The organism is Deinococcus cellulosilyticus NBRC 106333 = KACC 11606, from assembly GCF_007990775.1.
GTDB classification, from domain to species: domain Bacteria; phylum Deinococcota; class Deinococci; order Deinococcales; family Deinococcaceae; genus Deinococcus_C; species Deinococcus_C cellulosilyticus.
The window spans coordinates 57,672-115,342 of sequence record NZ_BJXB01000001.1; the positions used below are offsets into that span (position 1 = coordinate 57,672).

At 56.6% G+C, this 57,671-nt stretch carries 49 protein-coding genes (1 of these 49 only partly in view); 27 read left to right on the forward strand and 22 right to left on the reverse strand.

Annotated elements, in window-relative coordinates:
- The first annotated feature begins 115 nt into the window (after positions 1-115).
- From DC3_RS00230 to pflA, 6 genes are all read left to right on the forward strand, one after another.
- On the forward strand, positions 116-1,171 hold the full coding sequence (locus tag DC3_RS00230; protein WP_146881574.1) for a LacI family DNA-binding transcriptional regulator: 1,056 nt from the start codon (positions 116-118) through the stop codon (positions 1,169-1,171).
- Positions 1,172-1,238: 67 nt separating this feature from the next.
- A complete protein-coding gene (locus tag DC3_RS00235) occupies positions 1,239-1,607 on the forward strand; it encodes a hypothetical protein (RefSeq protein ID WP_146881575.1) in 369 nt (122 codons plus the stop codon).
- Positions 1,608-1,688: 81 nt separating this feature from the next.
- Positions 1,689-2,468: a GAF domain-containing protein gene (locus DC3_RS00240; RefSeq protein ID WP_146881576.1), complete on the forward strand. Its 780-nt coding sequence runs from the start codon at positions 1,689-1,691 to the stop codon at positions 2,466-2,468.
- Between the two features lie 160 nt (positions 2,469-2,628).
- Positions 2,629-3,969 (forward strand): serine hydrolase domain-containing protein, encoded by a 1,341-nt coding sequence (locus DC3_RS00245; protein WP_146881577.1) that lies wholly within the window; start codon positions 2,629-2,631, stop codon positions 3,967-3,969.
- Positions 3,970-4,271: 302 nt separating this feature from the next.
- Positions 4,272-6,521, forward strand: a complete 2,250-nt coding sequence (pflB, locus tag DC3_RS00250; RefSeq protein ID WP_146881578.1) for a formate C-acetyltransferase — start codon at positions 4,272-4,274, stop codon at positions 6,519-6,521.
- 71 nt (positions 6,522-6,592) lie between these two features.
- Complete coding sequence (gene pflA / locus DC3_RS00255) at positions 6,593-7,321, forward strand: pyruvate formate-lyase-activating protein (RefSeq protein WP_146881579.1); 729 nt, start codon at positions 6,593-6,595, stop codon at positions 7,319-7,321.
- Positions 7,322-7,431: 110 nt separating this feature from the next.
- On the opposite strand, the gene DC3_RS00260 is transcribed toward pflA, so the two are convergent.
- The gene (locus DC3_RS00260; protein ID WP_146881580.1) at positions 7,432-11,838 is read right to left on the reverse strand and encodes an alpha-2-macroglobulin family protein; all 4,407 of its coding nucleotides are present in this window, start codon (positions 11,836-11,838) and stop codon (positions 7,432-7,434) included.
- Positions 11,839-11,948: 110 nt separating this feature from the next.
- Positions 11,949-12,608 carry a winged helix-turn-helix domain-containing protein gene (locus tag DC3_RS00265; RefSeq protein WP_146881581.1) on the reverse strand — a complete coding sequence of 220 codons (660 nt, stop codon included), beginning with the start codon at positions 12,606-12,608 and terminating at the stop codon, positions 11,949-11,951.
- Between the two features lie 29 nt (positions 12,609-12,637).
- Here DC3_RS00265 and DC3_RS00270 point away from each other — a divergent pair, with 29 nt between their 5' ends.
- The 3 genes from DC3_RS00270 (at position 12,638) to DC3_RS00280 (ending at position 15,265) form a co-directional block, all read left to right on the forward strand.
- Positions 12,638-13,831 carry an MFS transporter gene (locus DC3_RS00270; protein ID WP_146881582.1) on the forward strand — a complete coding sequence of 398 codons (1,194 nt, stop codon included), beginning with the start codon at positions 12,638-12,640 and terminating at the stop codon, positions 13,829-13,831.
- Between the two features lie 88 nt (positions 13,832-13,919).
- A complete protein-coding gene (locus tag DC3_RS00275; protein ID WP_186815732.1) occupies positions 13,920-14,954 on the forward strand; it encodes a pectin acetylesterase-family hydrolase in 1,035 nt (344 codons plus the stop codon).
- Between the two features lie 50 nt (positions 14,955-15,004).
- Complete coding sequence (locus DC3_RS00280) at positions 15,005-15,265, forward strand: hypothetical protein (protein ID WP_146881584.1); 261 nt, start codon at positions 15,005-15,007, stop codon at positions 15,263-15,265.
- A 47-nt stretch (positions 15,266-15,312) separates the two neighbouring features.
- Here the strand turns inward: DC3_RS00280 and DC3_RS00285 are convergent, their stop codons facing one another.
- The 7 genes from DC3_RS00285 to DC3_RS00315 form a co-directional block, all read right to left on the reverse strand.
- Entirely contained in the window at positions 15,313-16,515 is a 1,203-nt protein-coding gene (locus DC3_RS00285; protein ID WP_146881585.1) for a glycoside hydrolase family 99 protein, read from the reverse strand.
- 8 nt (positions 16,516-16,523) lie between these two features.
- Complete coding sequence (locus tag DC3_RS00290) at positions 16,524-17,534, reverse strand: ABC transporter ATP-binding protein (protein ID WP_246130493.1); 1,011 nt, start codon at positions 17,532-17,534, stop codon at positions 16,524-16,526.
- Positions 17,512-19,392: a dipeptide/oligopeptide/nickel ABC transporter permease/ATP-binding protein gene (locus DC3_RS00295; RefSeq protein ID WP_146881586.1), complete on the reverse strand. Its 1,881-nt coding sequence runs from the start codon at positions 19,390-19,392 to the stop codon at positions 17,512-17,514. The genes DC3_RS00290 and DC3_RS00295 overlap by 23 nt, the downstream gene beginning before the upstream one ends.
- Complete coding sequence (locus tag DC3_RS00300) at positions 19,389-20,378, reverse strand: ABC transporter permease (protein ID WP_146881587.1); 990 nt, start codon at positions 20,376-20,378, stop codon at positions 19,389-19,391. The genes DC3_RS00295 and DC3_RS00300 overlap by 4 nt, the downstream gene beginning before the upstream one ends.
- Positions 20,379-20,524: 146 nt before the next feature.
- Positions 20,525-22,159 (reverse strand): ABC transporter substrate-binding protein, encoded by a 1,635-nt coding sequence (locus tag DC3_RS00305; protein WP_146881588.1) that lies wholly within the window; start codon positions 22,157-22,159, stop codon positions 20,525-20,527.
- 313 nt (positions 22,160-22,472) lie between these two features.
- On the reverse strand, positions 22,473-24,806 hold the full coding sequence (locus DC3_RS00310; RefSeq protein ID WP_186815733.1) for a glycoside hydrolase family 31 protein: 2,334 nt from the start codon (positions 24,804-24,806) through the stop codon (positions 22,473-22,475).
- A 139-nt stretch (positions 24,807-24,945) separates the two neighbouring features.
- The gene (locus tag DC3_RS00315) at positions 24,946-25,971 is read right to left on the reverse strand and encodes a LacI family DNA-binding transcriptional regulator (protein WP_146881590.1); all 1,026 of its coding nucleotides are present in this window, start codon (positions 25,969-25,971) and stop codon (positions 24,946-24,948) included.
- A 408-nt stretch (positions 25,972-26,379) separates the two neighbouring features.
- Here DC3_RS00315 and DC3_RS00320 point away from each other — a divergent pair, with 408 nt between their 5' ends.
- Entirely contained in the window at positions 26,380-27,606 is a 1,227-nt protein-coding gene (locus DC3_RS00320; RefSeq protein WP_186815734.1) for an ROK family protein, read from the forward strand.
- A 6-nt stretch (positions 27,607-27,612) separates the two neighbouring features.
- On the opposite strand, the gene DC3_RS00325 is transcribed toward DC3_RS00320, so the two are convergent.
- From DC3_RS00325 to DC3_RS00340, 4 genes are all read right to left on the reverse strand, one after another.
- The gene (locus DC3_RS00325) at positions 27,613-28,428 is read right to left on the reverse strand and encodes a carboxylesterase family protein (protein ID WP_186815735.1); all 816 of its coding nucleotides are present in this window, start codon (positions 28,426-28,428) and stop codon (positions 27,613-27,615) included.
- Positions 28,429-28,549: 121 nt separating this feature from the next.
- Positions 28,550-29,473, reverse strand: a complete 924-nt coding sequence (locus DC3_RS00330; protein ID WP_146881593.1) for a type I phosphomannose isomerase catalytic subunit — start codon at positions 29,471-29,473, stop codon at positions 28,550-28,552.
- The gene (locus tag DC3_RS00335) at positions 29,470-30,378 is read right to left on the reverse strand and encodes an ROK family protein (protein ID WP_146881594.1); all 909 of its coding nucleotides are present in this window, start codon (positions 30,376-30,378) and stop codon (positions 29,470-29,472) included. The genes DC3_RS00330 and DC3_RS00335 overlap by 4 nt, the downstream gene beginning before the upstream one ends.
- Before the next feature lie 15 nt (positions 30,379-30,393).
- Positions 30,394-31,392, reverse strand: a complete 999-nt coding sequence (locus DC3_RS00340) for a LacI family DNA-binding transcriptional regulator (RefSeq protein ID WP_146881595.1) — start codon at positions 31,390-31,392, stop codon at positions 30,394-30,396.
- 453 nt (positions 31,393-31,845) lie between these two features.
- On the opposite strand from DC3_RS00340, the gene DC3_RS00345 reads away from it, so the two are divergent.
- The 10 genes from DC3_RS00345 (at position 31,846) to DC3_RS28855 (ending at position 43,667) form a co-directional block, all read left to right on the forward strand.
- A complete protein-coding gene (locus DC3_RS00345; protein WP_146881596.1) occupies positions 31,846-33,126 on the forward strand; it encodes an ABC transporter substrate-binding protein in 1,281 nt (426 codons plus the stop codon).
- A gap of 2 nt (positions 33,127-33,128) precedes the next feature.
- The gene (locus DC3_RS00350) at positions 33,129-34,442 is read left to right on the forward strand and encodes a cellulase family glycosylhydrolase (protein ID WP_146881597.1); all 1,314 of its coding nucleotides are present in this window, start codon (positions 33,129-33,131) and stop codon (positions 34,440-34,442) included.
- Positions 34,423-35,355, forward strand: a complete 933-nt coding sequence (locus DC3_RS00355) for a carbohydrate ABC transporter permease (protein ID WP_146881598.1) — start codon at positions 34,423-34,425, stop codon at positions 35,353-35,355. The genes DC3_RS00350 and DC3_RS00355 overlap by 20 nt, the downstream gene beginning before the upstream one ends.
- Complete coding sequence (locus DC3_RS00360; protein ID WP_146881599.1) at positions 35,342-36,214, forward strand: carbohydrate ABC transporter permease; 873 nt, start codon at positions 35,342-35,344, stop codon at positions 36,212-36,214. Before DC3_RS00355 ends, DC3_RS00360 begins: the two co-directional genes overlap by 14 nt.
- A gap of 306 nt (positions 36,215-36,520) precedes the next feature.
- Positions 36,521-37,204 (forward strand): hypothetical protein, encoded by a 684-nt coding sequence (locus DC3_RS00365; RefSeq protein ID WP_146881600.1) that lies wholly within the window; start codon positions 36,521-36,523, stop codon positions 37,202-37,204.
- A gap of 229 nt (positions 37,205-37,433) precedes the next feature.
- The gene (locus DC3_RS00370) at positions 37,434-38,072 is read left to right on the forward strand and encodes a hypothetical protein (RefSeq protein WP_146881601.1); all 639 of its coding nucleotides are present in this window, start codon (positions 37,434-37,436) and stop codon (positions 38,070-38,072) included.
- A gap of 1 nt (position 38,073) precedes the next feature.
- Entirely contained in the window at positions 38,074-39,321 is a 1,248-nt protein-coding gene (locus DC3_RS00375) for a cellulase family glycosylhydrolase (RefSeq protein WP_146881602.1), read from the forward strand.
- Positions 39,322-39,391: 70 nt separating this feature from the next.
- Entirely contained in the window at positions 39,392-41,887 is a 2,496-nt protein-coding gene (locus DC3_RS00380; protein WP_146881603.1) for a beta-mannosidase, read from the forward strand.
- Between the two features lie 26 nt (positions 41,888-41,913).
- Positions 41,914-42,015, forward strand: a complete 102-nt coding sequence (locus DC3_RS30110) for a YqaE/Pmp3 family membrane protein (RefSeq protein WP_371863428.1) — start codon at positions 41,914-41,916, stop codon at positions 42,013-42,015.
- A gap of 281 nt (positions 42,016-42,296) precedes the next feature.
- Positions 42,297-43,667, forward strand: coding sequence for a glycosyl hydrolase (locus DC3_RS28855; RefSeq protein ID WP_186815736.1), 1,371 nt, complete (start codon positions 42,297-42,299; stop codon positions 43,665-43,667).
- A 102-nt stretch (positions 43,668-43,769) separates the two neighbouring features.
- On the opposite strand, the gene DC3_RS00390 is transcribed toward DC3_RS28855, so the two are convergent.
- Complete coding sequence (locus tag DC3_RS00390) at positions 43,770-44,768, reverse strand: LacI family DNA-binding transcriptional regulator (RefSeq protein ID WP_146881604.1); 999 nt, start codon at positions 44,766-44,768, stop codon at positions 43,770-43,772.
- Positions 44,769-45,024: 256 nt separating this feature from the next.
- Here DC3_RS00390 and fabF point away from each other — a divergent pair, with 256 nt between their 5' ends.
- From fabF to DC3_RS00405, 3 genes are read left to right on the forward strand one after another with little or no spacing between them, the layout of a single operon-like run.
- On the forward strand, positions 45,025-46,263 hold the full coding sequence (gene fabF, locus DC3_RS00395) for a beta-ketoacyl-ACP synthase II (protein WP_146881605.1): 1,239 nt from the start codon (positions 45,025-45,027) through the stop codon (positions 46,261-46,263).
- A gap of 2 nt (positions 46,264-46,265) precedes the next feature.
- Positions 46,266-46,766, forward strand: coding sequence for a PaaI family thioesterase (locus DC3_RS00400; protein ID WP_146881606.1), 501 nt, complete (start codon positions 46,266-46,268; stop codon positions 46,764-46,766).
- 11 nt (positions 46,767-46,777) lie between these two features.
- Positions 46,778-47,359 carry a TetR/AcrR family transcriptional regulator gene (locus DC3_RS00405; RefSeq protein WP_146881607.1) on the forward strand — a complete coding sequence of 194 codons (582 nt, stop codon included), beginning with the start codon at positions 46,778-46,780 and terminating at the stop codon, positions 47,357-47,359.
- On the opposite strand, the gene DC3_RS00410 is transcribed toward DC3_RS00405, so the two are convergent.
- From DC3_RS00410 to DC3_RS00420, 3 genes are all read right to left on the reverse strand, one after another.
- Positions 47,334-48,038, reverse strand: coding sequence for an SDR family oxidoreductase (locus tag DC3_RS00410; protein ID WP_146881608.1), 705 nt, complete (start codon positions 48,036-48,038; stop codon positions 47,334-47,336). The genes DC3_RS00405 and DC3_RS00410 overlap by 26 nt on opposite strands.
- Positions 48,035-48,769 carry an MBL fold metallo-hydrolase gene (locus DC3_RS00415; RefSeq protein ID WP_146881609.1) on the reverse strand — a complete coding sequence of 245 codons (735 nt, stop codon included), beginning with the start codon at positions 48,767-48,769 and terminating at the stop codon, positions 48,035-48,037. The genes DC3_RS00410 and DC3_RS00415 overlap by 4 nt, the downstream gene beginning before the upstream one ends.
- A 263-nt stretch (positions 48,770-49,032) precedes the next feature.
- On the reverse strand, positions 49,033-49,308 hold the full coding sequence (locus DC3_RS00420) for a hypothetical protein (RefSeq protein WP_146881610.1): 276 nt from the start codon (positions 49,306-49,308) through the stop codon (positions 49,033-49,035).
- A gap of 379 nt (positions 49,309-49,687) precedes the next feature.
- Here DC3_RS00420 and DC3_RS00425 point away from each other — a divergent pair, with 379 nt between their 5' ends.
- Positions 49,688-50,131 carry a hypothetical protein gene (locus DC3_RS00425; RefSeq protein ID WP_146881611.1) on the forward strand — a complete coding sequence of 148 codons (444 nt, stop codon included), beginning with the start codon at positions 49,688-49,690 and terminating at the stop codon, positions 50,129-50,131.
- Positions 50,132-50,309: 178 nt separating this feature from the next.
- Positions 50,310-50,801: a GNAT family N-acetyltransferase gene (locus tag DC3_RS00430; protein ID WP_146881612.1), complete on the forward strand. Its 492-nt coding sequence runs from the start codon at positions 50,310-50,312 to the stop codon at positions 50,799-50,801.
- A gap of 1 nt (position 50,802) precedes the next feature.
- On the opposite strand, the gene DC3_RS00435 is transcribed toward DC3_RS00430, so the two are convergent.
- Complete coding sequence (locus tag DC3_RS00435; RefSeq protein WP_186815737.1) at positions 50,803-52,173, reverse strand: aminotransferase-like domain-containing protein; 1,371 nt, start codon at positions 52,171-52,173, stop codon at positions 50,803-50,805.
- Positions 52,174-52,293: 120 nt separating this feature from the next.
- Between DC3_RS00435 and DC3_RS00440 the strand changes: the two genes are divergently transcribed.
- The gene (locus DC3_RS00440; RefSeq protein ID WP_146881614.1) at positions 52,294-53,700 is read left to right on the forward strand and encodes a pyridoxal phosphate-dependent decarboxylase family protein; all 1,407 of its coding nucleotides are present in this window, start codon (positions 52,294-52,296) and stop codon (positions 53,698-53,700) included.
- Between the two features lie 9 nt (positions 53,701-53,709).
- On the opposite strand, the gene DC3_RS00445 is transcribed toward DC3_RS00440, so the two are convergent.
- Positions 53,710-55,371, reverse strand: a complete 1,662-nt coding sequence (locus tag DC3_RS00445) for an FAD-binding dehydrogenase (RefSeq protein ID WP_146881615.1) — start codon at positions 55,369-55,371, stop codon at positions 53,710-53,712.
- Positions 55,372-55,643: 272 nt separating this feature from the next.
- On the opposite strand from DC3_RS00445, the gene DC3_RS28860 reads away from it, so the two are divergent.
- The gene (locus tag DC3_RS28860; RefSeq protein ID WP_186815738.1) at positions 55,644-55,814 is read left to right on the forward strand and encodes a hypothetical protein; all 171 of its coding nucleotides are present in this window, start codon (positions 55,644-55,646) and stop codon (positions 55,812-55,814) included.
- Positions 55,815-55,920: 106 nt separating this feature from the next.
- On the opposite strand, the gene DC3_RS00450 is transcribed toward DC3_RS28860, so the two are convergent.
- The 3 genes from DC3_RS00450 to DC3_RS00460 form a co-directional block, all read right to left on the reverse strand.
- A complete protein-coding gene (locus tag DC3_RS00450) occupies positions 55,921-56,124 on the reverse strand; it encodes a hypothetical protein (protein WP_146881616.1) in 204 nt (67 codons plus the stop codon).
- A gap of 192 nt (positions 56,125-56,316) precedes the next feature.
- Complete coding sequence (locus DC3_RS00455) at positions 56,317-56,625, reverse strand: helix-turn-helix transcriptional regulator (protein ID WP_146881617.1); 309 nt, start codon at positions 56,623-56,625, stop codon at positions 56,317-56,319.
- 319 nt (positions 56,626-56,944) lie between these two features.
- On the reverse strand, positions 56,945-57,671 hold the 3' portion of the coding sequence (locus tag DC3_RS00460) for a MerR family transcriptional regulator (RefSeq protein ID WP_186815739.1). The gene runs 266 nt beyond the window's last position; the window shows 727 of its 993 coding nt (coding positions 267-993); the start codon falls outside the window, past its right edge; its stop codon occupies positions 56,945-56,947.

Consider the following 57,671-nt stretch of genomic DNA (forward strand, 5'->3'; position numbering starts at 1 on the left):
GCTTTTCTTGCCCACGGCTCTCGGCCCTCAGCCCTCGGCATTCTCCCTGTCCCCCGTGGTACAGTAAATTCCGTTCCCCTGGCCTCAGAAACCAGTCTCAATCCATCAGGTGACCATGACCATCGTAACCATCAAAGACGTTGCCAGAGCCGCCGGAGTCAGTTCGGCCACCGTGTCGAAAGTGCTCACCGGAAACAGCCCGGATTATCGGGTGTCGAAAGACACCGTTGAGCGGGTGCGCAAAGCCGCCGAGGACCTGGGGTATGTTCCCAATGTCAGTGCCCAGAACCTGCGCAGCAAACGCAGTGGCCTGATCGGGGTGGTGCTCAACGAATTTGACTCCTCGGGGCGCTCCATGCACCTCAAGCTGGACTCTCAACTGGACAGCATCCAGACTGTGCACCTGACCTTCGATGGTGCTTTGCTTTCAGGTCTCACTGAGGCCGCACGCATCCACAACAGTGCTTTCGTGGTCTATCCTGAGTCCACCCATCCTTCCGAAGATGTGGCAAGCCGCTTTCTGGATGGCCGGGTCGAAGGTCTGATTCTGCGCACCAACCCAACCACCCAGCACCCTCTGCTGTCCAAACTCGATCCGAGGCGCATCAAAATGATGGCCCTCTGGACGCAGGATGTTCCTCCGGGTGTGGGCTTTGCCGACATTGATCACAAAGGTGGGGCAGCTCAGGCCACTGAGCACCTGCTCTCACTGGGACACACGAAGATTGCCTTTTTTGGACCGGGCAAAGATGGGCCAAACGCCCACTTCAGTCTGCGGCATCAGGGATACCTTGCTGCACTGCAAAAAGCTGGACTTGCTCCTGACCCTGAGCTGCACACGGAAGACCCGCAGAAAATCATTCAACTGCATCAGGCAGGAAGGGTGACAGGAGTGGTGGGAGCAACAGACCTGCAAACGATCATGCTGCATGGGGATCTGGTTCAGGCAGGGTTGAAAGTTCCAGAAGACCTCTCGCTGGTGGGCTTCGACAACATTCTGGGTTCTGAATTCATTGCGGGGGGTTTGACCACCGTGCACCATCCCACCCAGGAGATGGCTGCTGCCGCCATGAATGGGGTGATGGCCCTGATCCGGGGTGAGACCGTGAGCAAGTGCAGGACTGTGGTACCAACCCACATGGTGATCCGCAAGACAACACGGGCACCTTAAGCATTCAGGGTATGCTGTTCCCGGGAGGCAAAACAGCTTTCAGATGACCTCCTCTGGAGGAAAACCGATGCAACCTCACCTGCTCATTGCAGCCATCCTGATGGTGCTGATTGGAGCCATTCATTCGGTGCTTGGAGAAATCCTGATCTTCCAGCGTCTGCGCAAAAACGGCTGGATTCCCACAGAGGGTGCCCCCATCCTCAAAGAAAGCCATGTGCGCATTTTGTGGGCCACCTGGCACCTCGGGAGTGTTTTTGGATGGGGCATGGCTTGTCTGCTTTTTCAAATGGCCCATCAACCTTCAGAGACTGGGACAGAAGGGGTCATTGCCCTATCTTCTGCCCTGGCAGGCCTGCTGGTTCTGGTGGGAACACATGGACGCCACCCGGGCTGGGTGGGTTTGCTGGCGGTGGCCCTGCTGATCTGGCTTTTCTGAATATTAAAGGCTTTTCACACGGCACAATTGAAAAGCGAAAGTGTCTCCAGAGTAACCTTCAGAAAACCACTGGAGGCACCCTTGACCGCACCTGATCACCAACTGCTTGAAGAAAAACGCCTGGAACGGCTGTACAGTTATGGCATTCTGGACACCGAAGATGAGGCTGCGTTTCACCACATCGCCGATGACCTGAGTCTGATCCTGCAGGTGCCCACCGTTTTGATCAGCTTTCTGGACCGGGAGCGCCAGTGGTTCAAGGCCTGCATTCAGTTTGACGCCCGTGAAACCCCCAGACAGGTGGCCTTCTGCAGTTACACCATCCTCTCGGAAGATGGACTGGTGGTGGAGGATGCCCTGCAGGACCCTCTTTTTCAGGACAATCCGCTGGTGACAGGAGAGCCCCACATCCGCGCTTACATTGGTGTGCCCGTAACCAGTCGGGATGGGTACCGGATTGGCACCATCTGCTGCATTGATTACCAGCCCAGAGCCTTCAGTGCACGGGACCGGGACATCCTGAAACGCTTTGCCAGACGGGTCATGAATGAGCTTGAGCAGCGCCTGCTCAAGCAGGAATACCAGCGGGTGATGCGTCAGTTGCAGACGGTGATGGATTCCGCCGAGCAGGGCATGGTGGTGATCAACCAGCACAATCTGGTGGTGGGGGCCAATCAGGCGGCTGAAAACATCACAGGAATGGGCTGGGAAACTGGAATGTACTTCGAGAAAACCCACCTGCTGTCTGTGGGGGATGGGAAAGATGCCATTTACACCCGCTGGGATGGTCTGTACCATTTCACTGTCGAAGAAAGGCGTCTCGATGACCAGTTGCGTGTTCTGGTTTTCGAACGCCTCTAAAAACACCCTGCTTTTTGAAACCCTGATAACCGGGCCACTGGAAAGCAGTTTCACCTTCTGCCAAAATCCTCCTCCATCTTTAGGAGGAGTTTCACCTCCCCCATTTGGCTGAAGAACCAGGACAACAGAACGTCTATGCTGCCTGTCAGAGGTAAAACACATGCAAAAACTTCTGACACTCCTTCTTCCCCTTTCACTTGGTTCGGCTCTGGCCGCCCCTGATTACGCTGCTGTGGTTGGTGCACACCAGAACGCCCGCCACTTCATGGGGGATGTGGTCATCCGTGAAAAGGGCAAGGTGATTTTTCAACAGTCTGCAGGTCTGGCAAACGTTGAATTCGAAGTCCCCAACTCTGCAGAGACGGTATTTGAAATCGGTTCGGTGTCCAAGAGTTTCACTGCCGTTGCCATCCTGAAACTCCAGGAGCAGGGCAAACTGAAAGTCACCGATCCCCTGAGCAAGTTTCTTGCTGGCTTTGCTTATGGAGATCAGGTCACCCTGCATCATCTGCTGACCCACACTTCCGGCGTTCCGAGTTTCACGTCCTTTCCGGGCTTCATCGAGACCCAGAAGCAGAACATCTCTCAGGAGAAAATTGTGGAGATGTTCAGGGAGAAACCCCTGGAGTTTGCGCCGGGAGACCACTTTTCCTACAGCAACTCCGGGTACACCTTGCTGGGCCGGGTGATTGAGAAGGCTTCTGGAATGCCCTACCAGCAGTACATCACCGAGCATGTGCTCGCTCCGCTGGGATTCAAGAAGATCGCCTTTCATTCCAGACTGGATCTGGTGAAAAACCGTGCGAGTGGTTACGTGCTGGATGGTGCAAGTTTCCGGTTGCCTGAGGCCCACAACGTGGAAATTGCTGGACCTGCAGGAGGGCTTTTTGCCACCGCCAGCGAACTGAGCCAGTGGCTTCCCAGCCTGTTTGAAGGAAAACTGCTGACCCCCGAGAGCATCAAGGCTTTTTCTGCTCCACATGTGAAAATTGGCAATGAGCCAGGATTTTCGAGCTACGGTTATGGGGTCGGGACCGGAGACATGTTCGGGCATCAGGCGGTGTCCCACGGGGGCAACATCAATGGGTTCAATGCGGTGACGGTGTACTTCCCAGAAGAAAAAATCAGCATGACCGTGACCTCCAATGTGGAAGGCATCTCCAGCACCGAACTGGTGATGGATCTGATCAAGACCCGTTTCGACGTTCCTGTGAAACTCCCCACTCCCAGAACGCTGGTCTCTGTGCCTGAGACGGTCTTGAAAGGCTATGAGGGCAGCTACAAGGCTGTGGAGGCCCCCCTGTCCCTGAGGTTCTACGTGCATGCAGGAATGATGATGCTGGAGATTCCGGGGCAGGGCATCTTCCAGTTGCTGCCCGAGGCAGAGGACCGTTTCTACCTGAGTGCACTGGATTCGGAGTTGACCTTCAAGAAGACCCCTGAAGGGATGACGCTGGAGGTTCTTGCCGGAGGTCAGATTCTGCACGCCAGCAGAGAATAATCTGTGAAAGTCGAGGAGGTGGCCATGGCCACCTCTTTTGTGTTTTGAGGTCAGAATTCAGGACAGATCTCCTGACAGCAAGGGTGTACATTTTGCCCGGATGGGCATTCCTGGGTTAAAGATTTTTAACATTCATGGGGACAAAATTCAAATTTTCCTGTCATGCCCTGTGTACTAGACTGTTTTAGATCCAATATCCAGTGAATTGGTGTCACTGGGACATTAAGCCCATCCCCACAGAAGAATAATGACATTGGGCAAGTGAACGATTGCACAAGCCCGGCTGGAAAGGAGCCGTCCACATGACCCAGACCTTTAACCCCACTTCCAATGCATGGCGCGAATTTGCAGGGGACACCTGGAAAAACAGCGTGAATGTCCGACAGTTCATTCAGGACAACTACACTCCCTACACCGGAAACGACACATTCCTGGCACAGGCCACCGAGCGCACCCACAAGCTCTGGGAAGAACTGTCTGAACTGCTGAAACTTGAACGGGAAAAAGGGGTTCTGGATGTCTCCAGTGACATCGGTTCCAGCATCACCGCCCACAAACCCGGGTACATCAACAGAAACCTGGAACTCATCGTGGGCCTGCAGACCGATGCACCCTTAAAACGGGCCATCATGCCCTTCGGGGGCATCCGCATGGTCAAATCGGGCCTGGAAGCCTACGGTTTCACCCTGGACCCCGAGCTTGAAAAAACCTTCAACCTGTACCGCAAGGACCACAACAAAGCGGTCTTCGATGTGTACAGCCCTGAAATTCGCGCCGCCCGCAAATCCGGCGTCATCACTGGACTGCCTGACGCCTACGGACGGGGACGCATCATCGGGGATTACCGCCGTGTGGCCCTGTACGGTGTGGATTTCCTGATGAAAGACAAACAGCGTGAGTACGCTGAGCTTGATCAGGTGGCCTTCACGGACGATGTGCTGCGCCAGCGTGAAGAACTCTCTGAGCAGTACCGCGCACTGCAGGAACTGAAGCAGATGGGCCAGGGTTACGGCTTTGACCTCTCCAGACCTGCCGAAAATGCCCGCGAGGCCGTGCAGTGGCTGTACCTGGCCTACCTCGCAGCAGTCAAGGAGCAGAACGGTGCCGCCATGTCCATCGGGCGCATCTCCACCTTCCTGGATGTGTACTTCGAGCGCGACCTGAGAGATGGCCTCCTGACCGAAACAGACGCCCAGGAACTGATCGACGATCTGGTGATCAAACTGCGCATCGTGCGCTTCCTGAGGACCCCCGAGTACGACCAGCTTTTCAGCGGAGATCCCACCTGGGTCACCGAATGCGTGGGTGGCATGGGCGAAGACGGACGGCCTCTGGTGACGAAAAGCAGCTTCCGCATTCTCAACACCCTCTTCAACCTCGGGCCTGCACCCGAACCCAACCTGACCGTGCTGTGGAGCACCGAACTGCCCCAGGGCTTCAAGGACTTCTGCGCCAGAGTCTCGATTGAGACCAGCAGCATCCAGTACGAAAACGATGACCTGATGCGCCCCTACTGGGGAGACGATTACGGGATTGCCTGTTGCGTGAGTGCCATGCGGATCGGCAAACAGATGCAGTTCTTCGGAGCCCGCGCCAATCTGGCCAAAGCCCTGCTGTACGCCATCAACGGAGGCAAAGACGAACTCTCTGGCGCAGTGGTGGCCCCCGGATTCGAACCCATCACCAGTGAATACCTGGATTTTGAAGAGGTGTACGCGAAGTTCGACAAAATGATGGACTGGCTGGCCCGCACCTACGTTCAGGCCCTGAACAGCATCCACTACTCGCACGACAAATACGCCTACGAACGCATCGAAATGGCCCTCCATGACCGGGACATCCTGCGCACCCTTGCCTGCGGCATCGCGGGCCTGAGCGTCACCGCCGACAGCCTGAGCGCCATGAAGTACGCGAAGGTCAAAGTCATCCGGGACGCACGTGGCATCGCTGTGGATTACGAAATCGAAGGCGAATACCCCGCCTACGGCAACAACGATGAGCGGGCCGACCAGATCGCGGTGGAACTCGTTCAGACCTTCATGCAGAAGATCAAACAGTACCCCACCTACCGCAATGCCGTCCCCACCCAGAGCGTCCTGACCATCACCAGCAACGTGGTCTACGGCAAGAAAACCGGCAACACCCCCGATGGTCGCCGTGCAGGTGAACCCTTCGCCCCCGGAGCCAACCCCATGAACGGGCGCGACAAAAAAGGCTTCATCGCCTCGGGTGCCAGTGTGGCCAAGATCCCCTACGAATACGCCCAGGACGGCATCAGCTGGACCGCAAGCGCCACCCCGGATGCCCTTGGCAAAACTCTGGACGAGCGGATCACCAACCTGACCAACTGCCTGGACGCCTTCGCAGAAGCCGGAGGACACCATGTGAACGTCAACGTCTTGAACCGCGACACCCTGATCCACGCCATGAACCACCCCGAACTGTACCCGCAGCTCACCATTCGCGTCTCGGGTTATGCTGTGAACTTCGTGAAACTCACCCGTGAACAGCAGCAGGACGTGATCAACCGGACGTTCCATACGCGGATGTGACAGATGGGGCGAGCCAGTGGCCCGCCCCTACACCCCATCACCTGTACCCGTTCTGCCAAGGAGACCCCACCATGCATGACACCGGATACATTCACAGCATTGAAACCGCCGCCGCCGTGGACGGTCCGGGCATGCGCTTCATGCTCTTCATGCAGGGCTGCATGCTCAGGTGCTGGTACTGCCACAACCCCGACACCTGGGCCTTAAGGCAGGGCAAGGAATACACCGTTCAGGAAGTTCTCAATGAGGTGAAACCCTACAAAACCTTCCTGAAGAGGGCCGGAGGGGTGACCATCTCAGGGGGTGAGCCTCTGGTGCAGTCTGAATTCGTGGGTGAGGTCCTGAAAGAGCTCAAGGCAATGGGCCTGCACACCGCACTCGACACCCAGGGCTACCTGCACACCAAAATCTCTGATGAATGGCTGGACAATGTGGATCTGGTGCTGCTGGACATCAAACACATCCGGCCCGAGAAATACCATGACCTGACTGGAGTGAACCTGCAGCCCACGCTGGATTTCGCAGAGCGGCTTTCCCGACTGGGGAAGAAGATGTGGATTCGCTACGTGCTGGTCCCGGGAGTCACCGATGATCCTGAAGATGTTCGTGAGCTCGGACGATTTGTGTGCACCTTGCAGGGAGTGGAACGGGTGGAGGTGCTGCCCTTTCACAAACTGGGAGAGCACAAATGGCAGGCTCTTGGCCTTCCTTACCTCCTGACCGATACCCCTGCGGCACCTGCAGATCTGGTGGACCAGACGGTTGGGGTGCTCCGGGAATATGACCTTCCTGTGCGGTGAATTCTACACATGAGAAAGAGGCGCTTTGCAGCGCCTCTTTTTGCATGACCCTTTTGTCTGGGAATGCGTTTTGAGAAAACATCTCGCTGTGAACTGTCCACTGTGAACGGTCAGGGCTTGACCGTCAGCACGGTGGCTTTGCCGCTGGCTTTCAGGCCCGTGTCTGGATCGATCAGGCTGGGGGCTGCACTGGTGTAGGTTCCAGGGGCCAGAGAGCGGAGTTTGTAGCTGATGGTGTACTCTCCAGCCTTCAGATCATCGAGGTAGATCACGGTGGCCCCATCAAGGTGTTCTTTGCTGGCCCACAGGGTCGTTGTGGCAGAGGGCTGAACATCCTGATAGGCACTGGGGTCCAGGGTCTCGAAGCCTGCAGGGATGGGGTCTGTGAGTTTGAGGTGCTGCACTGGCTTTTTCAGTTTGATTTTCAGGCGCACTTCGGTGGTGGCGTTGTCTTTCAGGGTGGTGGTGCTGTAATTGCGTTCCAGGCTGAACGCATCTGTTTCCACAGCAGCACTGGCGGTCAGGTAGCGGGCATTCAGGCTGTAGAAGTAAGGCTGGCTGCTGCTGATCTGCACCGTGTTCTGACCAGGTTTTCCATCAAAGTAAAGGGTGGTTCCCAGCGCAGGGATTCGGCTCAGGGTCTGGGTTTTGCCATTCACATTGACTGTCACGGGTTCAGAAAGCTGCACCATTCCCGCTCCTTGCAGGTAAGCTGCAACAGCGAAAGAAGCGAGAGCACTCTGGGCTGTGCTTCTTGGGGTGCTGCCTTGCAGTTTTGCCGCAAGCCAGCGGGCAAAGTCCTTCGCCTCGTCTTTTTTGAGCTGCAATGCTGCGAGGAGGGCATAACTGGTGGCTTCCAGCTTGCTGTCAATGCTCAGGCCCTGGCTGTCTTTCATCTGGTCCTTGAGGGCCGTGCGGTACAGGTTCTGGTCCTGCAAAATGAATGCGAGTTCTGCTGCCTGTTCCGGGGTGCGAGGTGAGAAGGTCTTGAGGTTGTTGTCCTGCCCCATGAAGTGGAGCATTTTCTGGTATTCGTAGGTGCTGGAATCGGTCTTGCTGTCTTTCAGGTAATTCAGAGCGTACCGGAAATTGTACTGGGAGTAATCCAGACCATCACTCAGGGTCTGCCCGATGGCTGTGAGGGCTTCCAGGGTGTAGAACGTGCTGGCCTTTCCAGAAGCCCAGGCAAAGCCCCCAGAGTCCAGACCTTGCTGGGCCATCAGGTGCTGCAGGTTCTGGCGGAGCAGGGCCTGGGCACGCACCGGATCAAGTCCGAGGGCTTTCTTGGCCTGGGCCACAAAGTAAGCTGCCAGAACAGCATCCAGTGGGTTTTTCTCGTCTTCGCGGATCAGGTCATCCAGTGTGCTCACTGCACCGAGCAGTGGACTTGCAGCCACAAAGACCCCGATCTGGGCCTGGTCTGCTGTGGGAGGCACATTCAGTTTCTCCAGCGCATTGCCGTTGGCCTCTCCGGTGCGGGTCAATTCAAAGTCTGTACCGGCGTCCCGGACAGGCACCATCACTGAAACTGCGTCAGAGAGGGTTCCGCTGGTGGCACTGGTCTCCAGGGTGAGGGAAGCCGCTTCAGGAGCTTTGATGATCCAGGGCACCACGGTCATGCCATTGGCTTCCACAGCCACGGTTTTCTTCACCGTTCCGCTGGGCAGTTTGAAGCTGACCGCCACCTGCAGGTTGTCTTTGGTCTGGTTGTGCACGGTGGTGTAAACGGTGGTTTCGTCTCCATGTGTCAGGAACGTTGGTGCCGAGAGACGCACATAGAACCCCAGGGTGGCTTTGATTGCGCTGCGGGATTCACCTGTCGCGGTGTCCGGGGTGACGCCCCGGGCCAGGATGCGGTACTGGGCCACATCCTCCGGGAGGGTGAAATTGACCAGGGCCACACCCTTTTTGTCTGTGGTCACAGATTGGAAGAAGGCCGTATCCTTGAATCTGGAACGGGGGAAGGCTCCAGCCATGTCCCCTCCACCCCCACCGTTTTCAGGCGGGAACCCGGCCGGGAGGGAGGTGGTGGTGTTCACGTCCAGGCCGTAAGGCACCCCCCAGAAGTACCTCCAGGGGTCTGGAATGGCATCTTCCACCAGGGCATAAACCGCTTCATTCACGGCACCCACCGTCACCCAGGCAGACACAGGTTTTCCATTCAGTGAGGTTTCCACCCTTACCCTGGAGGATTCACCGGGTTTCAGGGTGTTTTTCTCGGGGGTCACTTTGACCTGCAGGTTCTTGCCCTGAGCAGGCACATGCACAAAACTGCGGTAGATCACCGTGACCGGTTTGCCTGCACGGTGGTACACAGCGTTGACCCAGAATCCGGGTTGCATGTCTGGCGTGATCTTGAGGGTTGCTTTCGTTTCTTTGCCGGTGATCTTGACCTGTTGCTGCTGGAGGAGGGTGCTGCTCTCAGCGGTCAGCCAGACCAGGGTGTCTTTTGGCAGGTTGCTGGTGAGGGTCACCGGAACCGTGTCTCCCACTTTGAAGGCCTGACCCGGGGTGCTGATTTCAAAGCTGTCGTTGGCGGGAAGGACGACTGTTTCTTCGGGAATCCAGCCCACAGGTTGGGTCATGCTGGCTGCCCTGTTCTTCTCGTCCCTGGCGGAAACCTCCATGCGGATGCTGCCACTGCCTGTTGGAGTGAAATTGAGGGTGGCCTTGCCTGAAGCGTCGGTTTTGACCTGGGTGCCATAGGTCTGCAGGACTTTTTCCTTCCACTCCTGCTTCTGGGTGTCCCATTCCCAGGTGCTGCGGATGACCTTGATCTCGAGTGACTGGTTGCCCACAGCCTGACTGCTGCCCACCTTGCGGGCATGCAGGCTGATGGGCACTGCAGCCTTCGCCCTGATGGTATTGGGAACACTGGCCGTGAGCACCAGGTTGCTGGGATACACCATCACCTGCTTCTGGGCAACGACTTTGCGGCCAAACTCATCCAGGGCCCGCACGGTCAGGTGGTAGGGGGTGGGTTTGCTGTCTCTGGGTTTGAACTGCAGCTTGACACTTCCCTCCCCATTTTGGAGTGTGGTCTGTGCCACCCGGGACTCGGTGTCGGTGGGGTCGTAGGTTCCACCATACAGCTCGTAAGCGGGATTGTCCTGATAATCCTCTTCGGTGAGCCCCCCACGGCTGTTTTCGTAACCCCAGTAGAAATCATCCCCATAACCCTGCACGGAGAAAACATCCACTTTTGCATTGGTTTTTCCTCCCGAGTACAGGGTGCTCTGCAACTTCAGGGTGGCCTCTCCTGCCAGGACTTCTTCTGGGAGGCCGAGGGTCAGATCAAAGCTGGGCTTTACGTAAGGTTGCACCAGAAAAGGAGCAAAGCTGACATCTTCGGTGGGTTGGTCCTTAAAGGGGGCCGCAGTGGAAATCACCACTTCTGCCCGGTAAGTCCCCGTACTGGAAAAATTCATCGGGAGGTCTTCCCGGAAGGCCCCCAGGTTGTCCAGTTTCAGGGCCTTGTTGAAGATGGTGTTCCCCTGTGGATCGATCAGCCTGAGGGTGGCAGGACCACTGTAGACTTTGTATCCTCCGCCGGCATGCTGTCTGGCCACCCCGGTGATCTGCACGGTGTCCGTCTGCTGGTACAGGGGACGATCCGTGAGAACCAGCGTGCGGTATGCCTCTCCCACTGGAGTGGTGTTTTCCGGCGGAGTGTAAGCCTGGGAGGTGCCATCCGTCACCAGATAATTGATTTTCTGGTCTCTGGGGGCCTTGAGGCTGAGGGTCCCCTGTTTGCCGGTCTTCCCTGCACCAAGGCTGACCAGTTGCCCTCCCTGAAGCGTGAACATCTGCACGTCCGCATTCTGCACAGGCAGTCCGGTCTTCACATCCACAGCCCAGAAATGCACCTGATCTGGCGTGTTCTTGGTGACCACCGAGAGGTTGGAGATGTAAAGCGGAATGGAGGAAACAATGGCATTGGGGCTGGAGGCACGGGCCAGAGACACCACGTATCCTCCTGCGGTCAGGGCAGGAAAACTGAAAACCAGATGGGTGGTGTCACCGCTGGTCTCCACCGTGGGTTTCTGCCTGAAACTCAGGGGGTCCCCAGCGTAAGGCAGCAGATCTGCATTGTTGCGGCGCACAAAATAATCTTCGTTCACCTTCTGGACCCGCACCAGCCACTCGGTGTCCAGGGCAACTTCGGGATCGGGGTTGAATTTGAGCTTGAAGGCTTCCTTGACCCGGGCGGCCTGACCAAAGTAGGCATCATCAAAACTGCCGACCCGCACGGCCTTCTCGTAACTCAAGTAATCGCTCTTGACCCATCCGACCTGGTTGCCGATCAGCACCTGCGACCAGTCGGGGTTGTAGTTGGCATCGAAAATTTCATTCCAGATGTAAACGGTCCGTCCAGCTTCCAGAACCTGACGGATGGGGGCACTTGCTGAAGGGGCTTCTCTCAAATTCAAACTGGTTTTGGTGATGGCGGTTTGCGCTGCTGCAGCGGAAAGAACCATCGATAAACCGAGCATCATCCAGGGGCGGGAAACTCGCATGGCCTTATTGTAAAGATTTTGTGTTGTCTCTTTGCTTTGGCGGTCACTTCAGGAAGTGAGGCCGAGGGCAGAAAGCAGAAGGTGAATCCTGGAACCCTCGCTGGTCAAGATCAGGTCCCTGAGACGTCTGCGCACATCACGCAGCTCAGCAGGTAGGGTCTGCCTTCAAGGGTCATGCGGCGGTATTTTTCCATCAGGTCCTGCAATTCCTGCCGGAGTTCCGTGGCCTGTTGCTGGCTGAGTTTCAGATCCAGCGTGAAATCATGTCCCAGGGATTCGGGAAGTTCCGCCTGTGGGGCTCTGGGGTCAGGGGCACCGTGTGAGGACACCTGTCCGGTTTCCTCATCGAAATAAATCCTTCTGCTGCGAAACCCGACTTCATCCATGATGGCGGCGTAATTGCGGGCGATGCGTCTGGCGACCTGTTCCTGCTGGTGCAAAATCATCTCATATGCCCCTTCATAGGGGGTCAGGTCAAAGGGGATGTCATAGGCCTGATAAAGGGTGCTGTACACCTTGAGGGGGCGGCCTGGACCGGGAATGGTGCGTTTCACCTCGATCAGGTCATGGTCAAGCAGTTTGCCGATGTGGTAGTGCAGGTTTTCCAGGCTCATGCCCAGTTCTGCTTTCAGGTCGCTGAGGGTGCGTTCTCTGGCGAGCAGGGCCTCAAACACTTTGCTGCTCGATGATCGCAGGATCAGGCGGGCCTGCTCGGGGTCTTCGATGATGCACCAGCGGTCCGGGGAGCCACCTAAAAATTCTGGCTTCATTTGAAGTAGCTTACCTCCAGACTGAAGCCATGAACACCTCCTTTTCCAGGGTTTCTGCGCCGGAACCTTCTGTGTGGCCTTTCCGGATGTACCTGTCCAGCCTGACCTTCAGCACCCTCTCTGATGCGGCAACCGTGGTGGTCCTCCCCTATCTGGTGCTTCCTCATGCTGGAACACAGGGTCTGGGCTGGGTGCTCAGTGCCTCCACCCTGCCACGTTTTTTTGCTCCCTTGCTGGGGACCCTGGCAGACCGCATGCACCTGAAACTCCCGCTGGTGGTGGTGCTGTTGCTCCGTGCCCTGCTGCTGATTGGTGTGGCCCAGGGGTCAGAGCACCTGTGGTGGGTCTGTGTGGCCGGGGCCATCAACGGCCTGCTTGCCACCTTCTCTGGCACAGCGTCCAGTGCACTGGTCCCTGCTCTCGCTGGAGAGGACCGCCTGAAGCAGGCCAACACCCTGCTCACAGGGATCAGCATGGGGCTCCCACTGGCCGGATATGGTCTTGCAGGGATGCTGATGGGTCACATGGAGCCTTCCATGCTGCTGTTCGGATGTGCAGGGCTGACCCTGCTGGCTGTGGTGCCACTGCTTTTCATGGCTTTTCCTGAACGCCAGTCTTCTGTGCCTGTGCATTTCATGCTCGACCTGAAGCAGGGGCTGTTTGAACTGTTTCGGCTGCAAGGCAGTGTGGTTTTGATGCTGCTCAGCGGGATGCTGAACCTGATGCTGGCCTCCCTGAACACCCTGATGCCCGGCCATTTTGTGGACCTGGGGCTGGGGGCAAAAGGGTACGGGTGGTTTGAAGCAGGAATTTCCGTGGGAGCGCTGCTGGGCATGGTGCTGAGCGGTCTGCTGCCCCAGAAGCACATGTCAAAGCAACTCATTGCAGGGGCCACCCTGATGGGGATTGCCGCTCCGTTGTGCTGGCTGAATCTGACTCCAGTGTGGCTGGGTGCGGCTGGAATGCTGGGGACCGGACTCAGCTTGCTGGAAATTGCTGCTGTGACCGCCCTGCAACTGATGCTGCCTGCGGAACACCGCGCAAAAAGCTTTGGGGTGATCATGGGCATCAACTCCCTTTGCCTGAGTGGGGCCGGTCTGATTTCACCCCTCTTTGCTCCTCTGCCCTACCTGCTGGGCATGGGCCTGCTCGTGCTGGTCCTGGGATGGCTGCGTGGGCTGCAGCAGGAACACATGCCTCTGAAACCCACCTCTCCATCCTGAAGACGACCTGATGAGGCCACAATTTCTCATCTCTCTGCTGGGCAAAATGGTGCTGTTCTTGAAGACAGTTCAAATTTGGAGCCAGATCATGCTGAAAAAGACCCTGATCACCACCATCTTGCTGAGTTGTGCTGGCACCCTCGCACAGGAAAACCCCACATGGACCAGTGTTCCCACCAGAGGAGACACCCTCTGCTCCGACGGCACCCCTTACCGCTACTACGAACTTCGCGCCAACCCGAAAAAACTGGTGGTCGATTTCATGGGGGGAGGGGCCTGCTGGAATGACCTGACCTGCGGTGCGGGCAGCAACACCTATGTGCCCAACCTGAGCAGCCTTCAGGCTCCAGGAGCTGTGGGAATCTACGACAAACGCAATGCATCCAACCCGGTGAAAGACTGGTCTCACGTGTTTGTGCCCTACTGCACTGCAGATGTGCATCTGGGAAACAAAGTGGTGAAGTACAAAAATGGCACGGTGCACCACAAAGGGGCCGTCAATACGCAGGCTGTCCTGGGTGACATCTTCAAAAAATACCCTGAACTGGACCAGATTCTGGTCACGGGATGCAGCGCGGGCGCTTACGGGTCCATCATGGCGACCCCTTACCTGACCCGCCAGTATCCCAGAGCGAGGGTGGTGCAGTTCGGAGATGCAGGTCTTGGGGTGACCCCTTCCAGTTTCGGGGCTGTTGGCTTCAACAACTGGGGGGCAGGCAGTTCCATTCCAGACTGGATCGAGGGTCTCAAAACCATCAGAGCAGATGCCTCCAGACTGGACATTGCCGCCCTGTACAACGTGATCGGCAAAACCTACCCCGAAGCCAGACTGTCCGAGGTCACCAGCAGCACCGACGTCACCCAGATCGGATTTTACGGCCTGATGAAGGGCATTGTGCAGCCTGATCAGACCGTTGCTGCAGAGTGGATGACCGCAGCCCTCAGGCAATTGAACACCCTGGCATCCACCACACCCAATTTCTCTGTCTACGTCTATCCTGGGCAGCAGCACTGTGTGATCAACCGTCCCGAGTTTTACAGCACCACCGTTTCAGGGGTAAAACTGACCGACTGGCTGAACCAGGAGCTGCAAGGGAAGAGACCTGCACCCGTTCTTCCATGAACAGGTGTTTTTGCGTAGCCAGATGGGGTTCTCTCGGAGTAAAGTAAACCATGGATGTTCAGATTTTCGTTTTGGCCCATTATTCCAGCAGCGCGGTCAACACCGGCACCGGAGAAGTCCGCCGGGTGTTCCTGACCCTCGCCCGCACTTACGACGACGCCAAAATCTTTGCTGAACGGGATGCCGGACGGGAACTGGAATTCAAGACGGTGGTTCCAGACCACTGGGAGGCTGCCGGACCCAAGAAGCGCTTTTACGTGATCCTGCGCCAGAAAATGCACGATCCCTTGCCCTTTCCAGAAGAAGAATGAGACATCAAAGGACAGGGCGTCTTCCATAGACGCCCTGCCCTTCTGTTTTACTGCGCCCTCAACAGTGCAGCAGCTTCATTCATCTTCAATACCGACATCCAACCGGACACCTGATCCAGGCGTTTCTGCTGCTCTGGACTTCCTGCATGTTTCTTGCGCTGCTGGTACAGTTCCAGCACAAGCTTCAGGTCCTGTTCTCCCAGACCTGAAACCCCGAGGCGCTCTTGCAGGTGGGTGAGGAACTGAAATCCGAATTCGCGGGTGGGCTCGATTGCGGTTCCCTCCCCATGGTCGTTCCAGGTGACCAGTTGCACCACGTCCACTTTTGAACGCAGGGCCAGATCCAGCGTCTGCCTGAAGGTGTCCAGTCCCACTGGAATGTGGAAATATCCCTCACCCCATCCCCCTTCCTGATAAAAATCATGGAAACCTGGATAGGCCGAACCCATCTTGACCCCGAAATTCTGGCGCTGTGCATAAAAGGATTTCAGGTGTTCCAGATGCGGGCGAGCATCCTGATAAACCCACGCGTGCTCCCCTCTACAGTCTGCTGAAATCTCCTGCACCTCATACCAGAGGGAAACCAGACAGGGCTGTGGATTCAAATTTTCCAGCAAATCAGCCCAGTCTGAAGGCTTCTGAACCGTCTGTGGTCCAAACACCATCAAAAGGGGGTGCCCTTGCACCTGAAAATACTGGGGGTCAGAAAAATGGTTCTGCTGCAGGAACAACAGGTCCTTTCTCACCTGTGCCAGAGGGTCAGTCACCACACCCCGCTCGAAAGCAATCCTGACGTTCTGGTCCTCATAGACCATGGCATACTTCAGGCCAAAACGTCCCAGTTGCCCGATCAGGGCTTCTGCATTTGCACGGTTTCTGGGGTAGTCGTACAGGACGGTGGTTCCGGGCCAGTCGATCATCACCCCGTCAATGCCCGACAGTTTCATCAGAAGCAGTTGATACTCGATCAGGTCGGGATCACCAGACGCATAAGGCCCCGTCAGAGGGTAGTGGTGGGCCGCAATCTGCTGCCTGTCCTCCAGCAGATCATCTGGATTCTGGGTGTTCATGGTCCAGTGCTGGCCCCAGGCACCAGAAAACTCCCTGCTCTCAAACCAGGGCATCAGGTGTGCGAAAACAGGTGTGGTTTCCGTTTTGGTGACTGCAACAGGTGTGGCCTGAGCTGAAACCGGCGCACCCAGCAACAACAGGACTGCAGGCGTCCAAAAAAGTCTGTGCAGGATCTGCATGAAACAGCTCAACCTTTCAGCACCGGATCATGCAGGATGCATCTGACCTGATGTCCAGAACCCACCGTGTACATCTGGGGCAAGTGCTCACTGCAGGCGGGTCTTGCGTGGGGACAGCGTGGAGCAAAAGGACAGCCTGGAGGAAGGTTTTTCAGGTCGGGGATTTCGCCTCTGGCCTCCACAGGCCCCTGTTTCAGGTGAGCGTCTGGATCGGGTGCGGCCTGTTTCAGGAGCTGGGTGTAAGGGTGCCTGGGACGCTGGATCACCTCATCTGCAGGTCCCATCTCCACAAGGTGCCCAGCGTACATCACCGCGATGCGGTCACTCATGTACCTTGCTCCAGCCAGATCGTGCGTGATGAACAGCATCGCCAGACCTTCCTGATCCCGCAAATCCAGCAAGAGGTTCATGATGTCCAGTCGGATTGAGACATCGAGGGCACTGGTGGGTTCATCGGCCAGGATCACCGAGGGCTGAACGGCAAGGGCCCGGGCAATGCTCACCCTCTGACGTTGACCTCCTGAAAGTTCATGTGGGCGTTTGGGGGCATAACTTGCTCCAGGAAACAGTCCAACACGATTCAACAGCTGGTGAACCTGCTGCTGGACCTGTCTTCCTTTCGCCAGGCGGTGGATCTGGAAGGGTCTGGACAGAATGTAGGAGATGGGCTGCTGGGGGTTCAGGCTGGCATAGGGGTCCTGAAAGATCATCTGCACCTGCTTGCGAAAGCGGGCCAGAGCAGGGCCTTTCATGTGTTGTGGCACAGGCTGCCCAGAAATCTGAATGCTGCCACTGCTGGGGGTGTACAGCTGTGAGATCAGGCGGGCAATGGTGCTCTTGCCGCTTCCTGATTCTCCCACCAGGCCCAGCACCTCTCCCCTGTGGATGGTGAAACTGACGTTGTTCACTGCAACAATGGACCGTCCCGATTTCCCCACTGCAAATGCTTTGGTGAGGTTCACGACTTCCAGGGCTGGAGGGGCCTGTGTCAAAGGCTCAGGGCCTGCGGAGAGCTTCACGGGTCACCTCCTTGCTGTTCCGCGGGTGCAAAAAGCAGGACACTGCATGGTCTGAAAGGGTTTCAGTGCGCTGGGGTTTGTGGGTGTCACAGGTGCCTGCCATGCGAACCGGACAGCGTTCAAAAAAGGGACAGCCTTTCAGTTCCCGATTCAGGGCAGGGGGTCTGCCAGGAATGCCCTCTCTGCGTTCTTTTGGCCCGGTCAGGGGTGGAAAAGCATGCATGAGTTTCTGGGTGTAAGGGTGCTGGGGGTGCTGGTAAAGCTGCTGGGCAGGGGCCTCCTCCACGATCTCTCCGGCGTACATGATGCAGATGCGGTCAGCCATCTCCACAAGAAGGGAGAGGTCATGCGTGATGAACACAATGGAGATCCCCAGTTTGCGCCTCACCTGATCAATTTCCTGCAGGATGGATCGCTGGACCACCACATCAAGTGCCGTGGTGGGTTCATCCATCACGATGAGTTTCGGTTCCAGTGCGAGGGCAATGGCAATCACCACCCGCTGTTTCATGCCCCCGGAAAGCTGGTGGGGAAAGCTGTCCAGAAACTCGGGCCGGATGCCCACCAGCCTGAAAAGTTCTTTCGCTCTGCTGTCCAGGCGCTTTTTATCGGTAACCCCGTGAAACAGCATGGCGTCGTAGACCTGTTCGCGCACCTTGATGATGGGATTGAGCACGTTCATGGAGGCCTGAAAGACCACAGAGTAATCCCTCCAGCGGGTCTGTCTGAGGATGTTTTCGGGCAGGGAAAGCAGGTCCTGGCCATTCAAGAGGGACTTGCCGGAAAAGACCTCACCAGGGGCTTCGAGAAGTCTGGTGGCCGCAAATGCCAGGGTGGATTTCCCACAGCCCGATTCTCCTGCGAGACCTACAAATTCTCCGGGTTTCACGGTCAGGCTCACATCTCGCACGGCCCGCACCTGGCCTTTCTGGGTCCGGTATCCGGCATTCAGGTCCCGGATGTCCAGCAGAACCCCAGGCAATGGAGACGCAGTGTTTTGCCGTTGCACCGCTTTTCTGCGGCGAGAAGGTTTGACCATCAATCTTGGGTTCTGAAGCTGGTCGATGGTGAAATTCAGCAAAGCGAAACTGGTGCCGACCAGAGAAATGCAAAGGCCTGGGGCAGCAATCCACCACCAGGCTCCTTGCAAGAGTGCTCCCTTGGCTCCGGCCCAGAACAGCATGGTGCCCCAGGTGACCAGGCCCACATCTCCCAGGCCGATGAAAGACAGGGCGGCCTCGCTGAGCACAGCATAAAGGGCTGCACCAAAAAAGTTGGCGGCGATCAGGCCAGTCATGTTGGGCATCATTTCAAAGAAGATGATGCGCCAGGGGCTTTCCCCGATCACACTGGACGCATGGATGAAATCCCGGTTCCTGAGGGCCAGGGCCTGTGAACGGATCACCCGTGCCCCAAACGCCCAGCCGGTAAAGGAGATCACCAGAATGATGGAGTAAAGCCCTCCCCCTTGCATGAAGGTGCTGGCCACAATCAGCAGGGGAAGTCCGGGAAGCACCAGAAACACGTTGGTCAGGGTGTTGATGAGGTCATCCACCCAGCCTCCAAAGTAGGCTGCCGTGAGTCCAAGGGTGACCGCTATCAGGGTGGTGGTGATTCCAGCCACAAAACCCACCAACAGGGTCAGTCTGGCCCCGTAAAGCATCTGGGAGAAGATGTCCTGTCCCAGTGCAGTGGTGCCCAGCAGGTGCTCTTTCGATGGAGGAAGCCAGAACGGCAGGTCTCCTCTGTTGGGATTGAATTCAGTGAGCAGGGGGGCAAACAACCCCATGAGGACGAGAATGCCCAGCAGCACCAGTCCTGCAATCGCACGGGGTTGCCTGAACAGGTCCTGATTCATGCCGCTCCCCCATCCCGCACCCGTGGGTCAAGCACGCTGTAGAGCAGGTCAACGACAAAGTTGGCGATCAGCACAGCGGCCGCAATCATCAGGAAGATGGCCTGCATCAGGGGATAGTCCAGCGCGTAAACCGCATTGTTGAGGTACAGACCAAGACCAGGATAGGAGAAAACAACCTCGACAAGCACCGACCCACCCACCACGAAACCCAGGGCCATCCCAAACCCCGTGAAGCTGGGAATCAGGGCGTTTCTGAGCACATAGCGGCCCAGAATCCTGCCATTGGGGAGTCCTTTTGCTCTGGCAAAAGCCACGTAATCCTCGGACATCACGCTGATCACGTTGTTGCGCATGGTGAGAAGCCACCCTCCGGCAGAGGTCACCACAATGGTCAGGGCAGGGAGTGCTCCGTGCCACAACAGGGATTTCCACCACCCCAGACTGAAAGCAGCACCGGGAAAGGGGTCGAGTGCCCCGCTGAGTGGGAAAAAGCTGAATTTGTATGCCAGAAAGAACAGCAGAAGCAGGGCCAGCCAGAAATAGGGCATGCTGTTCAGAAAAAGGGCCAGCATCGGCAGGTTGTCTGCAATCAGGTCTCCCATGCGCCACGCACTGTACACACCCATTGCACTGCCGATCAGGAAGGCCATCACGGTGGAAAAGCCCACCAGACCGATGGTGTAAGGGGCGATGGTGGCCAGCACCTCTGAAACGGGGGTGGGGTACAGGCTGATCGAGCGGCCCAGGTCTCCGTGCAGCAGTTTCCACAGGTAGGTCAGGTACTGCTGGATGGGGGTGCTTTTGTCGTCCAGACCGTAAGCAACCCTCAAAGCGTCAATGGAATCCAGGGTAAAGCGGCCCTGGTATTTCGCCAGCATGGCCCCGATGGGATCTCCCGGCACCAGTCTGGGCAGGATGAAATTCAGGGTCACGGCCACCCACAGGGTGAACAGCAGAAACAGAAATTTGCGGAGCAGGTAGGGCATGGATCTCCTTTCAGGGGAGAGAACCCCCCGGATTCACCTGCCGCGCGAACCCGAGGGGGAAAGAGGAAAGAAACTGGAAGAAGCATGTGATGAAAGGGAACAACTCAGGGCAGGTCAGAATCTGGCTTGCATGTGTGCCTCCGTTCTCAGCGGGGTTTGACGTTGAGGAACAGGAGTCTGGTTCCGGCCTGATCATCGACGTTGCCATCGTAATAGGGGTTTTTGTCGCTGGGGAAATTGGTGAAACGGGTGGTGTTGAAGATCCCGAACTGGCTTCTGTCGGTGAGGGGCAGCCAGGGCAGGTCTTTCATCACCTGGGTGACTGCGGTTGCCAGGGCTTTCTTCTGTGCAGCAGCATTGCTGGTGGCACGGAACTCATCCAGCGCTTTTGTGACCACCGGGTTGGTGTAGCGGGTCAGGTTGCTGGGAGAGGTCTGGCCCACAGGTGCAGTGTTGTTGGGGTGGAAGGACTGGTAGAACAGGTAGTAGGGGCTGGGTCCGGTGCCCCAGCTCCAGGACACGCCCATGTCGTACGTGCCCGTCTGGAACTCCGTGATGTACCCGCTGAAGGCCTGCTGGTCCACGGTGCTGTTGATCCCGAGGACTTCGAGGTTGTCGCTGACCACCTGGGCGAGGGTGATGTAATCGGTCCAGCCTGCACCCACCAGGATTCTGAAGGTGGGGAGGGGTTTGCCGTCCTTGCCCAGTCGCCGGCCATTGCTGTCTTTTTTATAACCAGCGGCAGTGAGTGCTCTGTCTGCTGCTGCAGGATCAAATTTCAGGTCCAGGTCACCCGGAGTAGTGGGGAACCACACCTTCTTCTGGGCGGGAATCACTGCACTCACATCTGCACCCTTCAGGACCCCTGCGTAAGCCTTGAGGGCGGCCTCATCGGTGTTGATGCCCTGGGCAATGGCCCTTCTGAAGGCAACGTCACTGAAGGGTGCTTTGGCGTTGTTGAAGTACAGGAAGTTGGTGCTGTTCACCGGCCACCAGTAGGTGTTGTTCTTGCCCTTGCTGGCGTACTGGGCTCTGGGATCGGTCAGACCGATGTAGGAGAAGTCCCCTTCGGCTTTGAGCATCTTGAGGAGGGCGGCATCGTTTCCGTTGGTGGGAAGCCAGACAATGGCGTCAATGTAAGGCTTGTCTTTCATCCAGTAGTTGGGATTCTTCAGGACCCTGAGGGCCTGCTGGCTGTAGCTGTCAAAGATGAAGGGTCCGGTGCCCACGGCTTTCTGATTGGTTTCCTGGGTGGGGTTCTGGACCTTGCTCCAGATGTGCTCTGGCACGATGGCCTGGGTGGCAATGAACGGGAAGATGGGGGCGTTGGGTTCTTTGAATTTGAACACCACGGTGTTGTCATTGGTGGCGGTCACACTGGTGAGGCCACTGCTCCAGATGCTGGACAGGTTGTGTTTTTTGAGGTAATTGAAGGTGAATTCCACGTCATTTGCAGAAAATGCCTTGCCATCGTTCCACTTGACTCCATCCCGGGTGTTCACGGTGAGGGTCAGGTTGTCTTTAGACCACCTGTATTTGGTGCCCAGCACGTTGGTGACCTTGCCATTGAGGTTGTTCACAAAGAACAGGGTCTCGTAAATGGCAGAGAGGGTCGGTGGCAGGTGCTGGTCATTGGGGGTGAAGGGGTTGAGGTTGAAAGACCCCCACTGCAGGGTGCGCACCACCGTGAAGGGGTGCTGGGGCTCGGCAGCCTGGGCGGTGGTGACAGTGAGGGCTGCGGTGAGCAGGGCCAGGGTGGACAGGACAGCAGTTCTTTTCATACATACCTCGAAATGGGTGGATTTCCGGTGGGCGAAAGGACACAGGGTCCAACGGTCAGCAGGATGCAGGCGTGAAAGGATTTCTGAACGTTCAGATTCTGGTCCACAAAGGAACCTATGGACACCAGAATGACCTCACCATTGATCTTGTGTTGAACGTTCAGATTTACCATAGCTCAGCTTCTTCTTTCCTGTCAATACTCTCAAAAGGGATTATTAACGCAAGACTGGGGTTAATTTGATCCATACCGTCATCTTCTGAACGTTCACTGCTTCAATCAATCAGAACGTTCAGAATTGATGGCGAAAAACCTCATTGCACCAGTTCGATGACAGCCTCAGGAGGGTCTGGAAGATCAACATCCAGCCAGATCTCTGCAGCAGAAGCATCCACCAGATAAGGAAGCCGGGAGCCATGCCCGTAAATCTTCAGGCGCTCCACAGAACGTGCTCTCCCCTCTCTGACAATGCGAATTTTCTGTCCAACATGTTCAATTTTGACGGTGGTGTGCTGCCCAGGACCATAACCTTCTCCAGCGTCCTCATACAGGGTGAACTGGCCTTCTGCACCCACATGCACATGCCATTCCAGCCTGTCCCACATGGCAGTGGAGGTGTGCAATCCAGGTTCGGTGAGGGGCACAATGCCTCCGGGTTTCAGGAACACTGGAATGCCTTCCAGCCCTGCAGAAACCAGACCGTAGCCTTCTGACATCTGCAGGGCTTCAGCCCGGTCAAAAGCCATCCAGCCTTCAGAGGGGAAATGTGCGCTTCTGTGGGTGTGGTCAGGCCTGAGGATCGGAGCCACCAGCAGGTTTTCCCCAAACAGGAACTGGTCACACAGGTGGTTTTTCAGGCCGGGATGGTGCAGGCTCATGGCCCGCATGGGAGGAAGGCCGGTCTCTTCAGCTTCTTTCATCAGGGTGTAGAGGTAGGGAAGCAGACGGTACCGGAACTGGATGGCCTCCCGGATGAACGGCAGATGCTCTGGAAAAGCCCAGGGTTCCTGAGGGTCCGTCCCGATGGCACTGTGGTTGCGCATGAACGGGAAAAACGCCCCAAGCCAGGTCCAGCGCGTGACCAGTTCTCCACTGGAATGGCCCAGAAAACCTCCCAGATCACTGCCCACAAAGGGAATCCCAGAAAGACCCAGTGAGAGCAGAAGTTGCAGATTCATTTCCATGTGCTCCCAGTGGGCAGAGTTGTCTCCGGTCCAGACTGCAGAATAACGCTGGATGCCCGAGAAACCTGCCCGGGTCACAATGAAAGGCCGCTTTTCTGGCTGCAGGATCTTCAGCCCCTCAAAGGTGGCCTTGCACATGCCCAGAGCGTAAAGGTTGTGGGCCTCCAGATGGCGCATGGTCCCATGTCTCACATCGTCTGGCAGCGTGTTTCCGAACCTCAAGGCAGGATCAAAGGCCGAATGGCAGGAGAAACAGCTGGGTTCGTTCATGTCGTTCCAGAATCCCGCAATGCCACTGTCCAGCATGCTGGAATGCTTCTCGCCCCACCAGGTTCGCACTTCACTGCGGGTAAAGTCCGGGAAGACGGCAGGATCTGGCCAGACCTCCCCAACAAACACATCTCCCCGGTCGGTTTTGACCAGAAAATCCTGGGCAGCGGCCTCTGCATAGATGGGGTCATCAGGGGTTTTCTTGATGCCCGGATCCATGATGGTGATGAGTTTCACCCCGTGGTCTGCTGCCCGGTCCGACAGGGTTTTTGGATCAGGAAAACGGTGCCGATCAAAAGTGAACACCCTGTAGGCATCCATGTGGTGGATGTCCAGATGCACGGCATCCAGCGGAATCTGATGGGCGCGGTAGCTCTCAATGACGTTCCTGACCTCTTCCTGGGTTTCATAGCTGTATCTGGACTGATGAAGCCCCAGGGACCACAGAGGAGGCAAAGGGGTGCGGCCCGTGAGCAGGGTGTAGGACCGGATCAGGTCTGCAGGCGTATCACCCACAAAGAAATACATGTCCAGCTCTGGGCTTTCTGCTGTCCAGCAGATGCGCTCAGGGTGGTCTTTTGCCACATCCACCACAGAGCGAGCACTTTCATCCAGAAAGAAAGCCCACACCTTCCCTGCTCGAAATCCCATGAAAAAGGGAATCGACTGGTACAGGGGGTCGGTGTCCGGATGGTGGGGTTGCACGTCGGTGTTCCAGAAGGTGAATTTCATTCCCCGCTTGTTCAGGGGACCGACTTTCTCTCCAAAACCCAGGTAGGCTTCTCCAGCAGGGGCCTGCAAAATCAGGGTGCTGCGGTGGCGGTTGATGGGAACTGCAGGCTGGAATTCCCCGGAAATCCTTTCCAGAGAAGCCACCTCCAGACCTCGATGGAACAACTGAAGGCTTCCATCGGGACGGATCTGCAACCCACCTCCCTCTGCTGAACAGAACCAGGATTCAACCCCGGTTTCGAAGGGCAGGTCCAGACGGTGAGAGACCGCAAGGCTGTCTTTTTCAGGGAGGGCTTCGCCTTGCAAGTAACCTCTGGGCCGGACCCGGTAACGCCACACCCCTGGCAGCGGATGGCTGATTTCAGCCCTGGCATGCATCCCGGACAGCCGAACCCGCTCTTCCTGGGCTTCAATGTGCTTGAACATGAAAACCTCGCTGTTTGACAGGCGAACAGATTTCACCCCCCAGAACTCCACCTGCAGGGCAGGGGATGGATGGTTCTGGATTGTGGTTGCCTTTCCAGCAAGGTACAGGAGGAGGGGCTGGCACTTCGACCCGAAGTTCTGTTTTTTTCGACAGAATGGACCTTTGAACAGCTCTTCAGCCTGAGCGGCGCACCACCAGATGCACAGGCACAGCAAATTTTTTCAGGGTGGCTTTTTTCTCCATCAGTGAGAGCAGGAGTTCGGTGGCTTTGACGGCCATCTGCTCAACAGGGAAATGCACAGTGGTCAGTTCAGGCTGGATGTAGCGGGAGAACTCGAAGTCATCAAAGCCGATCACGGCCAGCTGGTCTGGAACGTGGTATCCGGCGTCCAGCGCCTCTCGGACCACCCCAACAGCCATGCGGTCATTGGCAGCCAGAACCCCGTCCATCTGCTGCCCGGACTCCAGCAGCTCTCTGAACGCATTGCGGCCCCCATCAAATGTCCAGTCGGAATGGATCACCAGTTCTTCCCGGTAAGGCAATCCGGCCTGGGCCAGTCCCAGTTTGTACCCCTCAAAGCGCTCTGCTGCGGAATCATGGGTGCAGGCTGGTGAAAGAGGCTGCCCTCCCACAAAAGCAAGGTTTTTGCGCTGTTGTCTGGCCAGATGGCGCACAGCGTCCTGAAATCCTTCCCGGTGCCTCGCCCAGACCGCTGGAAAAGGCAAATCGGGGATGTAACGGTCCATGGCGACCATCGGGTAATCCCAGCTGTGGAGGTGCTCTAAAACACGGTCGGGAAAATTGGAGGCCATCAGGATGGCTCCATCCAGACGCCCCTGATCAAAGAGCGCACGGAAACTGCGCAGGTCCGGGTCCCGGTCGCTGTTCAGGAAGTAGGGCATCACTTCGTATCCGTGCAACCTGATGGTGTCGATCACGCTGGACATCACGATGCTCATGTAGGGATCAGAAAAAGCTGCTGTGGCGGGACCAAAAAGCACATAACCAATGTGATTGGAGCGGCTGCTGCGCAGTGCACGTGCAGCGTGGTTCGGCTGGTAGTTCATGCGCTCCATCACGGCAAGCACATGTTCACGGGTGGAGGCTTTCACACCAGGCAGGTTGTTGACCACTGCCGAAACCGTCTGGTGGGAAACCCCGGCTTCTGCAGCGACTTGTTTGAGGGTGGCACGGGCCATGGGTGCACTCCTTGAAAAAGACAGAATGGACGCAGGGAATGAATCCTGAACGTTCAGGACATCTTAGCAGTTCAGGAACAGCCCTGTCATCCTTTCAGGCCAGGTGCGGTGAAGGTGATGTCTTTGCCGAGTTGTGGAGGGTTGCCGGCAGAAGGGGTCAGCCATCAAGAGAATCAGGCTCTGTGGCATGCTGCACAGGATTGGCCTTTTTCCAGACAGCGCGCTTCGACAGATCTTCAGTCAGTCTCATTGCCTGAGAGGATTGACATTCCTTTCGCAACTGGCTTATCCTGAACACATAAATCTGAACGTTCAGAATATTCAATTGATCCTTCAAGGCAGACCACATCCTGCTCAAAGGGATACTTTATGGAACGTTCTGATCCATCTGGCAATTCAGGAGATCCCATGCTTGAGAGCTTTCAACTCCCTGCCACCACCCTGCTGGGTGAGGAAACCGAAGTCCTTGCACCCCTGCTGTGGCAGGGGGCCCAGACCCGACAGCAACTGGCTTTTGCCATCCGGCATTCACGCAGCAAACTGGGACAGCTGCTGGACGGTCTGCTCCATGCAGGCTGGGTGGAGGAAATGGGCCAGCGGGATTCTGTGGGAGGGCGCAAAGCCGCGCTTTATGGGCTGAATCCTGCATGTGGGCATCATCTGGGGGTGGAGCTGTCCAGCAGAGAGGTGCGGGTGGTCCTGGCAGATGCTGCTCTGAACATCCTGGAGGTTCAGACTGAGCCCACCCTTCTGACACAGGGACCAGGGGTGGTGATGGCCCGAATCAGGCAGATCATGGATGGACTGCTGAAAACACACCACATCTCACAGGACCAGGTGCTGGGCCTCTCAATGGGTGTGCCCAGCCCAGTCGAGAAACCTTCTGGCTTGCTGGTGGGTCCCAACCTGATGCCAGGTTGGGAGGGCTTTTCTGTTCGAGACGATTTCTCACACCATTACAACATCCCTGTTCATGTGGACAACACCACCAACCTGATGGCCCTGGGAGAACTCTGGCACGCCAGAAGGCAGGGGGAGGGACCTCAATTTGAGTCCTTTCTGGTGCTGAACCTTTCATCCACTTTTGGTGCAGGCATGGTGATTGCAGGTCAACTTTACCGTGGCTCCTCAGGTGGTGCAGGAGAAATCGCCCACATGCCTCTGGACCCCGAGGGACCCCGATGCCACTGTGGTCAGCAAGGCTGCCTGGAACGCATGGCAGGAGCACAGGCCCTGCTGGAACAGGCCACCGAAGCCGGAACCCAGGGAAAGAGCCGCTATTTGCACCACCTGCTTTCCCAGCAAGGTTCTCTCTCACTGCAGGATTTGACCCGGGCAGCAGGAGCAGGAGACGCTGAGGCCAGCCGCATCATCCACTCCGCAGGCCTGAAGATTGGGCAGGTGCTTGCCGGACTGACCAACATGCTGTGCCCTTCCCACATCCTGGTTGGTGGAGAACTGGCCCACATTGGTCCCCTGATGCTGGCCGGAATTCGCCAGAGTGTTTACGGCCGGGCCATGCCCCTCGCCACCCGCAAACTCAATGTGGATTACACCCGTCTGGGAAAGCATTCGGGGCTGAGGGGCAGTCTTGTTCACTCCATACTCTGCCACTGGGGGTTGCAAGGAGGCTGAAAGGCTTTACCGCCTCCACTTGATCAGCCAGCGGTACACCTGACTGTTTCCATAAGCGGTGTCCCAGCCGGCCTGATGGTCTCCAAATTCCACTTCTGTGTACCTGAGCAGTCGGGTGCTCCCTCCCGCATGGAAAATCGCATCCACCATGTTGCGGGTGTACTCCACCCTGGTGGTGCGGTCATCCTGGGCATGGAACGCCCAGATGGCCATGTTTTTCAGCCGGTCTGCATGGTTCGGACTGCCCGAGCCGCTGATGGGCACCAGGGCTGCAAACAGTTCAGTGTGCCTCAGAGCAGCATTCCACACCCCCTGCCCTCCTCTGGAGAGTCCAGCAAGGTAGACACGGTCCGGATCGATGTCTGGTCTGGATTTCAGGAGTTCACCCATCAATGCAATGAGTGCGGTCATGGAAACGGTCTCTGGGGTGGTGTCGAGGTTGTATTCAGGAATCCCGGTGCTGGCCCAGCGAATTTCCACGGGTGTCTGAGGGGCAAGCACATAGGCGGCCTGCAGTTTCTGGTGCTCTGGAAGCACAAAGTACTGGGGTCCATTGCGGGTCCCGACCATCATCTGCTTCTGGTTCTCGGTCCCGGCTTCGCCAGAGCCATGCAGGTGAATGATCAAAGGAAGCTTTTTGCCTGATGCCTCGGTGGTGGGGGTGTAAAGCTGATAGGGCAGGTTAAAACCACCCACGGTGATGGTGCTTGTGGTCCACTCTCCCCCTGTTCCCGCCACTGTCACTTCAGAGAGAGGCTCAATCAGACGGCTGGCCTGGGCAGCACCTGCAACAAGCAAGGTGGAAACGAGGGTGCTCAACATGATTTTCAGCATAACGCTCCTTCTGGACTTCACATGAAGTCCGGTGAGAAATGGGGATGGCATGTCAGAAAAAAGGCAGTCCAGCTCTCTGAAGGGTCAAAGGCTGCACCAGGACAGCAGATCACGGAAGGGTTGAGCGCAAGATCCGGGCAGAACCTGTCAGGGGCACAAGGCTGTAATCGGTGGGAGCTGCAGGCACAAGCACTGTCTCATGAGGCTTCAGGTGGAACATGTCCTCTCCCTTCACCTGCACTTCTCCCTGAGTGACGGTCAGAACATGAAACGTTTCTCCAGAAGTCTGTGCATCAACCGCTGATTCGAGGTGCAAAAGTTCTGTCTGGAAATAGGGAGACGTCACCAGCCTGTGAACCCCTGTTCCATGCACATCTGGCAGGGGATGCACTTCACCTCTCAAGTCTGCTCTGGTGACCTCAGCGGACTGCTCCAGATGCAAGGTCCGTCCGGCACTCTGTGGGCGGTCCCAGTCGAAGACCCTGTAGGTCAGGTCACTGGTTTGCTGAACCTCATAAATCAGCAGCCCTGGTCCCAGGGCATGAAGGGTTCCAGCAGGGATGTACAGGGTGTCTCCGACAGAGACGTTCTGGTATTCGCACAGGGGCTCGACCTGTGCAGCCAGAATGGCTTCCCTGAGGTCCTGTGGGGTTGTGCCTTCCCGGATGCCCAGCATCACCTGTGCATCTTTTTCTGCGTTCAGGATGTGCCACGCTTCGGTTTTGCCCTGATGACCGGGACCATGCCATTTCACAGCCTGTTCGTCGTTGGGGTGCACCTGAATGGAAAGCCAGTCCTGACAGTCGAGCAGTTTGATCAGCAGGGGAAACTGCGGGTGCTGTTCTCCCCTGCTGCCCAGCAGCCAGTTTCTGTGTTCATGAACAAGTTCATCCAGGGTAACTCCGTGGTGGGGTCCCCCTTCGATGGTGTTCCCTCCATAAACCACCCAGGCTTCACCGATCTGATCTGGCCCCTCTGCCAGACGGTGTCCTCCCCACACACGCGGATGGAGTTGTGCTTTAAGACGGATCATCGGGTCACCTCTGGCAGGGTCCCGATCAGGGCTGCACCTCCGAGCAGGGTCGCATCTTCCAGCAACCTTGAAGGATGCACCTGCACACCCGGGAGGCCTGCCTGCAAAGCAGGGCTGAAATGGTTCCAGGCCCGTGAAACGTTGCCTCCGATCACCACGGCCTGGGCCTCAAAAGCCTGAGCATGGGGAAGCAGGATGGCAGAGAGATGCTCTCCCAGCAGCCAGTAGGCTTTTCTGGCATGGGGGTCTCCATGATCTGCCCGGTGGCAGATCTCCTGTGCAGTACAGTTTTCTCCTCTGAGGTGCTGGTAAAAGTCCGTCACAGCCTGACCACAGGCGTAACGTTCTGCCTGGACATCCAGATAAGGGGTGTTCCAGAGTTCTCCGCCTTCTGGAACCCCTTGGCCCTGGGTGATCACCCTGCCCTGCCGGATGAATCCACTGCCCAGTCCAGTGCCAAGTGTGATGCCAATGATGCGGTCAAAGGTCTGGCCCACCCCTGCCCAGTGTTCCCCAAGGGCAAACAGGTCAGCGTCGTTGGCAAAGAGGATGGGAATCCCATCCAGGGGACTGTATTGCTGGTTTCTTCTGAGGTGTGCACCCACGTCCTCTCCATACAGGCTGCGGTACTTGTGGGTCATGTGTGAAATGCCCTGTGCATAGTCAAATGGGGCAGGCACGGCCACAGTGATGTGTGAAATGTCTGCCCCTTCACAGGCCAGTGCAGCCATCGAGAGGGCAGACCACCAGGTGCGAATGACACTTTCCAGAGGGTCGAAATGTCGAATGTGTTCTCTCACCCGCCCGGTTTCAAGCAGGGTGCGGTTGGTCAGGTCGATGGGTGCAGCGGTGACATGGCTTCCCCCGACATCCAGGCAGAGGGCGAATTTGGATGGGTGTTTCATGGATCAGGGGACCTTTCAACGGGTGCTGGAACGAAGGATCAGCTGGGTGGGCACAATCACCTGCGTGGGTTCATCAGGTCGGGCCAGCAGGAGTTCCACCCCACGGCGACCCAGGGCTTCTTTGTCGATCCGGACGGTGGTGAGGGGTGGAAACGCAGTTCTGGCGGTGGGCAGGTCATCGAAGCCCACAATGGCAATGTCTTCGGGCACCTTCAGGCCGTGCCTGTAGCAGGTCTGGATGGCCTGGATGGCTGTGCTGTCGTTCCAGCAGAAAATTGCATCTGGACGTTCTTTCAGACCGAGCAGCCGTTTCACAGCATTTTCCGTCCCCAGGGTCTCTTCCATGATGGGTTCACGGAACACTTCGAGATCCGGGTCCTGCTCGATGTGATGGGTGGTCAGGGCGTACCGGTATCCCTGCCTGCGCTGGGTGATCGAGTAATGGGACTCTGGCCCGCAGATGAAGGCAATCCGTCTGTAGCCTTTCTGGATCAAAAGAGACGTCAGCTGATAAGCCCCCCCGAAGTTGTCACTGTTGATGTTGCTCATGGCCGGGTGCCACAGGTCAATGAGGGCCACTGGAATCCCGAGTTCACGGATTTCCTGCAGTTGTTCAGGCTCAAAAGCCCCCACACACAACAGGGCATCTGTTTCTGTGCGACGAATCCGTTCGCTGATGCTTTCTTCCGGATTGGTGGAGGTGAAAGACAGGGAGATCTTCTCCTGGTTGCAGGCATCTTCCACTCCATGCAGCACAGTGGAATAGAAGGGGTTGTTGGACAGGGTGTTGTGCTGGCGGTCATAGATGAAGGTGATGCGCCTCAGGGTCCTGCTTTGCCTGAGGTTGCCCAGGTCATACCCGAGTTCTTCGGCGGCCTTTAACACCCGTGCCTTGAGTTCATCGTTGATGCCCAGCTGGTTGTTGAGCGCCCGTGAGGTGGTGCCCAGGGACACCCCGGCATGGCGGGCGATGTCCCGGATGGTGGGACTGCTGGAGCGTGCTCTTGTGGTCATGTTCCAAGGATAATCTTCTTTTGTTCAAAAAACAATCTTGTTCAGCCGATGGCTTTTTTTCAGGTGTAAAGATCAGATCACACGAAAGTAAAACCAGCTCCCGCAAGCGTGGATGGGGTCACCATTTTATGCACAGCACATCAGAATTTCTCATTCTGCCGCTGGATTCTGGAGTCAAGCTGAAGTTTTCGAAGTGACTTTCTACAAAAATTCGGCGAACGAACAAAGCTTGTTCCTAGAACAAACCTTGACATCCCCGAAAACAGCCTGTACATTGAGGTCATGTTCACAACCTAACACCGGGGGGCTTTCCACACTCCAGAACTCCTCACCACAGTCGGTCCGCGGCTCCACTTCGGACGGCCTGCATCTGCTCTTCTGGCCCCCTTTCCAGAGCTCCCCGGTGGTGAACAGCCGTGAACAAACCGTGAACACGTTCAATCGGAGGAATTTATGAAGCGTCAAACCCTGATCACCCTTGCCCTGGCCACCCTCGCAAGCCCCGCACTGGCCAAAGACACCGTCACCATCTGGTATCCCTGGGGAGATGCCGATGGACAGACCATCCTGGACGCCGCCGCCGAATACAACAAGGCCCAGGACAACGTGACCATCAAAGCCGTGCTGGTCAGTGGAGCAGGCATTCAGGGCACCTCACAGGGCAAATTCCTGACCGCCGTGGCTTCTGGGCAGGCCCCCGACGCCGTGCTGTACTGGGGTCAGGACGTGCTGCCCGGTCTGGCCAGCATCGGCGCACTGATGCCCCTGAACGACATCCTCAGCAAAGCCGGCATCAAAGGCAGCAACTTCAACAGCACCGCCTGGAAAGCCATGCAATTTGGCGGCAAGACCTACGGCGTTCCCGAGATGTCCAACGTGATGATGCTGTATTACAACAAGGACCTCTTCAAAGCTGCGGGCCTCGACCCCAACAAGCCCCCCAAAACCATTGAAGAACTCGATGCCTACGCCGACAAACTGACCGTCAAGAAAGGCAAGGACATCGACGTGATGGGCTTCATTCCATGGATCGCCCAGGGCAACGCCGCCCTGTGGACCGGAGCTTTTGGCGGCAGCTTCCTGAACAGCAAAACCAAAAAGTCTGACCTGACCAACGCAGGCACCCTCAAAGCCCTGCAATGGCAGGCCACCTACATCAAGAAGTACGGTGCAGACGAACTCAACCGCTTCCAGGGCAGCCTCGGAAATTTAGCCGCTTCCAGTGGAAGTGATCCTTTCATCGCAGGGAAGATCGCCATGGAAGTCAACGGTCAGTGGCACGCTGGATTCATCAAGCGCTACGGAGCCAAACTGAACTACGGTGTGGCCCCCGTGCCGATGCCCAAAGGTGCCCGTTACCCCAACTCCTTCACCGTCGGAAACACCTGGATGATTCCCAAGGGCAGCAAAAACGCCCTGGAAGCCCTCAAATTCATCGCATGGTTCAGCGATGCCAGACGAAGTGCAGCCGTCGCAGACAAGGTGTTCAACATCTCCCCGGTCAAGGGCGCACCTGAGCTGCAGAAAGTGGCAGACGAGCCCGTGATGAAACTCGCCACCGAACTGCTCTCCAAGGGCCGCACCTACACCCTGCCCCCCCTGGTGGACCTGCTGGCCGTGAACAACGAACTGACCAGTGCCTTCCAGGCCGTGCAACTCGGCAAGACCGATCCCAGAACCGCCCTGGAAACCGCCCAGAAGAACGTCGAGAAAGCCGCCGCACAGGGACGCTGACCATGAAACTGCCTCAGCTGATCTCCTTTGCCCTTCTTGCCAGCAGCTGGGGTCATGCCGCCACGTATCCCGTCACCTTCCCCCACAGTCCAGCAAAAGGCTGGACTGTGGACTGGGTGAGCACGGACACCGGTGAAGTGATCCACTCCCAGCCGTGGCCCGAACAGGGTGGGGTGCTCACCTCACCAGAAGTCAAACGTGACGTTTTCGCCCGTGCCCGTGCCCCCCAGGTGGACAGAGAAGCCCTCCCAACCGTGGAAAACTGCGCAGGAGTGCAACTCAGGAACCAGGGCTGGTGCAAAGACGGACTGGCCTTCTTGCCCATCGGCATGAACCGAAGGCAGCTGTACTACCCCTTCACCAACCGCAACCAGTGGACCGCCGAGACCTACATGAAAGAACTCCAGAAACGGGGCGGCAACACCTTCCGGGTCTTCAGCATGCCCGAGTTTGAGAGTCCTGCAGGCACTTACGATGACTTCGCCCTCTCCGCCTACGACCAGATGCTCACGGTTGCAGATGGGCTCGGCATCAACATCATCTTCAGCCTGATCGACCTGGCCGCCATGTATTCCGATTTTTCTGGAGATCCCTACAGCGTGTTCAACGGAGGTCCTTTTGAAAAACACCAGGACATTTATGGGAGCGAAAAAGGCCTGGAACTGCTGAAAAACCGCATTCAATTTTTGGTGGAAAAACTCCACCACCACAAGAGCATCATTGCCTGGGAGATCGGCAACGAGGCCGACATCATCTCCGAAAAAAGTGAAAATGGAAAAAAACAGACCGAACGGGTGATGCTCCAGCTTGCCCGTCATATCAAAGAGATCGACCCCTCGAAAAAGCCCGTGACCGCATCCCTGCTCGCAGAGGTGGTCTGGCCCGAGGTGTTTGCCAGCAAGGACATCGACTTCATCCAGTACCACAGTTACGCCACCAGCAACAGCGAAGTGCTGCCCGGCGTCCTGAGAAACGATGCAGAACAGAGCCAGAAGTTTGGCAAGCACGTTTTGATCGGTGAATACGGTGCTTACCGTGCAGACCCGGAGCGCAACACCTTCCTGAAAACCGGCCTGTGGGCCGCGATGAGCCAGGGCATGAGCATCTTCCCCTGGGTTTCCGGATCAGACGCCTTCGGGGAACTGTTCGACGAGGACCTCGACCTGTATGCTCCCCTCTCAAAAGTGGCCTCGAAGGTCAACTGGACTCGCCCTTTAAAGCTGCGCAATTTTGATTTCAGCGCTCCTGGAGCGACTGTGCTTGCCTCTCAACTCGGCAATGAGGAGGTGCTGATTTATGTCCACCCACAACGCTAGAAGCCCTTACACCCACGACAGGAGAAGCCGCAAGAAAATGTGGAACAACCTGTTTCTGGGGCTGGCCTTCATCTCCCCCTGGATCATCGGCTTTCTGTCCCTGGTGCTCTACCCCTTCGCCTCCTCCCTGTACTTCTCGTTCACCAGTTACAACATCCTGAACGAGCCCCAGTGGGTCGGGATGCAGAACTACCAGAACCTGATCGGTGACGCCAGGTGGGTCACCTCGGTCAAGAACACCATGTATTACGTGCTGGTCTGTGTCCCCATCGGGGTGGTGCTCGCCATTGCCTTATCGGTCCTTTACCACCAGAAAATGCCCGGACGCACCCTCATGCGAACCCTGATGTACGTGCCCCTGATCGTGCCTCCTGTCGCCACCGGGATTCTGTGGCTCTGGATGTTCAAACCCATCGGGGGACTGTTCAACACCGTGCTGGCGTGGTTTGGCATTCAGGGTCCCACCTGGCTTGGAGACACCGACTGGGCCAAGATCTCCCTGATCATCATCGCCCAGTGGGGGGTGGGCGGAAACGTGCTCCTGCTGCTCGCAGCACTGGCAGACGTTCCCAGACAGCTGTATGAAGCCGCAGAAATCGATGGGGCCTCCATCTGGCACCGCTTCTGGCACATCACCCTCCCGATGATCAGTCCAGTCGTCCTGTTCATCACCATCACGGGTCTGATCAGTGCGTTCCAGGCGTTCACCGAGGCGTTCATTGTCAGTGGCGGTCAGGGCGGACCTGCAGACTCCACCCTCTTCTACTCCCTGTACATCTACCAGAAAGCCTTCCGCGACTTCGACATGGGATACGCCTCCGCCCTGTCCTGGGTGCTGTTCCTGGGGATTCTGGTCTTCACCGGACTGATTTTCCGCCTCAGCAAGAAATGGGTGGTTTATGACCGAGCTTAAAGACACCTCCAGCCGCAGTTTTGTCTCTGTGAACCAGAGCCGCCTCACCGGAACCGTGATTGCGTTCATCGTGGCCAGCCTGATCACCCTGAGTTTCGCTGTGCCCCTGTACTGGATGATCGTGACCTCCCTCAAAGGAGATGCAGAGGTGTTCCTCAACCCACCCACCGCCTATCCCCACACTGTGGTCTGGGAGAACTACACCAAAGCCCTCAACAACATCCCGTTTTTTGATTACCTGAGAAACACCCTGTACTACGCCGTGTTCTCCAGCATCGGAAGCTGCCTGTCCAGCGCCCTCGTCGCATACGGTTTCTCTAAAATTCGCTGGGTGGGTCGGGAATGGGTCTTCAACATCGTGCTCGCCACCATGCTCTTGCCCGGAGCCGTGACCATGATCCCCACCTACCTGATCTTCCGGGACCTGGGCTGGACCGGAACGCTCCTCCCCCTGATCGTACCCTCCTTCTTTGGCAGTGCATACTACATCTTCCTGATGCGGCAATTCATCCAGACCATGCCCGATGAACTCGCAGAAGCCGCCCGCATCGATGGTTGCTCAGAATTCGGGATCTTTTCCCGGATCATCTTCCCCCTGATCAAACCTGCCCTCGCCGTGGTCTTCCTGCAACAGTTCCTGCTGGCCTTCAAGGACTTCATGGGACCCCTGATCTACCTGAACGACCCCTCGCAGTACACCCTGTCGCTGGGCCTGCAGCAATTCCAGGGGGCCAACGGCCAGGAATGGGGACCATTGATGGCCTGCGCCACCATCTTCACCCTGCCTCTCTTTGTTCTGTTCTTCTTCACCCAGCGCTACTTCGTGGAAGGCGTGACGTTTACGGGGATCAAAGGGTGAGGGGCCAAGAGCCGAGGGCCGAGGGCAAAAAACAGAAGGCAGAAGGCATTTGTGATCGACGATGTAGGGGCGAGGCGTGCCTCACCCAGAGGCAAAAAAGTCCTCTGTTGTGAACTGTCCGCTGTGAACTGTCAACCTCTTGAATGAGGCAACCATCCACACAAACCCAGATGCACCCTTTCTCCAGCAGTCCTCTTCAGCACATCCCACTCCTTTTTCACAGGCTGATGCTGGCTACTGGGTTTTGATGGCCCGAAAACTTCCCGTCCATATCATCGTCCTCTCGCTTCTTCAAAGGAGTCCGTCATGAACAGACTGCACCTCATCACCACCGTTTCTCTTCTTCTCACCGTCTCCTGTGCTCCCACCGTCAGCCAGGCCCCTGCAACAGCACCCATCACCAAAGAAAGTGCTGCTCCGGTGAACACCTTGCAGGCCGCCAGTCCTGCCAACTGGAAACCTGGATTGACCGGATTTGGTTACAACAGCACCAGTGGGGTCAGTGCGGTGGCCGCAAGTGCCCCTGAAGCTGCTGCGGCACTCAGCAATTATCCAGGAGCAACAAAACCCTCAAGCCTGATCCGCATTGATTTTGACAACACCAAATCCGACCCCGATCAGGACCTCAAGAAAGCCTATGCTCTGCTGGATTTCAGCAAACCCCTGAACTTTTCAGGTGTGAAAACCGTCACCTTCGAGGTGTTCAACCCCACGTCCATCACCCTGGACGCTGCCCTGACGGTGAGCACCACGGCTGGCAAAGAGTGGCAGGAATCCAAACTCATCAGTTTCCAGCCTGGCTGGTCCCGCATCAACTTCAACCTCACCGAGCAGACCTTCAAGGCCGAGCGCTCTGGATGGGCCAACACCGTGGCCGTGCAGAACCTGAATGATGTGCGGGGCCTCGCCCTGATGATTTACCCCCACCAGGGCATCAAGAATTACGTGCTGGTCTCTGCCCCCTCCACCGACACTGCGGTTGCAGAGTGAGGCGTTGAACAGAGGGCTGAACAGGCATCTGGCACCTCAGAAAGTGAACAGTGGACAGTTCACAGCGAGATTTGACCCTTCAGCCGTTCCACACATCCCTTGCCAGGAAACGCAAGACCTTCTTCAAAGTCCTGTCTGGTTCGCTGTGAACTGTCCACTGTGAACTGTAAACCCCTTCAACAGGACTTTCCCTCCCACCCCTCAGGTGTGCACCACAAAGGAACCTGCCATGAAAAACCGCATCCTGCTCTCTGCCTTTGGTCTCCTCGTCCTCGCCAGCTGCTCTCAGGGGCCTTCTGTGCCTTTCAATCCTCTGGGTGTGACCCAGTGGAGGGCTGGAGAACCCGAGTGGTTTGGACAGAATGTCACCGTCAAGGTTGCCCCCCTCTTCCTCTCGGACAGTCTGGCCGACAAGGCCCTGAAAGCTTACACGGGCAGCAACAAACCCACCTCCCTCCTGAAAGTTGATTACGACAACACCAAAACCCCGGATGGTGAATATCACAAAGCCTACGCCATGAACGATTTCAAGGCAGCGAAGGATTACAGCAAGGCTGAAACCCTCACCTTCCAGCTGTACAACGACACCACCGACACCGTGAAAGCAGCCCTGGCCCTGATGACCGGAGAACCCAAGGAGTGGCAGGAATCCACCGCTTTTGAGGTGAAACCCGGCTGGAACACCATCATTTTTGACCTGAAAGCCAGCACCTTCAAGGCCGAGCGCTCTGGGTGGGCCAGCAACCTGACCCTGCGCAACATGAACCAGCTGCGTGAGGTGGGCCTCCTGATCTACCCCAACCAGAAGATCACCGGAACCATTCTGTCAGATGCTCCGGTTCTGAAAAACGCCGGAGAAGAAAAATAAAGTGAAACATTTTTCTCGCATGATCCTCTGCACCCTCCTGATGGGGGGTGCAGCCCTGGCGGAAGGTTTCGTGACACGCTCACAGACCCAGCCCTGGATGCTGGAACTGGATGGCAAACCTTTCATTCCTTACGGCCTGAACCGTTTTGCAGTGATGAAACCCGGCAACAACCGGGACGACTGGTCCCTGGAGCAGTACATCCGGCACGCCGCCAACCGGGGGGTGAACACCCTGCGCATCTTCGTTCCAGAGCCAGAATTTGAATCCCCCCTCGGGCAATATGACAGTGAACAGGTGAGGCGTCTGGACCAGACCGTGCAGCTTGCTGAGAAGTACAACGTGAAGCTGATCGTGTGCCTGTTTGACCACTGGGTGTTCCGCAACGTGCTGGACACCAGCATGTATGGATCGCCCAACGGCGGACCTTTGAAAACGGGCAAGGAGTTTTACACCAGCGAGGCGGCCCGTGCCCACCAGGCAAAGCGCATTCAGTTCATTGTGTCCCGCTACAAGGACAGCCCGGCCATCCTGGCCTGGGAACCCATGAATGAACTGAACGGGGTCTCTGCAGATTATCCGGGCCAGCATGAAGAGGCCATGGACTGGCTGCATTTTGCCGTTGCAGAAATCAAAAAAATCGACCCGAAACACCTGATCACCGAGAGCCTGACCGGAGATGTGCGCTGGGAGGAATTGTGGAGTGATCCGGTGATTGATCTGGTTCAGATCCACACCTACCGGGATGTGCGCAATCCGGACCGCGCGGCCACGGTGGCCCGCAATTACATCCGGTGGGCACAGGAAACCTTCCAGAAGCCCAGCATGGTCGGAGAGTACGCCCCTCTGAAAGCTGTGGACGGGCAGACCCGTGCTGATTTCATCACTGCCGCGATGCTGGCCTCTTATGCCAGTGGGGGCAGCAGCCTCCTGTGGACCCACAAGAACGACGAGTTCGGAGATGTCACCGATGAGGAGTGGGCGGCCTACCAGCGGCTGGGTTTCCTGCCAGACCTCTTTGCCCAGGCTGGACCCCAGGGGGATGTGCCCACCGAAGGGGGTTACGCTTTCCGCTATGGTCCCACCGTGGCAGCTTATGCTGCAGGAGGCCACCTGAAAGTCACTGTGCCATTCCAGAAATTCTCTGTGCGTTTTTACGACCCTGAGGGCCGCAAGTGGGTCAAATCTGCCATGCAGAACACCTTCACGGTTTCCGAAGGCACCTTTGTGCTGTTTGAAGAGCAGCCCTGAGCTCTCCTGACTTTCCCTCCCCTGCAGGAAACCTCCTGTCAGGGGCACCCTCATCCTGATGGAGGAACACATGACCACCCTGACCTTACACACCCGCTGGGAATTCAAACAGCGCGATCCAGCAAGCGATCTGCAGCAGGATTTTGGCCGTTCTGAAGGCTGGCAGTCTGCCACTGTGCCTGGAACCGTGCAACAGGACCTGCTGCACCACGGACAGATTGAAGACCCCTATTACGGCCTGAATGAACGGGACGTGCAGTGGATTGGCGAAAAAGACTGGCTGTACCGCAGCACCTTTGACATAAATCAGAGCACCTTGCAGGCAAAACACCTGCATCTGACTTTTGAGGGCCTGGACACCATCAGCACGGTGTTCCTCAATGGGCAGCAGGTTTTGCAGTCGGACAACATGTTCACGGAACACACCCTTGATATCAGAGACCTGCTTCAGGAAGGAGAGAACACCCTGTGGGTGCTCTTTGAAAGCCCTCTGAAAGTGGGGCATGCCAGAGAGGCAGCAGGGGGGGTGCGTGCCGCCTGGAACGGGGACACCAGCCGCGTTTACCTCAGAAAAGCCCAGTACCATTACGGCTGGGACTGGGGTCCGGTGATCCTGACTGCGGGCATCTGGAAGGACGTCAAACTGCAGGCTTTTGAGGTCGTGCTCAAAGACGTTTACGTGCCTGCAGAAGTCACACCGGATTTGCTGCAGGCTTTCATTCCTGTGCATGTGACCCTGGGTGGAGATGTGCAGGACGTGCAGGTGCAGGTCAGGCTGAAAGATCCTGAAGGCAGAGAAATCCAGCAGGTCACCCTGGAAGGTGCCCCTGTGGCCTCCGCACTTTTTGAAGTGGCGACCCCGGAACTCTGGTATCCCAGTGGGCGTGGTGCCCAACCCCTGTACACCGTGCAAGTTGAACTGCATCAGGCAGGAACGCTGCTGGAGCAGAAATCTGTTCGCATTGGTCTCAGAAGAATTCGGGTGGTGCAGGAACGGGTCAGAGGCGAACAAGGCAGCAGTTTCACCTTCGAGGTCAACAATGAGCCCTTCTTTGTCGGTGGGGCCAACTGGATTCCCGAGCACCTCCTCTTAAACACCGTGACCGAACAGCAATACCGGGAGCGCCTGACCCAGGCGAGGGATGCCAATATGACCATGGTCCGGGTCTGGGGCGGCGGAATTTACGAGGCCGATGTGTTCTATGACCTCTGCGATGAACTCGGATTGCTGGTCTGGCAGGACTTCATGTTTGCCTGCGGAATGTACCCCGGAGACGAAGCCTTCAGGAACAGTGTGCGTCTGGAAGCCGAGCAGCAGGTCACACGCCTGAGGAATCACGCCTGCCTTGCCCTGTGGTGCGGCAACAACGAGGATTACCAGATTGCACAGGCTGTGGGGGCATACGGCCCTGGTGGGGACGAGAGCAAGTTCCATGCCCAGCACATCTATGAAGTGCTGCTGCGGGAAGTGTGCGAAAGGCTGGACCCCAACACCCTCTACTGGCCTGGCAGCCCTTATGGCGGCGCAGATGTCTTTGACAAGACCATTGGAGACCGTCACACCTGGGAAATCTGGCACGGTCCGATGGCCCCCTATCAGGAGTACAAAAATTACGAGGGCCGTTTTGTCAGCGAGTTTGGCCTGATGTCGGCCCCCTCCCTGCAGGTCATTCAGCAGGCCATGCCTGAGCATGAACAGTTTCCGGAAAGTGAGACTTTCGTGCACCACACCCGTGCGCTGGGTCCGAACTTCAAACCGGACGGGGCCAGAAGGCTGGCAGTGTATCAGGCGGAGAATCTGCGCGGACACAAAAATCTGGAGGAGTACATTTACAACACCCAGCTGGTGCAGGCCGAAGCCATGCGCTACGCTTACCGGGATTTCAGAAAACGCTTTGATGGCCCAGGGAAGTACGCGGTGTCTGGAGCCCTGGTGTGGCAGCTCAATGACTGCTGGCCCGTGTCAAGCTGGGCCATCATCGATTCTGCAGGCATCCCCAAACCTGCCTATTACACCATCAAGCGGGAACTCGCACCCATCACAGTGGGCATCCATCTGGAGGCAGGCAAACTGGAAACCTGGGTGTGCAGCAGCGGAAGAGAAAGCCGCACTTTGCAGCTGAAACGTTACGCCTACACCCTGCAAGGTGAAAAGGTCGCAGAGGACACCTGCACCGTCACTGTCCTTCCTGCCCGCCGAACCGATGTTCCTTCGTGGCAGGTGGACCGTCAGCCTCTGGTGTACTTCGCAGAACTGCAAGATGGCACCGAGGTGGTGGCCCGTGCCAGCCATTTCCCTGAACCGTTCAAGTCTTTTGATTTCAGCCAGGTGAAATTGAACATTGAAGTTCAGGAGGATGGAAAAATCCATGTCTCTGCAGACCGTCCTGCCAAGGGGGTCTGGCTGAGCGCAGGTCCTGGTGTTTGCTGGTCAGACAATTTCCTGGATGTGCACCCAGGTGAGGTGCGGGTGGTGCAGGCTTCTGGACTGAGGGACACTGTGATTCAGGTTTCTGCGCTTGGATTGCCAGAAGCTCTGGAGTGCAGGGCACTGGTGGTGGGCTGACAGGACCCTCCTGAGGCTCGACAACACTGCTCCACAGCAGTGAAAACTGCACCACAGAATTTCTGTTTTTGATCAGGCTCACTTGCCTGGGGTTCTTCCCCGGTCTGTTTCATCAAATTCCATGCTAACTGGAGGATTTCGGTCCTCCAGTTCATTTTGTTCATGGAACAATATATTAATATTCTTGAAAACAAATCTTGACAATTTCTGGAACAGGGCACTATACTGTTTTTGTTCTCAAAACTCAGTCAATGCCAGACACATCTTTCACAGGATGTCAGCCAGATCTGTTCATTTCAGGCTGAACATTTACGGGTATCCCAATTCCAGACTTAGATCATTCGGCAAACAGTTCGTGAACAGGAAGATCTGTTCATCAAGCCTCTTTCTCTGCCTTTCAAGGAGCCCCATGAAACACCCCTGGATTGCCCTGCTCGTTCCCCTCTGCCTGGCTGCTTGCAGCACCACCACTTCCCCTGAGGCCACCATGCCCCAGGCCCTTGTCCCGGGTCAGTCCAGCGTGCTGGACTACATCAAGAGCATTTCGGGCAAATACACCATCTCCGGGCAACACAACCGGGAACCCAACAGTGACCCCACCAGATGGACCCGCTACATTCAGAGCACCACCGGGAAAACGCCGGGGCTGTGGGGTGGGGACTTCCTGTTCATGCAATCAGACATCAATTACCGCCAGACCATGATCAATGAAGCCAAAAACCAGTACCGAAATGGAGCGGTGGTGGCCCTGACCTGGCACATGTGCCCTCCTACCGTGGCAGAACCCTGCAACTGGGATTCGAATGGTGTGCTGGCGAAACTTTCGGACACCCAGTGGAACCAGCTGATCACCAACGGAACCGCCCTCAATAACGCCTGGAAAGCCCGTCTGGACAAGATTGTGCCTTTCTTGCAGGACCTCAAGAACAACAACGTGCAGGCCCTGTTCCGTCCCATCCACGAAATGAACGATGCATGGTCCTGGTGGGGAGGCCGTCCTGGCGTGAACGGCAGCCGCAAACTCTACCAGATCACCTACGATTATCTGGTCAAGACCAAAGGGTTCAACAACCTGATCTGGGTCTGGAACGTCAAGGATGTGGGCATGGACCGCCTTGCAGACTACTGGCCCGGAGCCGACTACGTGGATGTGGCCTCCGTGGACATGTGGTACAAGGATTTCCCCACCTCCACCGAATACAACCAGATGCTCGCCATTGCCGGAAGCAAACCCATCGCCCTGGCCGAAGTTGGCAAGGTGCCCACCTCTGCACAACTGGCCTCCCAGCCCCGCTGGGCGTGGTTCATGACCTGGGCCGAGTACGCCCAGACCGTCAACACCCCCGCCAGCCTCACGGCAGTCCATCAGGCCGCCAATGTCCTCACCCGAGACGAGATGAACATTGCCTACGGACGTCCTGCAACAGCCTCATCGGTGCAAAGCGGCTACCCTGCCAGCAACGTCACCGACGGGAACCTCTCCACCCGCTGGAGCAGTGCAGCCAGCAACAACCAGTCTCTGACCATCGACCTGGGCAGCGCCAGAACCTTCAACAACGTGCAACTGGCCTGGGAAGCGGCTTACGGCAGGGCCTACCAGATTCAGGTGTCCAACGATGGGGTCAGCTGGTGGACCGTTTACAACACCACCACCGGAGACGGCGGAACCGACAGTGTCAGCTTCACAGCCACCACCGGACGGTACATCAAACTGCAACTGGTCACCAGGGGCACCAGCTACGGTTTCTCCCTGTGGGACGTGTCGGTTTTCAACAAGTGAAGATCAGAAACCAGCCAGACCTGCACATGTGCAGGTCTGGTTTTCTTTTGAAAACAAAACCAGGCCTGTCAGTTGAGAAGCAGTTTGAGCCACTTGATCCTGTCAGAGGGTGCTGCCCCGGATCACCAGCTGGGTGGGCACAATCACCTGGGTGGGTTCTGCTGGACGCTGCAGCAGCAATTCCACCCCACGCCTTCCCAGGGCCTCTTTGTTGATCTTGACAGTGGTGAGGGGCGGAAAGGATGTTCTGGCCGTCGGAAGGTCATCGAAGCCCACAATGGCGATGTCTTCGGGCACATTCAGACCCGCTTCAACACAGCTCTGAATGGCCTGAATGGCCGTGGCATCGTTCCAGCAGAAAATCGCATCTGGACGTTTTTTCAGCTTGAGAAGCCTTTTGACGGCGTTGTCGGTGCCTTCCACTTCCTGCATGATGGGTTCACGGAAGACCTCCAAATCCGGGTCCTGTTCGATGTGGTGGGTGAGCAGGGCATAACGGTACCCCTGGCGACGCTGGGTGATCGAGTAATGCGATTCTGGCCCACAAATGAAGGCAATCCGTTTGTAACCCCGTTCAATCAGGAACCCGGTCAGCAGGTATGCCCCACCAAAATTGTCACTGTTGACATTGTTCATTTCAGGGTGCCACAGGTCAATGAGGGCCACTGGAATCCCGAGTTCACGGATTTCCTGCAGTTGTTCAGGCTCAAAGGCCCCCACGCAGAGCAGGGCGTCGCTGTCATCCCGCTTGAGGCGTTCGGTGATGCTTTCTTCCGGATTGGTGGAAGCGAAGGTCAGGGAAATTTTTTCGGCATTGCAGGCATCTTCCACCCCGTGCAGAACAGTGGAATAGAAGGGGTTGTTGGACAGGGTGTTGTGCTGGCGGTCATAAATGAAAGTGATTCTTTTGATGGTTTTGCTTTGCCGCAAATTGCTGAAGTCATACCCGAGTTCTTCAGCGGCTTTCAACACCCGCGCTTTGAGTTCGTCATTGATGCCCAGTTGGTTGTTGAGCGCCCGTGAGGTGGTGCCCAGAGACACCCCGGCATGGCGGGCGATGTCCCGGATGGTCGGGCTGCTGGTCCTGGATTTACCGGTCATGTTCCAAGCATAGTTGCGTATTGTTCAAAAAACAATCGGGTTTCCCTGATCTGGAATGAAAAATTCAATCTGCTGGTGGGCCTCTGTCTTTGAAAACGGTGGCCAGCAGGAAGCTCTGCTGAATTGCACAGGCAGGAAAACGGCAGTTCAGCTGAACCGGGTTCAGGGTGAGCTGTGGGTGATCACCATTGGCAATTCACATCTTTGACGTATATGATGACCATCATATTCAGCTGCCCTGCAGCAAGGAGACTTCATGCAACACCAGAAAACCCGCGTGGTCATCACCGGAATGGGCACCATCAGCCCTCTTGGAAATTCAGCCCAGGCTTTTCACGAGGCGCAGCTTCAGGGGAAGTCCGGCGTGCGCAGAATTCAGCGCTTTGATCCCAGCGATCTGCCCGTGCAGATTGCTGGCGAAGTGGACCTCAACCCGCAGGATCACATGGATGCACGCGATGTCAAACGCACGGACCGCTTTGTGCATATGGGCGTTGCAGCGGCAGAACTTGCCCTGCAGGATGCAAAACTGAATCCAGAGGACACCGACCGCACCCGCTTTGGCTCCCTGATCGGATCTGCCATCGGGGGCATGGACACCTGGGAAAGCCAGTCCAGAAACGCATGGGAACGTGGGGTGAGCAGGGTCAGTCCGTTCTTCATTCCCATGTTGATGGCCAATGCTGCCTCTTCACATGTGGCCATCCGTTACGGCCTGCAAGGGGTCGCCTCCAGTGTCTCCACAGCTTGCACCACTGGTGCAGATGCCCTGGGCAGTGCTTACCGGGCCATCGGTTTTGGCGAGGCAGACGTGATGCTTGCCGGGGGCACCGAGGCCATCATCACCCCCCTGGTGATCAGTGGGTTCTCCAACATGAAGGCCCTGAGCCGCAGGAACAACGAACCCGAAAAGGCCAGCCGTCCTTTCTCTGCTCAGCGAGACGGCTTTGTGCTTGGTGAGGGTGCTGCCGTGCTGGTGCTGGAATCCCTGGAACATGCCCAGGCCCGTGGGGCCACCATCCTGGCCGAGATCGTGGGCTTTGGTCGCAGTGCAGATGCCCACCACATCACCGAACCCCACCCTGAAGGCTCTGGGGCCCTGCTTGCCATCCGCGCAGCCCTCAAAGAATCAGGACTGAAACCCGAGGACATCCAGTACATCAATGCCCACGCCACCAGCACGCCCGTTGGGGACAAAGCAGAAGCCATGGCCCTGCGTTCCGCTTTCGGTGAGGCGATTGAGAACATCTGGGTCTCCAGCACCAAGAGCATGACCGGTCACCTGCTGGGGGCCGCAGGGTCCATTGAGGCCATCGCCTGTGTGCAGGCCATCCAGTCAGGCATTGTTCCCCCCAGCATCAATGCTGAGGATGCAGACATCCACCTCAAAATTGCCCGTGAACCCATCAAGACTGAAGTGCATACTGCCCTGAGCAATTCCTTCGCTTTTGGTGGCCTGAACGCCTCTCTGATCTTCAAACGCTTTGAGGCCTGACCATGAGAGAACGAACTTTCAACTGGGATGACCCTCAGGCCCTTGCCAGTGCGGTCAGGCAGGTGAGTGGTCTGGATTTTCTGCGCGGGATCAGTGAGGGGAAATTTCCTGCCCCTCCCGTCATGCAGATGCTGGGTGCAGACCGTCCAGACGTGAATGACATTCAGGAAGGTCAGGTGATCTTCCCGTTCAGACCGCAGGAATTTCACTTCAATCCCATCGGCTCGGTGCATGGTGGGGTGTATGCCACCATGCTGGACACCGTGATGGCCTGTGCAGTGCACACCCTGCTTCCTGCAGGAACGGGCTACACCACCCTGGACATCAACATCAAGTACCTCAGGCCCCTCAGCTTGAACGGTGAGGGGGTAAAAGCCATCGGGAAAGTCATCTCGATCAACAAGAGCACCGCCCTGGCAGAAGGTCAGATTGTGGATGCCGAAGGCCAGATCTATGCCCACGGCACCAGCACTTGCATGATCTTCCGTCCGAAAGGTGGATGAGCAGGTCGCTCATGCGCTATCACGCAGGTCACAGCGAAAGCACCCGGAAACGCATTGTGCAGCATGCGGCCAGACGTTTCCGGGCTTCTGGCCTCACCCCTGGCATTGGAAAACTGATGCAGGAGGTGGGCCTGACCCACGGCGGTTTTTATGCCCACTTCTCCAGCAAGAACCACCTGATCAGGGCTGCCCTGGTGCAGGCGGTCGAGGAGATGATGGAACGCCTGTTCCGTGCAGCCCTGCGGAGTCCAGACCGGGCCTTTGAAAGACTGGTCCTGGCTTACCTGCACCAGAGCCATTGTGAGGAACCTGAAAAGGGTTGCACCCTCCCCTCCCTGGCTGCAGAGATCAGCAGACAGGATGAGGAGGTCAGAGATGAATTCACTGTCCTGCTGAAGCGCATGATTGAGGCCATTGAGGGCATCAGCCTGCATGTTCCTGAAAAAGAGCGCCGGGAGCACACCCTGATGGTGCTCTCAACGCTCTCAGGAAGTGTGATGCTGGCCCGTGCCGTCAGTGATCCTGCCCTGCAACAGGCGTTTCTGGACAGTGCAAGAAATGTGCTGCTCAGGCCCTTCCGTAGACCGGAATGAGCGCGCCGTGCACAGCCCTCGCTGCATCTGATGCCAGAAAGACAATCACACTTGCAAGGTCTTCTGGCGTGACCCATTTGCTGTGATCGGCATGGGGCATGCCTTCCCGGTTGGCCGGGGTGTCGATGGTGCTCGGGATGACCGCATTCACATTGATGCCCCGATCTTTGAGTTCCAGAGACAGGGACTCGGTGAGCCTGAGCACCGCAGCCTTGGAAGCAGAATAGGCTGCGGCTCCTTTTCCTGCAGACAGACCCGCTTTTGCCCCCACTGTGATGATCTTGCCTGCTCCTGCTTCCAGCATGTGGGGGACCACTGCACGGGCCGCCAGAAACACCGAACGGGCATTGAGGTTCATCATCTGGTCCCAGTCTTTTTCTTCAAGTTCGTGTAGTGGAGTGCCTGCTTTGAAGCCCCCCACCAGGGTGATCAGGACCTGAGGTTGCCCCCACTTCTCCCGGACGGCCTGCACCCAGCTGGTCAGGCTCTGGGCCTGGGTGACATCTGCTCCAAAAGGGAAAACCTGTTCTTCGGTATACCCTTCTTCAGACATGAATTTCTGGGCTTTTTCCAGACTTCGGTCGGTGAGGGCCACCCGGTCTCCCAGGTTTACAAACGCCCGCACCACACTCGGGCCAAGCCCTCCGGTGGCTCCAGTGATCAGCACCACCCGACTCATGCCAGTGCCCCTGCTGCTGACTGTTCTTTCTGGATGTCTGCCTTCAGGGCCTGCAGTTCTTCATGGGCTTTCTGCAGAATCGGTTTGCCATGCCCGACAACCAGACGCTCGACCTCCAGATCCACAATGCGCTGTGCAGATTGCGCTGCACTGGGCATGTCTAAAGTGAGGGCGCGGATGGGCAGTCTGGCGCGGCCAGATCCCCGCATCAGGGCGTCTCCGGCCATCAGGGTGCGGGAAGAAGGGACCCAGAATCCAACCTGACCTGGAGCATGTCCTGGGAGCTCAATCACGGTCAGACCTGGGAGAATGTCCTGCAGCAGGTCCCCCTCTTTGATGGGTTGCACTTCGGTGATGGTGGGAGGAAGCGGCAGACTGGTGAGGGCCACCTGCACCAGTTGCTGTGAAAAAGGAAGGCTTGCTCTGGGGGGCAACTGTGGGCGCTCTTTTCCGGTCAGCACTGGAATTTCAAGGGCATGGGCATAAACCGGAACAGGTTTTTTCTGAATCAGGTCTGCCAGAGACCCATAATGGTCTGGATGTGCATGGGTGATGAGGATGCCCTGCAAATTGTCCAGTGAGAAGCCCCCCCTTCCCAGAGCTTTTTCAATGCTTTTGAGTCCACCCGGGAGACCAGCATCAACCAGGGTGAATCCTGCCTGTTCGCCCAGCACCGTGACATTCACATAGCCCAGCGTGATCACAAAAACCCGTTCAGCCACTTTTTGCATGCACCACCTCTTGGTTCATTGAGCAGGAGAGCAGGAAACAGCAATGGAAACTGGGTTACAAAGCGCAGTTCTGGAGCTGCAACCTGATGACAACCTGAAGGGTTTTATGCTGTAAGCATGCCCATTCTCGATCTGCTTTTCACGTTCATGGTTTTTGTGGGTTGTTTTTTGCTCGTCCTGCCTCTTCCAGCAGAAAAACGCCACAGGAAGTCTATGACGAGGGCGTTGCAACAGAAAACCGGTATGATCCAGCATGCAAGCAGTCATCTGGTTTCTGTGTCTTCACTGGAAGCCTGACCAGACAGGTTCTGTTTTTCTGCCAGCTTATAAGCACAGGCCAGGGCATCGGTTTGATGTGGGAATGCATCCACCAGCACCTTCTCTCCAGAGTGACCAATGCCATACACACACCACTCGTCTTCTTCGTACACCACCTGGACATCCGTGAATCCAGTGCGTGGCACTTTGAACCGCCAGAGGGTTCCCACCAGCAAGAGCACGCCCATAAAAAACAAAAAGGCTATCAACTCGGGAGTCATGAGGTTTCCTTTGAGTGGGTGTGGTGCAGCATACCCGAGAATACTGTTCTTATCCTACTGCTTTTCATGTGCTTTTCGCATGTGGACATGAAAACTCCAGGGTTTTCCTGAACACAAGAAGCAAAGTCCCTGTACCCTTCCATCCGGAAAAACCTGTTTGTAGAATCCCCTTGGGCTTCCTGACTTGTCTGTTCATGAGCGTGATGTCATGTTTGCAGAGCACCTGCAGCCCTTTCTTTCTTCATCAGAAATTCAGGATCAATGGTCATCTCATAAAATCATATGGTTTTTTGTCTTCCAGAAACAAATTTTAGATCTTCATGCAATTCACCTTTCACTAACCTGAAGCCATGCTGAATAAATTATACTGGGACAAAGCATGAAAAGCTCTCCCCTGTCCCCCCTGTCCAGCCCTTTCCAGAATGACCCTGAGTACCCGCTGTACCTGTATGGCTCTGCACTGGTTCACAGTGCCCGTGTTCCCGCCCTGCTGTTGTGGATGGGCCTGAATCTGGTGGTTCTGGTTCGCAACTTTGGGGGGGCGGCACTTGCAGACACGCTGGTGTACCTGAAGGTCTTCTGCATGCTGATGCTTCTGGCCTGCGCCGTCATGATCGCTGTTGGGGTCAGGTTGCCCACCCTGCGCACCCAGACCGATGGATACATGAAATCCGACATGCTGTACACCCAGCAGAAGAATGTGTCGATGCAGGACTTCAGCCGCAGCCATCTGGCACAACTGCTCGGCAAGGTCGGCACCTTCACCTGCCTGCACCTGCTGGTCATTCAACTCTGCGCCGCCTACCAGAAATATCTGGGTTGATCCATCTTCTGAGAAATCCCTGCCTGACCCCACAAGGTCAGGTTTTTGATGTGGAAATGGAACCTCCCTTGACACCCACGCGGTTTCAAGGTCAAATGAAGGCATCACCCCTCCTGTGGTTCGAGGCGTTGCGCTGCACGCTGCTGAAATTGAAACCCCGCATGAAAAGAGGTCGACATTGCTGCGCATACCGATGAAGGTCCGACTGCAGTCCTCTCCTGCCCCTGAACATCCACTTAAACGCCCTTTTCAGACGGAAGATCTTCCTGCACTTGCAGACCTGATGTTTGCGGCATACCAGGGCACCACCGATTTTCAACCGGGAAGCACCCTGGAAGATGCCCTGGAGCAGATCGAAAAAACCATCCAGGGTGAATATGGACAATTCCTGCCTCAGGCGTCTTTTGTGCTCGATGACGATGGCCTCCTGATCAGTGCCACCCTGATCACCTTCTGGAAACCCTTCCAGGCACCCCTTCTGGCCTTCACCATGACCGCCCCCGAATTCAAAGGCCAGGGTCTCGCAGCCCTGCTGCTCAAAGCAAGCATGAATCGCCTGTATCACGAGGGCTACAACCAGTTGAGCCTGCTGGTCACAGACGGGAACACACCTGCACAGCGGCTGTACCAGAGGCTGGGGTTTAAAACCTTTGAACCTGCAGAACCCTGATTCAGGTCATTTCCTGCAGCACTCCGGCCAGAACCTGCACAGCCTGCACCAGTTCAGGTTCTGGCAATGCCCCATAGCTGAATCGAAAAAAAGGACCCGGGGCCTCACCAGGGAACCAGCGGCTTCCTGGCAGGAGGTGCACCCCTGCCTGCAAGGCCCGGTCACTGAAGAGGCGTTCATCAAGACCGTCCGGGAGCTGCACCCAGAGGTTCATGCCTCCAGTGGGCACGGTGAATCGCACTGCAGGCATGTGCTTTCTGAGGGCTGTCATCAGGGTGTTGCGCCGTTGCCTGAGCTGCATACGAACCCGGGAGAGGTGACGGCTGTACTGGGAACTGGTCACAAAATCCAGGGCAATCTCCTGCATCAGCCCGGGTACGAAAAGGTCCAGTGCAGTGCGTGCTGCCCTGATGCGCTGAATCACGGGCCCCTGAGCAGCCACAGCCGCAACACGCAGGCCAGAGGCAATGGATTTGGTCAAAGAGCGAATGTGGATCACATGTCCCTGGCCTTCCAGAAACAGCGGGGGTGGCGCATGTCCTTCCAGGGTCAGGTCCCGGTTGGCGTCATCTTCAATCAGAAAAGCCTGATGCCTGCGGACCACTTCCAGCACCTGCATCCTGCGAGCTGTAGACAGTGAGATGCCTCCAGGATTGCGGTAGGTGGGCTGGCAGTACACCAGTTTTGCTCCACTGCGCTGCAGGGCCACATCCAGCTGTTCGGGTTGCAGACCCTGGTCGTCACTGGGGACGGGAAGCAGCTGGGCACCAGATGCTTTTGCCACTGCAATCACCCCAACGTAGGTGGGTGATTCCATCAGGACCGTTTCGCCGGGCTGGACCAGTGCACGAAACAGGGCTGCCAGAGCCGCCTGTCCGCCCGGCACAATCAGGATGTGGTTCGGGTGGATCACATCTGCAAGTTCGTGTGCAAAGTGGTCTCGCAGCGATTGAGAGCCCTCAGTGATCATGCGTTCCCACACCTGGGGTTTGCGGGCCACCCTCGCCGCACTTGCAGCAAGCTGGCTGGTGGGTTGCAATGAGGCGTCCAGATAACCTGTTGAGACCGGAATGGCACGTCCCGGAAAACTGTCGATGTCCTGCTGTTCCAGAAACCCTGCTGGGACAGGATTCAGGCGGGAAGACTGCCAGAGCAGGGTTGAGGGTTCCACCGCGGCAGGGGGACGGGTCACAAAAGTTCCGACTCCAGGGTGGGTTTCCAGCAGCCCCTCCTGCATCAGGACCCGAACCGCTTTCTGCACGGTGGCGGGCCCTACCGAGTAACGGCGGGACAGTTCCCGCACGCCTGGAAGAGGTGTTCCCGGACTGTTTTGATGGGCAAATTCGCGCAGGTCTGTCAGCAGGTCTGCCATGGTCTCCTCAGTTGTGTTACCATGATACATGAAGAACTATAGTAACGCTACCCAAGGCCATCAGGTAACGCTTCTGCAGAGCACCCGCCCGTTTGCTCTGAGTTTCTGTGGAAGTGCAGCATGACCGTCACCTCCAGAACTCCCCTTCAATCAGACCTGGAACAGCTACCCCACCTCCTGCAACTGGCTTTACAGGAGAGTCAGGATTTTCTACAAGCCCTCCCTGAGCAGGCTGCACATCCAGGCCTCTCCATTCCCACACCAGAGCCGCTATCAGAAACAGGGCTGGGAGCCGAGGCAGCGTTATCGAGGTTCATTCAGCGTTACCGCCACACCCTGTCAGGAAGTGCAGGGGCCCGCTATCTGGGGTTCGTGGTGGGTGGAAGCACCCCTGCTGCCCTGATGGGAGACTGGCTGGTCGGTGCTTACGACCAGAACCTCTCCAATGAGACCACCGGAGCCACGGCTGTGGAACGGGAAGCCCTGGGCTGGTTGCGCACCCTCTTTGGCCTTTCCGATGCACACAAAGGCTCTTTTGTTTCCGGGGCCACCATGTCGAATTTTGTGGGGCTTGCCATCGGAAGACAGTGGGTGGCCCACCAGAAAGGCATCAATGCTGCACTTGAAGGCCTGCAGGGCCTCAATGTCCAGATTCTGAGCGGAGCAGCCCACTCCAGTGTCTTCAAAGCTGCATCCATGCTGGGCATTGGCAGAAAGCAAATCAGGCAGGTGGCCCTCCTGCCTGACCGTGAGGCTGTGGACATCAGCGCTCTGGAAACAGCCCTGCAGCAGATGAAGGGTGAGCCCTGCATTGTGGTCGCCAACTCTGGCACGGTGAACACCGTCGACTTCGATGATTTGAACCTCATCGTGGCGCTTAAAGAAAGGTACAACTTCTTCCTGCATGTGGACGCTGCATTTGGTGGTTTTGCAGCTTGCTCTCCCAGACACCAGCACCTTGTCGATGGACTCAATGACGCAGATTCCATCACCATTGATGCTCACAAATGGCTCAACGTGCCCTACGACTCCGCCATGCAATTCACCCGACACCAGTTCCTTCAGGCGGAAGTGTTCCAGAACGCAGGGGCCGCCTATCTGGGCACCGTCACCGAGAATCCAGACTTCAACCACCTGACCCCCGAAAATTCCCGACGCTTCCGGGCACTGCCAGCCTGGATGACCCTTGCCGCTTACGGGAAGCAGGGGTATCAGGAGATCATTGAGCGCAACGTGGAAAGTGCAAGAAATCTGGGAGAGAAACTGGGCAAGACCACCCCATTTGAACTGCTGGCTCCGGTGCGGCTGAATGTGGTGTGCTTCACCCTCAAAAATGCCAGCAGCATGCAGGACATTCAGGCATTCCTGCACCTGCTCCACCAGACGGGAGAGGTGTTCATGACCCCCACGGTGTATCAGGGTCGCGCAGCCATCCGTGCAGCATTCAGCAACTGGCGGACCCAGGATGAAGATGTGGAACGGGTGTTTCAGGCATTGGTCCAGACGGCTGAAAAACAAAATCACTGAGAAGCGTCCTCAAAGAATGCTGCGTGCTGCGGCCTCCCCTGCTACTTTCCCTGAGAAGATGCATCCTCCCAGGAAAGTCCCTTCGAGCGCCCGGTAACCATGCATGCCACCCCCTCCGAACCCTGCCACCTCACCGGCAGCATACAGACCAGGAAGGGGTTCCCCGTTCTGCTGCATCACCTGACCCTGGAGGTTGGTTTCCAGCCCTCCCAGGGTCTTTCGGGTGAGGATGTTCATGCGGACAGCGATCAGTGGCCCTGCGGAAGGGTCGAGAATCCTGTGGGGTTTTGCCACGCGGGAAAGGCGGTCTCCCAGATAAGCGCGGGTCTGCCGGATGTAAGTCACCTGGGCATCCTTGCCAAAAGCATTGGTGAGCTGCATGTCCCGGTCTTGCACCACCTGCTGAATTTTGGCTGGATCAAGCCAGTCGTTGCCCACCAGCCCATTCATGCCTGCCACCAGTTCCCCCAGGGTGTCTCTGACCACAAAATCCTCTCCCATGTCCATGAAGGCCTGCACAGGTGGTATCACACCTGGCAGCAGGCGCCCGAGGGTCTGTCGGATGCTGCGCCCGGTCAGGTCCGGGTTCTGCTCTGAACCTGAAAGGGCAAATTCACGGGCAATGATTTTGCGGGTCAGGACAAACCAGGTGTAGGGAAAGCCACTGCGGGTGATGTGACTGAGGGTCCCCAGCGTGTCAAACCCTGGAAAGAGGGACACAGGCAGACGGTTTCCATGGGGGTCCAGCCACAGAGAGGAAGGTCCAGGCAGCACACGAATGCCATGGTTCGGCCAGATGGGGGAATGGTTGCGCAGGCCTTCGGTGTAATGCCACATGCGGTCCGGGTTGATGATGCGTCCTCCGCTCTGCTGCACCACCTGTTGCATCAGGCCATCCACATGCTGGGGAACCCCGGACACCATGAACCCAGGAGCAGGTCCCAGACGCTCTGTGGGCCAGTTGCGGCGCACCAGTTCATGGTTGCCTCCCAGACCTCCACTGGTCACAATAACGGCCTGTGCTTTTGCCTCAAACTGCCCGACCACGGTTCTGGAACTGGGTTCTCCTCTGGAAACATTGCTGTCTTCCAGAACCTCACCTGCCACACCTGTGACTGCACCATCTGCTTTCTGCAATCCTGTCACCCGATGACGGAACTTCATCTGAATGCGGCCTTCCTGCATGAATTGACGCACAGGACGCTCAAAGAGTTCCACGACGCCCGGACCGGTTCCCCAGGTGACATGAAACCGGGGCACACTGTTTCCCGGGCCATCTGCCAGGGCACCTCCACGCTCGGCCCAGCCCACAATGGGAAAAATCCTCAGTCCCAGCTTCTGGAGCCAGCTGTATTTTTCTGTCGCCGCGAACTGCACATAAGCTTCTGCCCAGCGTCTGGGCCAGTGGTCCTCTTCACGGTCAAAGCCAGCTGTGGTCATCCAGTCCCTGAGGGCAAGGCCCAGCGAGTCCCGGACTTTCATCCTGCGCTGCTCTGGGGAATCCACAAAAAACAGCCCTCCAAAAGACCAGAAGGCCTGCCCTCCCAGATTGCTTTCGGGCTCCTGGTCCAGAATCAGTACTTTTTTTCCATGCTGCGCGGCCTGCATTGCTGCCACGAGTCCTGCGAGACCTGCTCCCACCACAATGATGTCGGTTTCCAGTGCAGCCATAAGCCTCCTGTTGTATTTGTTGATGTCTTCCAGCATAAACCAGAAGCCGCCTGAACCTTCAACGGCAGAGTGAGCCACGAAGATCAAGTCACAAGTCATCCATCTAAAAACAAACCGTGATTTGTTTAATACACCAATCATCATGTTCCACCAACCATTTCAAGATTTCAGAGGCAATTCAGTTTTGGTCAGTTGTCGCTCAGGAGGCTTCAGAAAGTCTTCAGTGGGAGGTGTTATTCTCTGACCATAGGAGAATGACAAAGGAGGTCTCAATGTTATTTACCCTCTCTCTCGGAATTGGTCTGCTGATTGGTCTGGTGTTTCTGGCTGTTTTGTTGCTTGTGGATCGTCTGTCCCGTCCGTCCCATGCCTCAGGACTTGAGCATGCTTCTCTTCAGTGGAATACCGAAGAAGCCAGACCCCTGCGGGCACAACGTTCATAACTCTTTTGTTTTGATCTGTTCATTTTCATTTGATCGCCACAACACATCAAAAATGCAGCCCAGAGCATGCTCTGGGCCTCTGTCATGAATCATCAATCTGTTGCGTTCAAACCCCGAGTTGATCCATCTGGGATCGGGGCAGGTCCAGGGTGACCCTTCCCACCAGATAAAGGTCAAAAGTGGCCTGTTTGCCACAAACAGCTTCAAATTTCTGCAGAGGAACTTCTTTTTCCAGCTGCTGGCAGGACAGGATCAGGCGGTTGGACGTGCCAGGGACCCAGCGGACATTTAATGCATGAGCAGGTTTCATGTTCACCTCCAGAGGAACATGAGCAGACCGTCCTGGAATACAGGAACAGTGAATCAAAGGGTTGAATGGAAATCACAACTGTGGATCAGCTTAGCAGGCCTCCCAGGATCAAACACCTGTGGAAACACCTGAGGCTTCGAGGGTATTTTCCCACATCTTCCCCGGGACAAATACCCTCGAAGCCTCTTGTACTCAGAAATGTCTGGGCAGATGCTGACCCTCAGGGGCACTCCCCTGCTCTGAATTTTGCTGATGGTGTGCATCATAATCACGCTGGATGTCCAGCAGCAAAGTCATTGAAATTCCCCAGCACTGCTGGAGCTTATAGGCGATTGAGGGCGTGATGGGAAGATGTCCATTGAGGATCTGTTGCAATGTCTCTTCGCTGCAATCGAGTTGCGAGGCGAGGTTCTGGGCCGTTTCCTGACGGCTTTCCACCTCCAGCATCAGGTACCTGCCTGGATGCAGAGGCATGGGGTGGACACTCTGGTTTTCTGACATGGGCAAACCTGTCAACTTTCCTGCTGCAAGGGCGTGAACCATCATCAGGCATGCAGTGGGCCCTGATGACTTCAAAATGCCTTATTCAGAGATGAAGTGGAACAGTGTTCACCGGGTCATCGCAAAGTTCAAATCATGCAGTAAGGTAAGACACCTTCTTGTATATTACTCTTCTTTCATGCACATATGATGGAATTTTCACTTTTTGTTCTCATGAAGGCTCTTCATCAATGCCATGGAACACATGAAAAGGGAAAGAACCAGAGCCCGCCGAACGTGCAAGTCATGGAAACAGGACAAAAAAACGACATGGACAGACCTATGTTCCGTGGCCTGGATTTGACTCTGGATGAAGGTCATGCAACGCAGAGCCAAATTCACTGACACAGACCTGAAGGGCTTTCACTTTCCACTCATGGACAGCCATGACCTGAGCACTGCGTCCTGTCTGACCATGAACCTTCTCCACCAGTTGCCAGAAGTGCAGTGCTCTTGGTTCCGTGTGTCGGGCAATCATCTCCAATTGCTGCAAAGCCAGATGTTGCAGCACAGAACGTTCCTTTGTACCTGCAAACATGCTCAGCACCTGCTGAATGCATTTCTGGCCCTCTTCGCTGTCTGGCAGCACCTGTCTCTTCACGGCATCTGCCATCATCTGCTCTGTTTGCTGCTGCACTGCCATGAAACGCTCTCTGCTGCGTGCATCCGGGAACTGGCTCCAGAACTCCTGACCCATCTGCTGAGAACGGGCAATGAAGGTGTCATCCAGCATGAGATCGGCCAGTTCAAGCCAGGCTTCAAATTGCTCTTCTGAAAGGTCTTCAGGCACCTGCATGATGGGACCTTTCCAGAGGTTTCGCACCCACACAGGATCAGCGGGAACATCCTGCAACATGCGGTCAATTTGCTGACCCACAAACTGCTGGCGTTCTCTGGCATTCAGCGCAGCAAGCGTGCGGGCTCCCCTCAGGTAACCCAGATGGTCGTTGCGTTTCAATGCTGCTGCCAGCAGTGCGCGTCGCCGCTGCAACTGGGCCATTTCCAGT

Coding starts and splice junctions, on each gene's coding strand:
- DC3_RS00320 (WP_186815734.1), top strand. CDS start 26,380: ATGCTTGAGAGCTTTCAACTCCCTGCCACCACCCTGCTGGGTGAGGAA.
- DC3_RS00305 (WP_146881588.1), bottom strand. CDS start 22,159: ATGAAAAGAACTGCTGTCCTGTCCACCCTGGCCCTGCTCACCGCAGCC.
- DC3_RS00425 (WP_146881611.1), top strand. CDS start 49,688: ATGAAAAGCTCTCCCCTGTCCCCCCTGTCCAGCCCTTTCCAGAATGAC.
- DC3_RS00265 (WP_146881581.1), bottom strand. CDS start 12,608: ATGAAGCCAGAATTTTTAGGTGGCTCCCCGGACCGCTGGTGCATCATC.
- DC3_RS00340 (WP_146881595.1), bottom strand. CDS start 31,392: ATGACCACAAGAGCACGCTCCAGCAGTCCCACCATCCGGGACATCGCC.
- DC3_RS00445 (WP_146881615.1), bottom strand. CDS start 55,371: ATGGCTGCACTGGAAACCGACATCATTGTGGTGGGAGCAGGTCTCGCA.
- pflA (WP_146881579.1), top strand. CDS start 6,593: ATGCATGACACCGGATACATTCACAGCATTGAAACCGCCGCCGCCGTG.
- DC3_RS00275 (WP_186815732.1), top strand. CDS start 13,920: ATGCTGAAAAAGACCCTGATCACCACCATCTTGCTGAGTTGTGCTGGC.
- DC3_RS00245 (WP_146881577.1), top strand. CDS start 2,629: ATGCAAAAACTTCTGACACTCCTTCTTCCCCTTTCACTTGGTTCGGCT.
- DC3_RS00450 (WP_146881616.1), bottom strand. CDS start 56,124: ATGAAACCTGCTCATGCATTAAATGTCCGCTGGGTCCCTGGCACGTCC.
- DC3_RS00415 (WP_146881609.1), bottom strand. CDS start 48,769: ATGCAAAAAGTGGCTGAACGGGTTTTTGTGATCACGCTGGGCTATGTG.
- DC3_RS00280 (WP_146881584.1), top strand. CDS start 15,005: ATGGATGTTCAGATTTTCGTTTTGGCCCATTATTCCAGCAGCGCGGTC.
- DC3_RS00345 (WP_146881596.1), top strand. CDS start 31,846: ATGAAGCGTCAAACCCTGATCACCCTTGCCCTGGCCACCCTCGCAAGC.
- DC3_RS00260 (WP_146881580.1), bottom strand. CDS start 11,838: ATGCGAGTTTCCCGCCCCTGGATGATGCTCGGTTTATCGATGGTTCTT.
- DC3_RS00295 (WP_146881586.1), bottom strand. CDS start 19,392: ATGAATCAGGACCTGTTCAGGCAACCCCGTGCGATTGCAGGACTGGTG.
- DC3_RS00335 (WP_146881594.1), bottom strand. CDS start 30,378: ATGAAACACCCATCCAAATTCGCCCTCTGCCTGGATGTCGGGGGAAGC.
- DC3_RS28860 (WP_186815738.1), top strand. CDS start 55,644: ATGTTATTTACCCTCTCTCTCGGAATTGGTCTGCTGATTGGTCTGGTG.
- pflB (WP_146881578.1), top strand. CDS start 4,272: ATGACCCAGACCTTTAACCCCACTTCCAATGCATGGCGCGAATTTGCA.
- DC3_RS00330 (WP_146881593.1), bottom strand. CDS start 29,473: ATGATCCGTCTTAAAGCACAACTCCATCCGCGTGTGTGGGGAGGACAC.
- DC3_RS00435 (WP_186815737.1), bottom strand. CDS start 52,173: ATGGCAGACCTGCTGACAGACCTGCGCGAATTTGCCCATCAAAACAGT.
- DC3_RS00325 (WP_186815735.1), bottom strand. CDS start 28,428: ATGTTGAGCACCCTCGTTTCCACCTTGCTTGTTGCAGGTGCTGCCCAG.
- DC3_RS00365 (WP_146881600.1), top strand. CDS start 36,521: ATGAACAGACTGCACCTCATCACCACCGTTTCTCTTCTTCTCACCGTC.
- DC3_RS00390 (WP_146881604.1), bottom strand. CDS start 44,768: ATGACCGGTAAATCCAGGACCAGCAGCCCGACCATCCGGGACATCGCC.
- DC3_RS00405 (WP_146881607.1), top strand. CDS start 46,778: ATGCGCTATCACGCAGGTCACAGCGAAAGCACCCGGAAACGCATTGTG.
- DC3_RS00355 (WP_146881598.1), top strand. CDS start 34,423: ATGTCCACCCACAACGCTAGAAGCCCTTACACCCACGACAGGAGAAGC.
- DC3_RS00380 (WP_146881603.1), top strand. CDS start 39,392: ATGACCACCCTGACCTTACACACCCGCTGGGAATTCAAACAGCGCGAT.
- DC3_RS00285 (WP_146881585.1), bottom strand. CDS start 16,515: ATGCAGATCCTGCACAGACTTTTTTGGACGCCTGCAGTCCTGTTGTTG.
- DC3_RS00455 (WP_146881617.1), bottom strand. CDS start 56,625: ATGTCAGAAAACCAGAGTGTCCACCCCATGCCTCTGCATCCAGGCAGG.
- fabF (WP_146881605.1), top strand. CDS start 45,025: ATGCAACACCAGAAAACCCGCGTGGTCATCACCGGAATGGGCACCATC.
- DC3_RS00400 (WP_146881606.1), top strand. CDS start 46,266: ATGAGAGAACGAACTTTCAACTGGGATGACCCTCAGGCCCTTGCCAGT.
- DC3_RS00235 (WP_146881575.1), top strand. CDS start 1,239: ATGCAACCTCACCTGCTCATTGCAGCCATCCTGATGGTGCTGATTGGA.
- DC3_RS28855 (WP_186815736.1), top strand. CDS start 42,297: ATGAAACACCCCTGGATTGCCCTGCTCGTTCCCCTCTGCCTGGCTGCT.
- DC3_RS00440 (WP_146881614.1), top strand. CDS start 52,294: ATGACCGTCACCTCCAGAACTCCCCTTCAATCAGACCTGGAACAGCTA.
- DC3_RS00370 (WP_146881601.1), top strand. CDS start 37,434: ATGAAAAACCGCATCCTGCTCTCTGCCTTTGGTCTCCTCGTCCTCGCC.
- DC3_RS00360 (WP_146881599.1), top strand. CDS start 35,342: ATGACCGAGCTTAAAGACACCTCCAGCCGCAGTTTTGTCTCTGTGAAC.
- DC3_RS00420 (WP_146881610.1), bottom strand. CDS start 49,308: ATGACTCCCGAGTTGATAGCCTTTTTGTTTTTTATGGGCGTGCTCTTG.
- DC3_RS00410 (WP_146881608.1), bottom strand. CDS start 48,038: ATGAGTCGGGTGGTGCTGATCACTGGAGCCACCGGAGGGCTTGGCCCG.
- DC3_RS00315 (WP_146881590.1), bottom strand. CDS start 25,971: ATGGCCCGTGCCACCCTCAAACAAGTCGCTGCAGAAGCCGGGGTTTCC.
- DC3_RS00270 (WP_146881582.1), top strand. CDS start 12,638: ATGAACACCTCCTTTTCCAGGGTTTCTGCGCCGGAACCTTCTGTGTGG.
- DC3_RS00230 (WP_146881574.1), top strand. CDS start 116: ATGACCATCGTAACCATCAAAGACGTTGCCAGAGCCGCCGGAGTCAGT.
- DC3_RS00300 (WP_146881587.1), bottom strand. CDS start 20,378: ATGCCCTACCTGCTCCGCAAATTTCTGTTTCTGCTGTTCACCCTGTGG.
- DC3_RS00350 (WP_146881597.1), top strand. CDS start 33,129: ATGAAACTGCCTCAGCTGATCTCCTTTGCCCTTCTTGCCAGCAGCTGG.